This is a genomic window from Xanthomonas sp. NCPPB 3200 (genome assembly GCF_056393585.1).
Window position 1 is genome coordinate 4,131,339 of record NZ_CM150785.1, and the last position, 56,554, is coordinate 4,187,892.

50 protein-coding genes and 2 pseudogenes (2 of these 52 only partly in view) are annotated in these 56,554 nt (G+C 66.3%); 26 read left to right on the plus strand and 26 right to left on the minus strand.

All coding sequences use genetic code 11. The annotated features are described in order from the left end of the window. The 3 genes from motB to AC06DU_RS17735 all read left to right on the plus strand — a co-directional run. A protein-coding gene (motB, locus tag AC06DU_RS17725; RefSeq protein WP_478202925.1) for a flagellar motor protein MotB crosses the window boundary here: on the plus strand, nt 1-939 show its 3' portion. 258 nt of this gene lie to the left of the window's left edge; 939 of the gene's 1,197 nt are visible here — the last part of the coding sequence; its start codon lies beyond the left edge, outside the window; its stop codon occupies nt 937-939. A 444-nt stretch (nt 940-1,383) separates the two neighbouring features. Continuing rightward, the gene (locus AC06DU_RS17730) at nt 1,384-1,968 is read left to right on the plus strand and encodes a hypothetical protein (protein ID WP_104567930.1); all 585 of its coding nucleotides are present in this window, start codon (nt 1,384-1,386) and stop codon (nt 1,966-1,968) included. A gap of 10 nt (nt 1,969-1,978) precedes the next feature. Beyond that, nucleotides 1,979-2,263, plus strand: a complete 285-nt coding sequence (locus AC06DU_RS17735) for a DUF4031 domain-containing protein (protein ID WP_016900892.1) — start codon at nt 1,979-1,981, stop codon at nt 2,261-2,263. 967 nt (nt 2,264-3,230) lie between these two features. Here the strand turns inward: AC06DU_RS17735 and AC06DU_RS17740 are convergent. Further along, nucleotides 3,231-3,782 carry a DUF6630 family protein gene (locus AC06DU_RS17740; RefSeq protein ID WP_039518749.1) on the minus strand — a complete coding sequence of 184 codons (552 nt, stop codon included), beginning with the start codon at nt 3,780-3,782 and terminating at the stop codon, nt 3,231-3,233. A 163-nt stretch (nt 3,783-3,945) separates the two neighbouring features. On the opposite strand from AC06DU_RS17740, the gene AC06DU_RS17745 reads away from it, so the two are divergent. After that, nucleotides 3,946-4,212, plus strand: a complete 267-nt coding sequence (locus AC06DU_RS17745) for a DUF3297 family protein (protein WP_024940706.1) — start codon at nt 3,946-3,948, stop codon at nt 4,210-4,212. A 421-nt stretch (nt 4,213-4,633) separates the two neighbouring features. Here AC06DU_RS17745 and AC06DU_RS17750 read toward each other — a convergent pair whose 3' ends face one another. The 4 genes from AC06DU_RS17750 to AC06DU_RS17765 all read right to left on the minus strand — a co-directional run bounded on the left by AC06DU_RS17750 (nt 4,634) and on the right by AC06DU_RS17765 (nt 9,116). Then, entirely contained in the window at nt 4,634-5,395 is a 762-nt protein-coding gene (locus tag AC06DU_RS17750) for an ABC transporter permease (protein ID WP_016900895.1), read from the minus strand. Further along, the gene (locus AC06DU_RS17755; RefSeq protein ID WP_024940707.1) at nt 5,392-6,336 is read right to left on the minus strand and encodes an ABC transporter ATP-binding protein; all 945 of its coding nucleotides are present in this window, start codon (nt 6,334-6,336) and stop codon (nt 5,392-5,394) included. The genes AC06DU_RS17750 and AC06DU_RS17755 overlap by 4 nt, the downstream gene beginning before the upstream one ends. Before the next feature lie 278 nt (nt 6,337-6,614). After that, nucleotides 6,615-8,252 carry a Na+/H+ antiporter gene (locus AC06DU_RS17760; RefSeq protein ID WP_104575491.1) on the minus strand — a complete coding sequence of 546 codons (1,638 nt, stop codon included), beginning with the start codon at nt 8,250-8,252 and terminating at the stop codon, nt 6,615-6,617. 276 nt (nt 8,253-8,528) lie between these two features. Further along, nucleotides 8,529-9,116: a hypothetical protein gene (locus tag AC06DU_RS17765; protein ID WP_478202926.1), complete on the minus strand. Its 588-nt coding sequence runs from the start codon at nt 9,114-9,116 to the stop codon at nt 8,529-8,531. Nucleotides 9,117-9,522: 406 nt separating this feature from the next. On the opposite strand from AC06DU_RS17765, the gene AC06DU_RS17770 reads away from it, so the two are divergent. Next, nucleotides 9,523-9,717, plus strand: a complete 195-nt coding sequence (locus AC06DU_RS17770) for a hypothetical protein (protein WP_478202927.1) — start codon at nt 9,523-9,525, stop codon at nt 9,715-9,717. Nucleotides 9,718-9,798: 81 nt separating this feature from the next. Further along, nucleotides 9,799-10,356, plus strand: coding sequence for a fasciclin domain-containing protein (locus AC06DU_RS17775; protein WP_478202928.1), 558 nt, complete (start codon nt 9,799-9,801; stop codon nt 10,354-10,356). A 478-nt stretch (nt 10,357-10,834) separates the two neighbouring features. On the opposite strand, the gene AC06DU_RS17780 is transcribed toward AC06DU_RS17775, so the two are convergent. The 4 genes from AC06DU_RS17780 to AC06DU_RS17795 form a co-directional block, all read right to left on the minus strand. Next, on the minus strand, nt 10,835-12,274 hold the full coding sequence (locus AC06DU_RS17780) for a UdgX family uracil-DNA binding protein (protein ID WP_478202929.1): 1,440 nt from the start codon (nt 12,272-12,274) through the stop codon (nt 10,835-10,837). A 203-nt stretch (nt 12,275-12,477) separates the two neighbouring features. Next, nucleotides 12,478-13,722 (minus strand): putative DNA modification/repair radical SAM protein, encoded by a 1,245-nt coding sequence (locus AC06DU_RS17785; protein ID WP_016900902.1) that lies wholly within the window; start codon nt 13,720-13,722, stop codon nt 12,478-12,480. Nucleotides 13,723-14,096: 374 nt separating this feature from the next. After that, entirely contained in the window at nt 14,097-14,927 is an 831-nt protein-coding gene (locus AC06DU_RS17790; protein WP_478202930.1) for a dioxygenase family protein, read from the minus strand. Nucleotides 14,928-14,958: 31 nt separating this feature from the next. Then, nucleotides 14,959-15,369: a DoxX family protein gene (locus AC06DU_RS17795; RefSeq protein ID WP_039518743.1), complete on the minus strand. Its 411-nt coding sequence runs from the start codon at nt 15,367-15,369 to the stop codon at nt 14,959-14,961. A 105-nt stretch (nt 15,370-15,474) separates the two neighbouring features. On the opposite strand from AC06DU_RS17795, the gene AC06DU_RS17800 reads away from it, so the two are divergent. From AC06DU_RS17800 to AC06DU_RS17820, 5 genes are all read left to right on the plus strand, one after another. After that, on the plus strand, nt 15,475-16,368 hold the full coding sequence (locus AC06DU_RS17800; protein WP_053051533.1) for a LysR family transcriptional regulator: 894 nt from the start codon (nt 15,475-15,477) through the stop codon (nt 16,366-16,368). 95 nt (nt 16,369-16,463) lie between these two features. After that, a complete protein-coding gene (locus AC06DU_RS17805; protein WP_039518741.1) occupies nt 16,464-17,033 on the plus strand; it encodes a flavodoxin family protein in 570 nt (189 codons plus the stop codon). A 277-nt stretch (nt 17,034-17,310) separates the two neighbouring features. After that, nucleotides 17,311-18,306: an aldo/keto reductase gene (locus AC06DU_RS17810; protein WP_024940767.1), complete on the plus strand. Its 996-nt coding sequence runs from the start codon at nt 17,311-17,313 to the stop codon at nt 18,304-18,306. Nucleotides 18,307-18,423: 117 nt separating this feature from the next. Further along, complete coding sequence (locus AC06DU_RS17815; protein ID WP_039510084.1) at nt 18,424-19,119, plus strand: glycosyltransferase; 696 nt, start codon at nt 18,424-18,426, stop codon at nt 19,117-19,119. Between the two features lie 150 nt (nt 19,120-19,269). After that, on the plus strand, nt 19,270-21,339 hold the full coding sequence (locus AC06DU_RS17820) for a M13 family metallopeptidase (protein ID WP_478204453.1): 2,070 nt from the start codon (nt 19,270-19,272) through the stop codon (nt 21,337-21,339). A gap of 50 nt (nt 21,340-21,389) precedes the next feature. Here the strand turns inward: AC06DU_RS17820 and AC06DU_RS17825 are convergent, their stop codons facing one another. Then, nucleotides 21,390-22,316, minus strand: a complete 927-nt coding sequence (locus AC06DU_RS17825) for an oxygenase MpaB family protein (protein WP_104595001.1) — start codon at nt 22,314-22,316, stop codon at nt 21,390-21,392. A 446-nt stretch (nt 22,317-22,762) separates the two neighbouring features. On the opposite strand from AC06DU_RS17825, the pseudogene AC06DU_RS17830 reads away from it, so the two are divergent. Next, nucleotides 22,763-23,484 (plus strand): annotated as a pseudogene (locus AC06DU_RS17830) (hypothetical protein). A 248-nt stretch (nt 23,485-23,732) separates the two neighbouring features. Here the strand turns inward: AC06DU_RS17830 and AC06DU_RS17835 are convergent. From AC06DU_RS17835 to AC06DU_RS17850, 4 genes are all read right to left on the minus strand, one after another. Then, nucleotides 23,733-25,328, minus strand: coding sequence for an APC family permease (locus AC06DU_RS17835; RefSeq protein ID WP_024940772.1), 1,596 nt, complete (start codon nt 25,326-25,328; stop codon nt 23,733-23,735). Between the two features lie 162 nt (nt 25,329-25,490). After that, on the minus strand, nt 25,491-25,862 hold the full coding sequence (locus AC06DU_RS17840; RefSeq protein WP_054592634.1) for a hypothetical protein: 372 nt from the start codon (nt 25,860-25,862) through the stop codon (nt 25,491-25,493). A 35-nt stretch (nt 25,863-25,897) separates the two neighbouring features. Beyond that, nucleotides 25,898-26,674 carry a LytR/AlgR family response regulator transcription factor gene (locus tag AC06DU_RS17845; RefSeq protein WP_104608206.1) on the minus strand — a complete coding sequence of 259 codons (777 nt, stop codon included), beginning with the start codon at nt 26,672-26,674 and terminating at the stop codon, nt 25,898-25,900. Continuing rightward, the gene (locus AC06DU_RS17850) at nt 26,671-27,966 is read right to left on the minus strand and encodes a sensor histidine kinase (RefSeq protein ID WP_349778373.1); all 1,296 of its coding nucleotides are present in this window, start codon (nt 27,964-27,966) and stop codon (nt 26,671-26,673) included. Before AC06DU_RS17850 ends, AC06DU_RS17845 begins: the two co-directional genes overlap by 4 nt. Before the next feature lie 313 nt (nt 27,967-28,279). On the opposite strand from AC06DU_RS17850, the gene AC06DU_RS17855 reads away from it, so the two are divergent. Then, nucleotides 28,280-29,494: an NAD(P)/FAD-dependent oxidoreductase gene (locus AC06DU_RS17855; protein WP_478202931.1), complete on the plus strand. Its 1,215-nt coding sequence runs from the start codon at nt 28,280-28,282 to the stop codon at nt 29,492-29,494. Nucleotides 29,495-29,517: 23 nt separating this feature from the next. On the opposite strand, the gene AC06DU_RS17860 is transcribed toward AC06DU_RS17855, so the two are convergent. After that, nucleotides 29,518-29,712 (minus strand): hypothetical protein, encoded by a 195-nt coding sequence (locus AC06DU_RS17860; RefSeq protein ID WP_024938471.1) that lies wholly within the window; start codon nt 29,710-29,712, stop codon nt 29,518-29,520. Between the two features lie 540 nt (nt 29,713-30,252). On the opposite strand from AC06DU_RS17860, the gene AC06DU_RS17865 reads away from it, so the two are divergent. Both AC06DU_RS17865 and AC06DU_RS17870 read left to right on the plus strand, forming a co-directional pair. Next, entirely contained in the window at nt 30,253-30,759 is a 507-nt protein-coding gene (locus tag AC06DU_RS17865) for a YciE/YciF ferroxidase family protein (protein ID WP_016900918.1), read from the plus strand. A gap of 130 nt (nt 30,760-30,889) precedes the next feature. Beyond that, nucleotides 30,890-31,789 carry a manganese catalase family protein gene (locus AC06DU_RS17870; protein ID WP_065032931.1) on the plus strand — a complete coding sequence of 300 codons (900 nt, stop codon included), beginning with the start codon at nt 30,890-30,892 and terminating at the stop codon, nt 31,787-31,789. A gap of 263 nt (nt 31,790-32,052) precedes the next feature. On the opposite strand, the gene AC06DU_RS17875 is transcribed toward AC06DU_RS17870, so the two are convergent. Both AC06DU_RS17875 and AC06DU_RS17880 read right to left on the minus strand, forming a co-directional pair. Continuing rightward, a complete protein-coding gene (locus AC06DU_RS17875) occupies nt 32,053-32,625 on the minus strand; it encodes a hypothetical protein (RefSeq protein ID WP_478202932.1) in 573 nt (190 codons plus the stop codon). A gap of 264 nt (nt 32,626-32,889) precedes the next feature. After that, complete coding sequence (locus tag AC06DU_RS17880) at nt 32,890-36,444, minus strand: CheR family methyltransferase (RefSeq protein WP_478202933.1); 3,555 nt, start codon at nt 36,442-36,444, stop codon at nt 32,890-32,892. Nucleotides 36,445-36,642: 198 nt separating this feature from the next. Here AC06DU_RS17880 and AC06DU_RS17885 point away from each other — a divergent pair, with 198 nt between their 5' ends. Continuing rightward, entirely contained in the window at nt 36,643-37,026 is a 384-nt protein-coding gene (locus AC06DU_RS17885) for a response regulator (RefSeq protein WP_024938475.1), read from the plus strand. On the opposite strand, the gene AC06DU_RS17890 is transcribed toward AC06DU_RS17885, so the two are convergent. The 3 genes from AC06DU_RS17890 to AC06DU_RS17900 form a co-directional block, all read right to left on the minus strand. Beyond that, a complete protein-coding gene (locus tag AC06DU_RS17890) occupies nt 37,020-37,247 on the minus strand; it encodes a hypothetical protein (RefSeq protein WP_065032933.1) in 228 nt (75 codons plus the stop codon). The genes AC06DU_RS17885 and AC06DU_RS17890 overlap by 7 nt on opposite strands. Next, a complete protein-coding gene (locus AC06DU_RS17895; RefSeq protein WP_184611472.1) occupies nt 37,247-38,527 on the minus strand; it encodes a sigma-54-dependent transcriptional regulator in 1,281 nt (426 codons plus the stop codon). Before AC06DU_RS17895 ends, AC06DU_RS17890 begins: the two co-directional genes overlap by 1 nt. A gap of 562 nt (nt 38,528-39,089) precedes the next feature. Beyond that, nucleotides 39,090-39,275, minus strand: a complete 186-nt coding sequence (locus AC06DU_RS17900) for a hypothetical protein (RefSeq protein WP_016900925.1) — start codon at nt 39,273-39,275, stop codon at nt 39,090-39,092. A gap of 216 nt (nt 39,276-39,491) precedes the next feature. On the opposite strand from AC06DU_RS17900, the gene AC06DU_RS17905 reads away from it, so the two are divergent. Together AC06DU_RS17905 and AC06DU_RS17910 are read left to right on the plus strand one after the other, a co-directional pair. Next, on the plus strand, nt 39,492-40,358 hold the full coding sequence (locus AC06DU_RS17905; protein WP_478202934.1) for a glucose 1-dehydrogenase: 867 nt from the start codon (nt 39,492-39,494) through the stop codon (nt 40,356-40,358). A 56-nt stretch (nt 40,359-40,414) separates the two neighbouring features. After that, a pseudogene (locus tag AC06DU_RS17910) lies at nt 40,415-41,592 on the plus strand (ABC transporter ATP-binding protein); the annotation flags it as partial. 170 nt (nt 41,593-41,762) lie between these two features. On the opposite strand, the gene AC06DU_RS17915 reads toward AC06DU_RS17910, so the two are convergent. After that, entirely contained in the window at nt 41,763-42,407 is a 645-nt protein-coding gene (locus AC06DU_RS17915; protein ID WP_478202935.1) for a DUF4142 domain-containing protein, read from the minus strand. Between the two features lie 262 nt (nt 42,408-42,669). Here AC06DU_RS17915 and AC06DU_RS17920 point away from each other — a divergent pair, with 262 nt between their 5' ends. Beyond that, nucleotides 42,670-43,833 carry a zinc-dependent alcohol dehydrogenase gene (locus tag AC06DU_RS17920; protein ID WP_024938479.1) on the plus strand — a complete coding sequence of 388 codons (1,164 nt, stop codon included), beginning with the start codon at nt 42,670-42,672 and terminating at the stop codon, nt 43,831-43,833. Nucleotides 43,834-43,908: 75 nt separating this feature from the next. Here AC06DU_RS17920 and AC06DU_RS17925 read toward each other — a convergent pair whose 3' ends face one another. Further along, nucleotides 43,909-44,076, minus strand: a complete 168-nt coding sequence (locus AC06DU_RS17925) for a hypothetical protein (RefSeq protein ID WP_478202936.1) — start codon at nt 44,074-44,076, stop codon at nt 43,909-43,911. A gap of 348 nt (nt 44,077-44,424) precedes the next feature. On the opposite strand from AC06DU_RS17925, the gene AC06DU_RS17930 reads away from it, so the two are divergent. Beyond that, nucleotides 44,425-44,757, plus strand: coding sequence for a YkgJ family cysteine cluster protein (locus tag AC06DU_RS17930; RefSeq protein WP_226427509.1), 333 nt, complete (start codon nt 44,425-44,427; stop codon nt 44,755-44,757). A gap of 10 nt (nt 44,758-44,767) precedes the next feature. Further along, nucleotides 44,768-45,034 carry a hypothetical protein gene (locus tag AC06DU_RS17935; protein WP_039518701.1) on the plus strand — a complete coding sequence of 89 codons (267 nt, stop codon included), beginning with the start codon at nt 44,768-44,770 and terminating at the stop codon, nt 45,032-45,034. Between the two features lie 174 nt (nt 45,035-45,208). On the opposite strand, the gene AC06DU_RS17940 is transcribed toward AC06DU_RS17935, so the two are convergent. Beyond that, entirely contained in the window at nt 45,209-45,421 is a 213-nt protein-coding gene (locus AC06DU_RS17940; protein WP_024938481.1) for a hypothetical protein, read from the minus strand. Between the two features lie 267 nt (nt 45,422-45,688). Beyond that, a complete protein-coding gene (locus tag AC06DU_RS17945; RefSeq protein ID WP_024938482.1) occupies nt 45,689-46,600 on the minus strand; it encodes a LysR family transcriptional regulator in 912 nt (303 codons plus the stop codon). A 103-nt stretch (nt 46,601-46,703) separates the two neighbouring features. Between AC06DU_RS17945 and AC06DU_RS17950 the strand changes: the two genes are divergently transcribed. The 5 genes from AC06DU_RS17950 to AC06DU_RS17970 all read left to right on the plus strand — a co-directional run bounded on the left by AC06DU_RS17950 (nt 46,704) and on the right by AC06DU_RS17970 (nt 52,935). After that, complete coding sequence (locus AC06DU_RS17950; protein ID WP_016900940.1) at nt 46,704-47,903, plus strand: MFS transporter; 1,200 nt, start codon at nt 46,704-46,706, stop codon at nt 47,901-47,903. Nucleotides 47,904-48,184: 281 nt separating this feature from the next. Next, the gene (locus AC06DU_RS17955; RefSeq protein WP_478202937.1) at nt 48,185-48,934 is read left to right on the plus strand and encodes a DUF3348 domain-containing protein; all 750 of its coding nucleotides are present in this window, start codon (nt 48,185-48,187) and stop codon (nt 48,932-48,934) included. A gap of 10 nt (nt 48,935-48,944) precedes the next feature. Then, nucleotides 48,945-51,617 carry a DUF802 domain-containing protein gene (locus tag AC06DU_RS17960; protein WP_478202938.1) on the plus strand — a complete coding sequence of 891 codons (2,673 nt, stop codon included), beginning with the start codon at nt 48,945-48,947 and terminating at the stop codon, nt 51,615-51,617. Next, nucleotides 51,614-52,288 (plus strand): OmpA family protein, encoded by a 675-nt coding sequence (locus tag AC06DU_RS17965; RefSeq protein ID WP_478202939.1) that lies wholly within the window; start codon nt 51,614-51,616, stop codon nt 52,286-52,288. The genes AC06DU_RS17960 and AC06DU_RS17965 overlap by 4 nt, the downstream gene beginning before the upstream one ends. Continuing rightward, a complete protein-coding gene (locus AC06DU_RS17970; protein ID WP_478202940.1) occupies nt 52,285-52,935 on the plus strand; it encodes a DUF2894 domain-containing protein in 651 nt (216 codons plus the stop codon). The genes AC06DU_RS17965 and AC06DU_RS17970 overlap by 4 nt, the downstream gene beginning before the upstream one ends. A 193-nt stretch (nt 52,936-53,128) precedes the next feature. Here AC06DU_RS17970 and AC06DU_RS17975 read toward each other — a convergent pair whose 3' ends face one another. Next, nucleotides 53,129-55,273 carry a TonB-dependent siderophore receptor gene (locus AC06DU_RS17975; protein ID WP_478202941.1) on the minus strand — a complete coding sequence of 715 codons (2,145 nt, stop codon included), beginning with the start codon at nt 55,271-55,273 and terminating at the stop codon, nt 53,129-53,131. Between the two features lie 85 nt (nt 55,274-55,358). Next, a protein-coding gene (locus tag AC06DU_RS17980) for a DUF3526 domain-containing protein (protein ID WP_478202942.1) crosses the window boundary here: on the minus strand, nt 55,359-56,554 show its 3' portion. The gene runs 73 nt beyond the window's last position; the window shows 1,196 of its 1,269 coding nt (coding positions 74-1,269); its start codon lies off the right edge, out of view — the gene reads right to left on this strand; its stop codon occupies nt 55,359-55,361.

Genomic DNA, 56,554 nt, shown 5'->3' on the forward strand with positions numbered 1-56,554 from the left:
ACCTCGATGATCAAGCTCGGCGGCACCGCCGACATGGCCAAGGGGCAGAAGGACGAGATGGGCCGCAAGCGCGACAACGCTGCCGACACCAACGAGGACAGCCGCGCCAGGGACAAAAAGCGCCTGGAAGCGCTGATGCAGGACCTGAAAGAGGCCATCGACAAGAGCCAGGCGCTGGAGCCGTTCAAGGACCAGTTGCTGCTCGACCTCACCCCGGACGGCCTGCGCATCCAGATCGTGGACAAGCAGAACCGGCCGATGTTCGACATGGGCCGCGACCAGCTCAAGCCGTACACCGTGGCAATCCTGCGCGAGCTGTCCAGCTTCATCAACCAGGTGCCCAACCACATCAGCATCACCGGCCACACCGACACCACCGCCTACAGCAGCGATACCGGTTACACCAACTGGGAACTCAGCGCCGACCGCGCCAACGCCGCGCGCCGTGCGCTGGTGGGCGGCGGCATGGACGATGCCAAGGTCACCCGCGTGGTGGGGCTGTCCTCGTCGGTGCTGTTCGACAAGACCGACCCGCAGAACCCGATCAACCGCCGCATCAGCATCGTGGTGATGACCCAGGATGCCGAACAGGCCGCGCTGGCCGGCGCCGGCCAGGGCATTGCGCTGGGCAAGCCCACCCACGATGCCGACACCCATGTGCCGGATCTGAGTGCCGCAGCAACCGCCACCACGGCGGTGGGGACCCCGGCCGCGCTGCCTGCGGCAGGACCCAGCGCTGCTGCGCCGGCGGGCGGACCTGCGGCTGCGGCCAGCGCCACATCGCCCCCTGCAGCGCCTCCGGCCACCAGCGCTGCGCCGGCGGCACCGCGCGTCTCCACGCGCAGCCAGGTGGCTTCGGCCACCGCACTGGCCAAGGCTGCCGAAGCCGCCGTGGCCGCACCGCGCACTGCGGTCAGCGAAGTACCCGCGCGGCGCTGACGGCGGCTGCGGGAACTTGGCCTGAGGTTGCCTGGCGGTTTTTGGCATTCTTGGCGGTTGCTGGCTGCGGCTACAGCTACGGCAGACGGCAGACGGCAGACGGCACGTTGTCGTGCATGTCGAATCCGATGTGCATGCCGAACTTGATGCGCATGTCGGATCTGGTCGCCCTGCGGGCTGCTTGTCGGGCTTGTCGGGCTTTTAGAGCTTGTCGTCCTGAATGCCGATCCTGACCGGAAATCGCGCGTTGGCGCTCCGACAGACCCGCGGTGCCAGCCGCTGCAGCCTGTCCGGCATATCGGCGTCAGCGGCCTTCGCAACGCCGGAAGCGCCGACAGCAGCATCCCCCGGCGCGGCCGGCGTTCATCGGCCTGGCGGCGGCACCCGAGCCGGGTCACGCGCAAGCGCCTAGAATGGTCGGCCATTCCCAGCGTCGAGAACACCGTGTCCCGCAATTCCAAGGCCAAGCGCGACAAGCGCAAGAAGTCCCAACCCAAGCGCCCGATCGTCCGTCTGGGCCAGGCGCCGCAGATCGCCAACCATGCCGTGCTGCAGGATGCCGACGGCCGCGTGGTCGCTGCGATCGGCTTGCAAAACGGCAGCGAATGGCTGCTGTCGATCGGCGGCCAGACCATGGGCAGCGCCGACAACCCGGTGCCGATGCTGGCCATGCTCAAGCACCTGGCCAATCTGCAGGAGAAGGAAGGCAAGACCATCTCGCTGGAATACTCCACCCAGCTGCAGCAGATGATCGACGACCTGGCCGCCGAAGACGGCAAGACCGCCGAGGAATACCTGACCACGCTGGTGTCCGAGTTCGAGAACAGCGACGCTGAAGGCGACGACGGCGAAGCCGAAGCCGCAGACGCCGAGGCAGGCGATGCCCCGGCAGATGCCGATGCGGACACCGATGCCGATGCTGATGCCAGCGCCGAAGACGCCGCTGCCGACACCGCAGGCGACGCGTCGCAGGACGACGCCGACGACGCAACCGACGGCGGCAAGAAGAAGAAGGGCAAGAAGGCCTAAGGGCCTGCCCGTGGCCGTCTACGTCGACGATGCGGTGCATCCGTGGCGCGAGCAGCGCTGGGCGCACCTGCTCGGCGATACGCTGGACGAGCTGCATGCAATGGCGGCGCGGCTGGGCATTCCCCGCCGCGCCTTCCAGAACAAACTCAGCGGCGCGCACTACGATGTGTCCGCAACGCTACGCGCCGAAGCGATCGCGCTCGGTGCCATTGCGATCTCCCGTCACACCGACCGCGCCCTGCTCAAGGCCTTGATCGCCAACGCGCGTGCACAGGCGCGCGGCGAGGTGCCTTGAGGCGGGGATTGGGGAGTCGGGATTGGGGATTCGCAACCGCAGTGGCCGCAACCTGATTGGCGGCGCGCCGTTGTAGGAGCGCGCCTGAGCGCGAGGAGCCGTCACGGTAATGCCCGATCGCGCGCAGGCACGCTCCTACGCGGCAAGCGCTGGGCCGTTTATGCGTCCTGGCCTGGAGGCCTGCAACTTCCAGCACCCATGATGACGGCATCCCCTCCGCACCATAACGGCACGCCGTTGTAGGAGCGCGCCTGCGCGCGAGGAGCCGTCGCGGTAACGCCCCGATCGCGCGCGGGCACGCTCCTACGCGGCAAGCGCTGGCCCGTTCATGCGTCCTGGCTTGGAGGCCTGCAATGTCCAGCACCCATGATGACGGCATCCCTCTGCACATGACGGCACGCCGTTGTAGGAGCGCGCCTGAGCGCGAGGAGCTGTCCCGGTAATGCCCGATCGCGCGCAGGCACGCTCCTACGTGGCAAGCGCTGGCCCGTGTAAGCCTCCTGGTAAAGAGGCCTGCAACTTCACGACCGGCGGCATCCCCTCCGCACCATAACGGCACGCTGTTGTAGGAGCGCGCCCGAGCGCGAGGAGCCGTCCCGGTAACGCCCGTCGCGCGCAGGCACGCTCCTACGTCGCAATCGCTGGGCCGTGTAAGCCTCCTGGTAAAGAGGCCTGCAACTTCACGACCGGCGGCATCCCTCTGCACATGACGGCACGCCGTTGTAGGAGCGCGCCCGAGCGCGAGGAGCCGTCCCGGTAACGCCCGTCGCGCGCAAGCACGCTCCTACGTGGCAATCGCCGGGCTGTGGACCATGCCTGCGCGGCAGACCCTAGTGGCCACCAGGCGATTGGCATGCTGCTGCGGCAGCACGCACCACCGCGGCTCGACACAACCACACCCACACATCGTTCCTGCGAATCCCGAATCCGGAATCCCCCAACCCCCATCCCCAATCCCGGCCCCGCCTCAGAACGCTTCGTTCCCCAGCCGCACTTCCACCCCCAACAGCGAGGTCAGCGCCAGCATGGCGTCGTCGTCGCGGCTGAGCGCGATCCAGCCGGCATAGGCGTCGCCGCCGGTGTTCCAGTTCCACAGCGAGTAGCCGTGCTCGCGCAGACGATCGAAGGCCACCGCCATCAGGTCGGGCACACTCAGATCGCTGGAAAACTCCTCGTCATCCAGGTCGCCGCCCCAGTCGATGCGCAGGTTCCAGCGCGCGCTGAGTTCGTCGATGGCGGCAATGAACGCGTCGGTGTCCTTCCAGTCCACGAAAAAGCCCGAGCGCCAGTCGATCGCATCCTTCAAGGCCCACAACCAGGCATCGTCGCCCTCGTCGTCGTCCAGGTCGGCCTGCGCCTCGCGCCAAGTATCGAACTGGCCCAGGGCGGTGTCTTCGTCGCCGGGATTGATCAGCACCAGCAGATTCCACACCCGCGCCGGGTGGTCGTCGACATCGTCTTCGTCGCCTTCGGGCTGCAGGCCTTCCTCGTCTTCGTAATCGGCGCTGTTATCGGGCATGGCGGTCTGGTTCCAGGAGTGCAGGCGTGAAGTGTGAGGCCTGGCGGGGCGCAAGCAAACCGCCCGGCGCGTGCGCAGGCAGCGCCGGGGCTGATCTTCGCGGCGCGGGCCCGTATCCTGTGCGGCCGAAGACGGCCATCCCGGCCGCCATGACGCCTTTCCCATGAGCGATACCCCTCCCGATCATCTGGCCATCGATGCACGCAGCCCGTTCCACAATGCCGATGCGCTCAGCCGCGGCGTCGGCGTGCGCTTCAACGGTGTCGAACGCGACAACGTGGAGGAGTATTCGGTCAGCGAAGGCTGGATCAAGGTGCAGGTCGGCAAGGCCCGCGACCGTCGCGGCAACCCGATGACGATGAAGATCAAGGGTGAGGTGGTGGCCTACTTCCTGGACACCAAGGGCGACGCCAAGCCTGCTGCCGAATAAGAGCGGCTGACACCACCACGTCACGCCGGGCTACTGCAGGCCGGCTGCCCTGCGCCGTGGCTGCAGGGCCCTGGCCCGCCCACCCTCGCCGGGCACGCTGCAAGTACGTCCTTGCATAAGCGCTGGCGCGGCATCCATGCCGCATCAGCGCTGGCGACTGCGAGAGGGCGAGGACCATCGGAGGTGGTCGTTTCGTTGCGCAGAGCTTTCAATAAAGCAGCCGGCAAACTCTCTGGCGTGGCGCCCTCGCCGATTGCGAGACCGTGGGACGGCATGGATGCGGCTACCGAGTCACCAGGGCCGGGTTCACGGCGCGTCCCGCGAGCGGCAAGGGCGATGCGCACCCGCCCCAGTCAGCGTTGACCTGGACTGCCGACGGCATCCACCAGGGTGCGGCCGACCAAACCACTGCCGTCACCACTCACGCCTTGAGCCGGTAACCGCTGCGGAAGATCGCCGCCACCACGCCCAGGCACACCAGCAGGAACAGGAAGGTCATGCCGGTGCTCACCGCGATGTGCACGTCGGCCTTGCCGTAGAAACTCCAGCGGAACCCGCTGATCAGGTACACCACCGGGTTGAACAGGGTGACCTTCTGCCATAACGGCGGCAGCATGTTGATCGAGTAGAAACTGCCGCCCAGGAAGGTCAGCGGTGTCACCACCATCAGCGGGATCACCTGCAGTTTTTCGAAGCCGTCGGCCCAGATGCCGATGATGAAACCGAACAGGCTGAAGGTCAGCGCGGTGAGCACCAGAAAGCCCAGCATCCACAGCGGATGCGCGATCTCGTAAGGCACGAACAGCCGCGCGGTGAGCAGGATCAGCAAGCCCAGCAACACCGACTTGGTCGCCGCCGCGCCCACGTAGCCGATCACGATCTCCCACCAGGCCACCGGCGCCGACAGCACCTCGTAGATGGTGCCGGCCCAGCGCGGCATGTAGATGCCGAACGAGGCGTTGGAAATGCTCTCGTTGAGCAGGGACAGCATCACCAGTCCGGGAATGATGAAGGCGCCGTAGCTGATGCCGTCGATGTCGCCCATGCGCGAGCCGATCGCCGCGCCGAACACCACGAAGTACAGCGATGTCGACAACACCGGCGAGGCGATCGACTGGGTCAGCGTGCGGAAGGCGCGCGCCATTTCAAAGCGGTAGATCGCCGCGATCGCATGCCGGTTCATGCGCGCACCTCCACGTTGCGGGCGCCATGCACCAGGTTGACGAAGATCTCCTCCAGCGAACTCTCGCTGGAATGCAGGTCCTTGAAGTCGATGCCCTGCTCGTTGAGCCGGCGCAGCAACGCGCCGATGCCGGTCTGCTCGGCCTGGGTGTCGAAGGTGTAGACCAGGCTGTTGCCGTCGGCCGACAGTTCCAGCGGCAGATCGCCCAGCGCGGCCGGGATGGCCTGCAGCGGCGCCTGCAGGCTCAGCGTGAGCTGCTTCTTGCCGAGCTTGCGCATCAGCGTGTGCTTGTCTTCCACCAGCACCAGCTCGCCGCGATTGATCACCCCGACCCGGTCGGCCATGTCTTCGGCTTCCTCGATGTAATGGGTGGTCAGGATCACCGTGGTGCCCTGCTCGCGCAGCCTGCGCACCATCTGCCACATGTCGTGACGCAGCTCCACGTCCACGCCTGCGGTGGGTTCGTCCAGAAACAGGATGCGCGGCTCGTGCGCCAGCGCCTTGGCGATCAGCACGCGCCGCTTCATGCCGCCGGACAGCGTGGAAATCTTGTTGTGGCGCTTGTCCCACAGCGAGAGCTCGCGCAGCACCGTTTCCAGATACGCCGCATTGGCCGGCTTGCCGAACAGCCCGCGACTGAAGCGCACGGTGGCCCACACGGTTTCGAACGCGTCGGTGGCCAGCTCCTGCGGCACCAGGCCGATGCTGGCACGCGCGGCGCGGTAGTCGCGCACGATGTCGTGGCCATCGGCCAGCACGGTGCCGGTGCTGGGGTTGATCAGCCCGCAGATGATGCTGATCAGCGTGGTCTTGCCAGCGCCGTTGGGACCGAGCAGCGCGAAGATCTCGCCGCGCCGGATCTGAAGGTCCACCTGCTTGAGCGCCTGAAAACCGCCAGCGTAGGTCTTGCTCAATCCCTGGATGGAAACGATTGGAGTCATGTCTTCTGCACTGGAGCGATCAGCCGCACAGGGTAGGCCGTGCGCCATGAAGATGGGAGAAGTGCGGATGGAATGGTGTCTTCCGGCGCGCGCCGGGAAGCGTTAGCGAACTGGACCGCGTACGCCTGCTGCGCCTGTTAGTCGGCGCATCTCCGTAGGAGCGCGCCTGAGCGCGATGGGGCTTTCCCGCCAACGCCCCATCGCGCCCAGGTGCGCTCCTACCCGAACACGGCAACCGCTGTGGCTCCTGCGATTCCCCACTCCCGATTCCCGCGCGCTCACGCCCGCTTGCGCGACTCGATCAGGTCCAGATTGCGCACCAGCCGGCGCGACAGGTCGTCGGAAATCTCGCGGCGCCTGGCCAGCTTGAACAGCTCGTTGCGCTCGGCCACCAACGCGGCATGGCGGAACTGGCGCAGCGCCTGTTCGTAGGCGCCGGCCTCTTCCGGATCGGTCTCGGCCATGTCCACCGCGCCGAGCTTGCGTTGATAGCGCTGGCTGACCTGGTTGGCGGCGGCGTTGTAGCGCTCGGCATGCTTGCTGCCGTCCACCAGCCGCTGACGCAGTTTTTCCACCGCTTCCAGCGCCGCCTGCGAGGCCGCCTTCACCGCCAAGTCTTCCTTGAGCTGCTCGTCTTCCTCCTCGGGCAATTCCAGCCCGCGCAGCAGCCGCGGCAAGGCCACACTGGCTACCAGCAGCGACACCAGGATCACCGAGGCGGCCAGGAAGATCGCCAACTGGCGGGCCGGAAACGGTGAGCCGTCTTCCAGCATCAACGGCAGCGTGAGCACGCCGGCCAGGGTGATCGCACCGCGCACGCCGGCCAGCGAGACCGCCACCACGATGCGCCATGGCGGGCTGACATGCTGCTCGCCGCGCCACTGCGCCTTGAAGATGTTCCAGCGCAGCGACAGGAACACCCACAGGAAGCGCAACGCCATCAGGCTGGCGCTGATGGTGGCCACGTACACCGCCAGCCACCACGGATTGAGGTGCCCGGCCTCCTGCACGCTGCGCACCGCCCCGTCCAGGATGCCCGGCAACTGTTCGCCCAGCAGCACGAAGATGATGCCGTTGAAGGTGAACTGCACCGTGTCCCACACCGCCGAGCGCTGCAGCCGCATATTGCCCGGCGCGTTACCGGCCATTTCCACGTAGCTCATGGTGACGCCGGCGGCCACTGCGGCCAGGATGCCGGAGGCATGGAAGGCCTCGGCCAGCAGATAGGCCGCGAACGGGGTCAGCAGGTTGACCAGGATCGCCGAACCCGGCTCCTCGCCGAAGTGGCGCCAGATCCAGGCCTGGATGCGGCTCAGGCCAAACGTGGTGGCCACGCCCAGCGCCAAGCCGGCCAATGCCACCCACAGGAAGGTCAGCGAAGCGGTGGCGAGCGAGAAGCTGCCGGTCAGTACCGCGGCCACCGCGAACTGGAAGCACACCAGCCCGGAGGCATCGTTGAGCAGGGACTCGCCTTCCAGGATGTGCATCAGCCGCTTGGGGATCGACACCTTGGAGGCGATCGAGGACACCGCCACCGGATCGGTCGGCGAGATGATCGCCGCCAGTGCGAAGGCCACCGCCAGCGGCATCGCCGGGATCAGCCAATGGATCAGCAGGCCCGCACCGATCACGGTGAACACCACCAGACCCAGCGCCAGCTCGAGGATGGCCGCCTTGTCGCGGAACAGGCCTTGTTTGGGAATGCGCCAGCCATCCAGGAACAGCAGCGGCGGCAGGAACAACAGGAAGAACAGCTCCGGTTCCAGCTCGTGCCCGGCATCGAACACACCCGAAACCACCGCGCCAAGCGCAATCTGGACCAACGGCAAGGGCAACGAGAACGGCAGGATGCGGATCAGATAACCGCTGGCCGCGACCGCCAGCAACATGGCGAGGACGACATCGATCGAATGCATGGAAAACCCGGAAGAAGAAACGGTGCGCGCGTGCGGCATCGCATAGTGCAACGCACCATCACGCGCCTACGGAAACATACCGGTTTGCATCCGGCGATGAAACCTTTGCGCCACCTCGCCCGGCTTGCCGTCCGTTGCGGCAGATCTGCCATCGGGGCGCGTCGATGCCACACCGTTGCGATTCGCATCGGCCCCGGCGCCGTTGGATACGCCAGCGCATGGACGCGCGCGCTGTTGTGGGAGTGCCCTGCCGGGCAGCTCACCGACAGACTGCAATCAGCTGTGGCGGACGTGCCGCTTCGCATGCGGGGACGATTGCCGCGTGGTCTCGACCGGGACGATGAAGGTCGCTTGCTGCAGTTGCAGCCTGGAGTCGTAGTGACTCACCACCACCTTGACTGCCTCGGGCTTTTTCCGGAAGGCATACGGCCACTGCGCCCCAACCATCTGCTGGCCGATCTTCTGGCCGTCGGCGTCTTCCACGAGGTTGAGGTGCACCGGGTAATTGCCTGCGCCGCCATTGTCCGCATCGTTGGCATCGACCACATCGATATGGGCTTTCGAAAACGCCAGCGTCGACGGCCCGCCATCCTTGTCGTTGGCGCTGTCATCGAACCCGATGTTCTTGTAGCTGTAACTCACCAGCAGCACCTGCGTGGGCCGCCAGGATCCACCGCCATCGTCATGGATGTTCACCCTGGCCGGGCGCACGGCATCGACGGTGAACTGCCACTCGCCCGGAACAATCCATTGCTGCCCTGGCCGATAGGCTTCACTGGACGGAGCAAGGGCCTTTGGTGGCGTTGGCGTTGGCGTCGAAGCCGGCGCTGCGGCCGAGACCTGCGTGATGCCGCACACCATCACGCTTGCAGCCAGGCATGCTGCCAGTGCCAGCCGCGTGCATTGGGTTTTTTTCTGCGTCATCTAGCTACAACCTTCCTGCGTGATTCGGTGAAGTGCGTTGCCCGCAAATGCGGAGCCAGCCTGCAAGGTTCAGCGTCATTATCTGCACTCCACGCTAGCTGAGATAAGTGCAGCCGGTGGCGCGAGGTTACATGACACAAGCAGCAGATCACTGCCGTCATCATGCTACAGAGTTGCTTATTTAGTCCGGCTTCACCCACGAACTTATGTAGCAAAAACCACCTGATATTCACGCATTCGATAATCAGGTTGCAGGACTAAAGATAATCTTGCCTAACTTCTTCGCGCTTGCTGGTAACTGTCGTCAGCAACGCATTGAACCTTGCCTGCACTGGCTGCGCATCGCATGGACGGCGGCAAGTCGATCGCGTCCTGTCTGCAATGGCACCTCGACCTGCATCGCTTCGGTTTCGACCACCGGCACATGCCTGGGTTGCAGCTGCCGCCCGAGCCCAGCGAGCGCAACAGGCTGTGTCGACGCCTGCGTTATGACGATATCGAGCAACGCGGTGCCAGGTACGCCCGTGTAAAAACCGCGTGATGCATCCGCGCTGCATCTACCCGCGTATCCAGCACTACGATTGCCATCCAGGCAGTCGCTTACCCAAAGGATCGATGCCTCATGAAGACCTCATTCCAGTCGCTTGCCGTTGCCACTGCCATTGCCCTGACCAGTGCCATGACCCCCGCTTACGCCGCATCGAACCCGACCGTGGGCGGTGCGCCGATGCTGGTAACCAAGGACATCGTCGACAACGCCGTCAACTCCAAGGACCACACCACCCTGGTCGCCGCGGTCAAGGCCGCCGGCCTGGTCGACACGCTGAAGGGGCCGGGCCCGTTCACCGTGTTTGCCCCGACCAACGCCGCATTCGCCGCACTGTCGGCCGGCACGGTGGAAACGCTGCTCAAGCCCGAATCCAAGCCCACGCTGACCAAGGTGCTGACCTATCACGTGGTACCGGGCAAGGTCGACGCCGCATCGCTGATCGCCAAGATCAAGGCCGGTGGCGGTAGCGCCTCGCTGACCACCGTGCAGGGCGAGGCGTTGACCGCAAAGCTCAACGGCAAGAAGGTCACCATCACCGATGCCAAGGGCAACACCGCCAACGTCACCATTGCCGATGTCATGCAGAGCAACGGCGTGATCCACGTGGTCGACAAGGTGTTGATGCCGTAACGGCAGCTCGCTGCCTGACGCAGGCAGTCGCAGGCGCGTGACCTGCATCGGCGGAACGCAGCCAGGTTCCGTCGATGGGTCGACGACGAATTGCACACGCCAGCAACGTTCAGAGCAGCTGCATTGCCGCAAGCACTCGGGTAGGCGTGGACGCTGCGCTCGACACCGGCAGGTACGGGTGGTACGTGCCGGTGTCGAACACCGACCGCGCCTGTCTGACCACCCTGCAGCAATCCTGCTTGTCGCTCCTGCTTGAAGTGATTAGCCGCGCTGGCGTTGCCCTACAACGCCGGCGCATCGGCTGCACAGCAACAGGCGCAGACACTGTTGCAGCGTTGTATCCGCGCGTGCCTGGAAACAGGCTCCAGGCAGCGCCACCACACCGCAAAGCGGCGGTGAGGGAACCACTGGCTCGCCAGTGGCTCCACTTGGTGTCTCGTTCTCCGACACCGTGCGCGTGCATTTGCACGCGCATTTTTTATGTCTTCGCCATGCGCTCTGCAGCAACCGGTGCATCCAGCAACTGGCGCAGGTCCTCGACAAACCCGCGGTAGCCTTCCTCGCGCGCGGCCTCCGAGCCCTGCCGCAATACCCAGGAGGGATGCACGGTGGTCAGCACCGGCGTGCCGTCGTCCAGCCACTGCCACTGGCCGCGCTGCTGCATCAAGCGAAAGCTGCTTCCCAACACCGCCTGTGCCGCGGTCGCGCCCAGGCAGACGATCTGCGCCGGACGCAGCTGCGCGCGTTCGGCATGCAACCAGCCGCTGCAGGCCTGCACGTGCGACCGTTCCGGGTTGCGATGCAGCCGCCGCTTGCCGCGTTGCTCGAAGCGGAAATGCTTGACCGCATTGGTCACGTAAACCGTGGCGCGGTCGATGCCGATTTCGCCCAGCGCCATGTTGAACAAACGCCCGGCCGGCCCGACAAACGGACGCCCGCTCAGATCCTCTTCGTCGCCGGGCTGCTCACCGATCACCATCACCGACGCATCGCTCGGCCCTTCGCCGAACACCGTCTGCGTTGCCGGCTGCCATAACGCGCAACGCCGGCAATCGCGCGCGGCCACACGCAACTGCGCCAGGCTTTGCGTGGCCACTTCCGGGGCCGGCGCCGCCGCCACCGGCACTCGCCGCCGTACCGGCTCGGGCGCACGCTCGGCCATCTCGCGCACACGCACCCCCGCCTCGCGGATCAGCTCCGGCAACAAGCTCGCCTCGGGCAGGTTCTTCCAGTATTTCTGCGGCATTTCCTGCCGCATCATGATTGGATTGAGCCGCGCCGGATTGAAGATATGCGCGTAATAGGTGCGCCAGAGCGTCTCCTGCGCATCGTCGGCCGGCACCTGGGTGCGCACGGCGCCTTCGCCGAACGTCAACGCCTCGCCGTCCCAGCGCACGCTGCGATACGGGGTGAGGATCGCCCAGCGCATGCCGGCGAAGCGGCGCGCGAAAAACGGCGCCACCCGATCCACGATCCAATGTTCGGGCTCGAACCACGCCACGAAGTCTTCCTCTTCCACCGGCAAACGCCGAAAGCGCACGAACGCCTTCATCTTGTGCGTATCGCGCTGCACCGCCTTTTGCCACTGCGTCACCCGATGCACGTCGACATCGGTGGCCCGCTCGAGCAGCGCGCGCTCGCCGCAGGCCACCCGCCACAACAACCGGTACAGCACCGCATAGCGCTGCGGATCGCGGTGACACAACACCGCTCCCGCCATTTGCAGGAACTCCGCCGACACCCGTGGCGCTGCAGCCACGGCCGGCAAATCCAGCAGCCCCTGCCCCATCAACAAGCCGCCCTGCGCCCCGCCATTCCACGCGATGGAGTCAGGCTCCACCTGCGCGCACCACCCCGCGCGCGCCAGCGCACGCCATGCTTCAAGGCTCCAGCCCGGCTCGACGTCAGCGTTGAACATCGCGGTGGTCAGGATGGAGAGGTGGGATTGGGGATTTGGGATTGGGGATTCGCAAAGCGTCGCGTTCCTGTGTCAGCACTGGCGTTCGGTGGCAGCTTTGCGCCTGATGCGACCCTTCTCCGCGCTTCGGGCAACTTGCCCGGCTACACGGCAGACGCCAGCGGAAACGGCGGTGCGCCGGATGCCAGCGGCCAGCTGCGGGTTCAATCGAACAGACTCGCCTGCCTGGGTGCCGGCGCCAGTTGCGCGCGCAAGCGCACCGGGTCGTCCAGGCGCTGGCGCGGATGATGGTCCAGCACGCTCACAAACGGCAGCAGCTTCTTCATCGGCACCCGCAACCGCGCCAGATCGCCCACTCGCAAGCGCGCATGCCGGCGCGACAACAGCAGGCGCTCCACATTGCGCGTGCCCAGGCCCGGCACCCGCAGCAGCATCTCGCGCGGCGCCGCGTTCAGATCCACCGGAAACCGCTCCGGATTGCGCAGCGCCCAGGCTAGCTTCGGATCCACGTCCAGATCGAGCATGCCGCTGGACTGCGCCGGTGCGATCTCCTCCACGCTGAACTCGTAGAAGCGCAGCAACCAGTCGGCCTGATACAGCCGGTGCTCGCGCTGCAACGGCGGTGCCTGCAGTGGCAATTTGGACGAGGCATCCGGGATCGGGCTGAAGGCCGAGTAGTACACCCGGCGCATCCGGTAATTGCCGTAGAGATTGTGGCTGGTGTCCAGGATGCTGCGGTCGTTGGCATCATCGGCGCCGACGATCATCTGCGTGCTCTGCCCGGCCGGCGCAAAGCGCGGCGGCTTGGCGCGGCGCAGCTTTTCGGCCTTGCGCTCCAGCTGGTTTTCTTCGATGCGCCAACGCAGTTCGCCCATTGCCGAGCGGATGCCGCCAACGCTTTTTTCCGGCGCCAGCAGCGTCAATCCCTGCTCGGTCGGCAGCTCCACGTTGATGCTCAGGCGGTCGGCGTAGCGGCCGGCGGCGGCCAGCAATTCCGGCGTTGCATCGGGGATGGTCTTGAGGTGGATGTAACCGGCGAAGTGATGCACCTCACGCAGCTGCCGCGCCACTTCCACCAGCTGCTCCATCGTGTAATCGGAGTTGCGGATGATGCCGCTGGACAGGAACAGGCCTTCGATGTAATTGCGCTTGTAGAAGTCCAGCGTCAACGTGACCACTTCTTCCGGCGTGAAGCGCGCACGGCGCACGTTGCTGGACACGCGGTTGACGCAATACGCGCAATCGAACACGCAGAAATTGGTGAGCAGGATCTTCAACAGCGACACGCAGCGGCCGTCGGGCGTGTACGAGTGGCAGATGCCCATGCCCTCGGTGCTACCGATCCCGCCGGTGCCGAGCGAATTGCGCTTGTTCGCGCCACTGGAGGCGCAGGACGCGTCGTATTTGGCCGCATCGGCCAGCACTGCGAGTTTGTCGAGGATTTTCACGCAAGCAGCATGTCGTGAAGGCGTCTCAGCCTATGAGACTGCACCGCACTTCATCGTGAATGCTTCAGAGCGCTGCGCTGCCGGCTCTTGTCGGCACTTGTCGGCACTTGTCGGCAGCATGCCTTTTGGCTGCGCTGCCGGCGCTTGTCGGCAGCATGCCCGGTCGCCGCGGGCCGGTGCGCCGTAGGCACCAAGCCGTATCGCCATGGGTCTTGCCTGGTGTAGCCACCGCACCACAGCGGTTTGCAGCGGCAGCAACTGGCCACATGCCATGGCTTGCATGCGGCTGGGTAGTGCCTCGGGATTGCGGGGCCGGCATGCCGCCTGCACCGTCGATGACAGCGACGGTGTAAGCGTGCTGCGGCCCCCAGGGCTCAGGCGGCGACCGGGCCCGCAAGCGCGCGATCATCACCGGGATCGCCGTCGAACCGGTAGATATCCATCGCCAGAAACCCCGCATCGATGCCGGCATCGATGCGCTGCGCCCCGAGCCGGTCGGCGCCGGCGGCGCCCATCGCCACGTACAGCGGCAACAGGTGCTCGTCGGTGGGATGCGCCCGTGCCGCATGCGGTGCCTGCCGGCGATAGTCCAGCAACGCGGCGATGTCGTCCTCCACCAGTTTGCGCTCGGTCCACTCGATGAAGGGCCGCACATACGGCGCCTCGCGCTCGGCGCTGTAGCCATGGCGGAAGTCGTGCAGGTTATGGGTGATGCTGCCCGAGCCGATTACCAGCACCCCGTCCTCGCGCAGCGGCGCCAGCGCGCGGCCAACCGCAAACTGGTGCGCCGGGCCCAGCTCGGGCTGGATCGACACCGACACCACCGGGATGTCGGCGGCCGGATACAGCAGGCGCAGCGGCACCCACACGCCATGATCGAAGCCGCGCTGTGGATCCAGGTGCGGATGCAGGCCGGCCTGTTCCAGCCGGCGCAGGATCTGCTGCGCCAGCGCCGGCTCGCCGGGCGCGGGATATTCCAGCTCGTACAGCGGCGCGGGGAAGCCGCCGAAGTCATGGATGGTGGGCGGCCGCGCCGCGCCGCTGACCAGCGGGCGACGGCCCAGCCAGTGCGCGGATGCAACGACGATCGCGCGCGGCCGCGGCAAGGTCTGCGCGAGCTCGGCCAGGCGCTCGCCGACCTGCCCTGGCTGCAGCGCAGTCATCGCCGATCCGTGCGAGATGTACAGGGAAGGCAAACGGGTCATGGCGTACTCCTCGGAAGAACGACAGGCAGCCTCAACGCGCCGGCTTCAGCGCCCACGCGCCTTCGCCGAGCAGGGCTTGCACGATCAGCAACACCGCCCACAGCGCCGGGTATTCCCAGCCGCCGCCCGGATTGGAAAAGCCGAAGCCGTTGCCGCCGTGCACGCTGACGATGGTGCCCAGCAGCAGCGGCACGCCCAGCAACCCGATCCAGCGCGCATAGATGCCCAGCAGCAGGGACAGGCCCAGACCCAGTTCCAGCGCGATGGTGAGATAGGCCAGCGCGCCCGGCAGGCCCAGCGAGTGGAAATAAGCCACGGTGCCGGCCGGGGTGAACACCAGCAACTTGATCAGGCCGTGGACCAGGAACAGCGCGCCCAGGCTGATGCGCAACAAGGCGGCGCCATAGGCAGCGGTACGCGGGGAAGCAAGCGAGGTGGACATTGGACGGACTCCAGTGAGGACCTGCACAGCCTATTGCTTACAAATTTCTGATAAATAGTTTTAGTTCGGATAATTTATTGCGATCAAAGCAACAATCGGACATCCATGGATACCCTCGATGCGATGCGCGTGTTCGCGGCAGTGGCCGAACGCAGCGGTTTCAGTGCCGCCGCCGATGCGCTGGACCGCTCCACCGCCAGCGTGACCCGGCAGGTCGCCGCGCTCGAGCAACGGCTTGGTACCCGCCTGCTCAACCGCACCACCCGGCGGGTCAGCCTGACCAGCGCCGGCACCGCGTATTACCAGCGCTGTCTGCAACTGCTGGCCGACCTGGACGATCTGGAGGCCACGGTCGGCGCGCAGGCGCTGGAGCCGGCCGGGGTACTACGTGTCAACGCGCCGGTGAGCTATGGGATCGAGCGCCTGGCAGCGCTGCTGCCAGGCTTTTGCGCGCGCTACCCGCAGGTGGAACTGGACCTGTCGCTGTCGGACCGGCTGGTGGACATGGTCGAAGAAGGCTTCGATGTCGCCATCCGCATCACCCGGCAGCCGGCGCCGACGCTGATCGCCCGGCGCCTGGGCACGGTCCGCCTGGTGCCCTGCGCGGCGCCGGCCTACCTGGCCCGCGCCGGCACCCCGATGCATCCGTCCGACCTGGCCGGCCACGACTGCCTGCTGTACCACTACTCGCCCAACGGCGACGAGGTGCGCTTCCACGGACCCGATGGCGATAGCGATGTGCGCATCCACGGCAGCCTGCGCGCCAACAACGGGCATGTGCTGAGCGCGGCGGCGGTGGCCGGCCTGGGCATCGCAATGCAGCCGGACTTCCTGGCCGACGAGCATCTGGCCGCCGGCCGGCTGGTGCGCATCCTTCCGCAGTACGCACTGGGGGAGATCGGCATCTTTGCCGTCTATACCAGCCGCAGCCACCTGGCCCCGAAGGTCCGCAGCTTCATCGACTACCTGGTCGACAGCATGGGCGATCCCGCGCGCTGATGAGCCCGGCAACAGTACGTCCCGTCGATGGTCATTAACCTGACACGGCATGTGTGGTCACAATCGGGCCCCCACCCGGATCAACAGGACTGCGCATGAGCAAGATCGCCATCATCTACTTCAGCGGCTACGGCCACACCGTCAAACTGGCCGAAGCCGTGCATGCCGGCGCCGCCAGCGTCGGCGAGGCCACGCTGTACCGCATCGATCAGGACGGCAACCTGCCCGACGACGCCTGGGAGGCGATCGGCGCAGCCGACGCCATCATCTACGGCAGCCCCACCTACATGGGCGGGCCGGCGTGGCAGTTCAAGAAGTTTGCCGACGCCAGCTCCAAGCCGTGGTTTGCGCAGGCCTGGAAGGACAAGATCGCAGCCGGCTTCACCAACTCGGCCTCGGTGAACGGCGACAAGTACGCCACCATCCAGTATTTCTGGACGCTGTCGCAGCAGCACGGCCAGGTCTGGGTGGGTACCGGCCTGCTGCCGTCCAACACCAAGGCGCACGGTCCGCAGGACATCAACTGGACCGCCGGCTCGGCAGGCGCGCTGGCGATCTCGCCCTCTGATGCCTCGCCGGAAGAAGCGCCGCGCAGCGGCGATCTGGAAACCGCCAAGCTGCTCGGCAAGCGCGTGGCCGAATTCGCCGGCAAGCTCAAGGGCTAAAGCAGCCAGTGGTATCGCCCACATAACAACACCCGCGCATGGCGGTGGGCCCTGGCCTGCCGCCATGCGCGGGTTTTGCGTGGAGTCGCGTCGAGCGCCCGGATTTTTTGCGCTGTGCTGCCGACTGCTTGGCTGTGCGCCGTTTGCCTGTGCGCCCAGCGGACGCCACGGCAGCCCGCCAGCCGCCCACAGCGCCGTCATCGCACGGGCCACATCGTGCTAACGCGCGCCGCCGCATCCTCCCCTGACTTGTTCGCCGCACGGAGTTTCCTCCACCATGCAAACCCGCACGCTTGGCCGTTCCGGCCCCACCGTCTCTGCGCTCGGCCTCGGCTGTATGGGCATGAGCGCGTTCTACGGCGATCGCAGCGACGAGGCCGGCTCGATCGCAGTGATCCATCGCGCCCTCGACCACGGCGTCAGCCTGCTCGACACCGCCGACATGTACGGCCCGCACACCAATGAAATCCTGGTCGGCAAGGCCATTGCCGCACGCCGGCACGAAGTGTTCCTGGCCACCAAGTTCGGCATCAAGCTCGACCCCAACGACCCGTCGGTGCGCGGCATCGACGGCAGCCCGGACTATGTGCAGGCGGCCTGCGAAGCCAGCCTGCGCCGCCTGGGCGTGGAGCACATCGACCTGTACTACCAACACCGCGTGGACCCCAACGTGCCGATCGAAGACACCGTCGGTGCGATGTCGCGTCTGGTCGAACAGGGCAAGGTGCGCTTCCTGGGGCTGTCGGAAGCCGCTGCAGCCACCATCCGCCGTGCGCATGCGGTGCATCCCATCACCGCGGTGCAGACCGAATACTCGCTGTGGTCGCGCGAGCCCGAGGACAACGGCGTCTTCGCCACCGTGCGCGAGCTCGGGATCGGCTTCGTTCCGTATTCGCCGCTGGGCCGCGGGTTCCTGACCGGCGCATTCGCCTCGCCGGACGACTTCGAGGCCGACGATTACCGTCGCCATTCGCCGCGTTTCCAGGGCGAGAACTTCACCCGCAACCTGCAACTGGTGGAGCAGGTCAAGGCGATCGCGGCCGACAAGGGCATCACGCCGGGGCAGCTGGCGCTGGCCTGGGTGCTGGCGCAGGGCCAGGATCTGGTGCCGATCCCGGGCACCAAGCGGCTGGCCTACCTGGAAGAAAACCTCGGCGCGCTCGATGTGGCGCTGATGCCGGACGAGCTCGCACGCATCGATGCGATCTTCCCGTTGCAGGCCGCGTCCGGTACGCGGTATCCGGAAGCGATGATGGGCGCGCTCAGCCGCTGAGCGTGCTCACGTGAGTGCACGCAGTCGCAGCTGTGCGGCGATTGCGTGCGCTCACGCCATCGCACCGGTATGGCTCGCACACTTGGCATCACCACCGTCCGAGTGACACGTCCTGCCATGCTGTCCTTCGTGATCCCCGCCCATGACGAGGCCGTATTGATCGGCCAGACGCTGCAATGCCTGCACGCCTGTGCGCAGGCCATGCAGCTGGACTACGAGGTCATCGTGGTGGCCGATGCCTGCGAGGATGACACCGCCGCCATCGCGCGCGCGGCCGGTGCGCAGGTGCTGGAGGTGCAACTGCGCCATATCGCCGCCACCCGCAATGCCGGCGTGCAGCAGGCGCAGGGCGATCGCCTGCTGTTTCTCGACGCCGATACGCTGATCAACCCGCAGGTGGTCGGCGCGGCGCTGGCGGCGCTGGATGCCGGCGCGGTCGGCGGTGGCGCGCAGGTACATCTGCAGGGCAGGCGCGCGTGGTTCGAACGCATGGCGCAGGCGACGTTCGGCTGGCTGTTCCGTCTCAGCGGCATTGCCCCGGGCTGCTTCCTGTTCTGCACGCGCGCGGCATTCGTCAGCGCCGGCGGCTTCGATACGCGTTACTACGCCGGCGAAGACGTGGCATTGAGCCGCGCGCTGGCACGCTGCGGGCGGTTCGTGATCCTGCGCCAGACCGTGCACACCTCCGACCGCAAGCTGCGCAGCTTTTCCAAGCGCGAGCACCTGAGCCTGCTGCTGCGCTTTCTATGGCGCGGGCGCGGCATGCTGCAGACCCGCGATGCGCTGGGTTTCTGGTACCAGCGCCGGCGCTGAACCGCGCGTGTCCGCAGGCTGCCATGCCGGCTGCGCGCTGCCATCGCGTCGGGACGTGGCGACGGCGGCAATTTACACTGGTATGTCTGTTTTTCGTTTCCGAGTTGCACTCGCATGGCTCTTCTGCACCGCCCTGTCCTGATCGCTGCGCTGTCGGCTGCCCTGCTGAGCACCGCCGCGTGCCACCGCGATGGCACTTCACCGGCAACGACGGCGCACGCCAAGCCCGCGCCCACCACGCCCAAGCTGGGCGACTTCGGTTTCGATGCGGCAGGCATGGACCGCAGCGTGGCACCAGGCGACGACTTCTTCAGCTACGCCAGCGGCAACTGGGTCAGGACCACCCAGATCCCGGACGACCGCTCCAGCTTCAACAGCTTCGTCAGCATCGCGATCGAGACCGAGCAGCACAGCCGCGACATCATCGAAGGCGCCGCCGCCAACGACCGTGTCACCGGCGAAGACAAGCAGATTGGCGATTACTACGCGGCCTATATGGACGAAGCCGGCATCGAGGCCAAGGGCGTGCGCCCGGTGCAACCGGAACTGGATGCGATCGCGCAGCTGGATGACAAGCAGGCGCTGGCGCGCACCCTGGGCGGCCAGCTGCGCGCCGATGTGGATCTGCTCAACTCCACCAACTTCCATACCGACCGGCTGTTCGGTCTGTGGATCTCGCAGGATCTGCATCACCCGGGCCGCTACGTGCCGTATCTGGTGCAGGGCGGCCTGGGCATGCCGGACCGTAGCTTCTATCTGGACGACGGGCGCATGACGCAGATGCGCGACGCCTACCGCGCGCATATCGTCAAACTGCTGGAACTGGCCGGCATCGATGACGCGGCGGCCAGGGCCGAGCGCATCCTGGCCCTGGAAACCGCGATGGCGCGCGTGCACGCCACCGCCGAACAGACCAACAACGTGCAGGCCGGCGCCAACCCCTGGAAACAGGCCGATTTTGCGCGTAACGCGCCCGGCCTGGACTGGGCGCCGTTCTTCGAAGCGGCCGGCCTGAAGGCGCAGCAGGACTTCATCGTCTGGCAGCCCGGCGCGGTGACCGGGTTGTCGGCGCTGGTGCGCTCCGAGTCGCTGCAGACCTGGAAGGATTACCTGAGCTTTCGCGCGCTGGACCGCGCCTCGCCGTATCTGTCCAAGGCCTTCGCCGATGAGCGCTTTGCGTTCTACGGCACCACGCTGGAAGGCACACCGCAACAACGGCAGCGCTGGAAGCGCGGCATCGACGCCACCAACGCGGCCCTGGGCGAAGCGGTGGGCGAGCGCTATGTGCAGAAGTATGTCAGCGCCCAGACCAAGACGCGTGCCGAGGAGATGGTCAGGAACATCGTCACCGCCTTCGGCAAACGCATCGATGCGCTGGAGTGGATGAGCCCGCAGACCAAGCAGCATGCCAAGGCCAAGATTTCCGGGCTGACGGTGGCGGTGGGCTATCCGGACACCTGGCGCGACTACAGCGCGCTGGATGTGCGCCGCGACGACGCGCTGGGCAATGTGCAGCGCGCCGAGCTGTTCGAGTACCGGCGCAATCTGGCCAAGCTGGGCAAGGCCGTGGATCACCGCGAGTGGTACATGCTGCCGCAGGAGGTCAACGCGCTGAACGTACCGCTGGAAAACCGCCTGCTGTTTCCGGCCGCGATCCTGCAGCCGCCGTTCTTCGACCCGGCCGCCGACGACGCGGTGAACTACGGCGCCATCGGCGCGGTGATCGGCCACGAGATCAGCCACAGCTTCGACAACATGGGCGCGCAGTTCGACGAACATGGCGAGCTGCACAACTGGTGGACGCCGCAGGATCTGAAAAAATTCGAGGCCGCCGGCAACGCGCTCGCCGCGCAGTTCAGTGCGTACAAGCCGTTCGACGACCTGAGCGTCAATGGCAAGCTGACGCTGGGCGAGAACATCGCCGATGTCGCCGGCCTGGCCACTGCCTACGACGCCTATCAGCTGTCGCTGCGGGGCAAGCAGCCGCAGACCATCGACGGTTTCAGCCCGGACCAGCGCTTCTTCCTGGGCTTTGCCCAGGCCTGGCGCGGCAAGTACCGCGACGCGGCGCTACGCAATGCCGTGCTCACCGACGTGCACGCACCCGGACGTTTCCGCGCGCAGACCGTGCGCAACCTCGATGCCTGGTATCCGGCCTTCAATGTGCAACAGGGCGAGCAGTTGTACCTGCCGCCCGAGCAGCGGGTGCGGATCTGGTAGCCAGCCCCCGCGTCACACCACCGCCCTGCACACCAGGCAAGCACCCGCACTCACCGCGCCCCTGGCCACTCCAGCAACATCGCCTGCGGCAGCTGCATGCGGCGGCAGGCGCGTGCGGACAGCCCGTCGCGTAGCGCGATGCGGAACAAGGGCGACAGGCTGCGCAGCAGCCGCGCCGACGCGTGTGCCTGTGCGCGCTGCGTGGTGGTGCGGCCGAGCATGTCGCTGGCCCAGCCCGGCAACAGGGCGGTACCGGCACCGAGGAACACCCCGCGCGACAGGCCGGCGGCCGGCACCGGCAACTGGATGCTGGTGAGGATGTCGAGCACCTCGCGCGAGCGCGTGTCCATGCGCAACTGCCCGCGCACGGTGGCGAAATACGCATCGACCTGTGCTTCGCTGGCGGGCACATCGGCGGCGCCCAGCGCTTCGGCGACGCGGCGCGCTTCGTCGTAGTAACGATCGGCAATGTGCGCCGGCACGTCGCGGCAATAACGTCGGCAGCCCTGCAGAAAACCGTAGGCTTCGGTGACGTGCACCCAGGTCAGCAACTGCGGGTCGTTCGCGTCGTAAGGCACACCGTCGGCGGTGTGGCCGTGGATATGCGAATGGATGCTGCGCACGCGGGCGATCAGTTGCTCGGCCTCGGCACGCGGTGCATAGGTGGTGCCGGCGACGAAATTGGTGGTGCGCCGCAGCCGCCCGATCAGATCGGCGCGGAAGTTGGAATGGTCGTAGACCCCGGCCAGCGCGCGTGGATGCAGCAGTTGCAGCATCAATGCGCACAGTCCGCCGGACAACATGCCGGGAAATTCGGAATGCACGCGCCAGGTGACGCTGTCGGGCCCGAAGATGCCGGGATCCCCGAGTGGCTGGTCGTAGTCGATGGTGCTCTGGCCACGCGGAAACGCGCCCAGCACCCAGCGATGGATCTGCCTGGCGGCGGGAGCAGTGAGGGTACGCAGGACGGCTGACATGCGCGCAAGGATACCGAGCCGGTTGCAAGAGCGCGTCGTGGTGCTGAGGGGCTGGGATTGGGGATTTGGGATTCGGGATTGCTGAAAGGCGGCGCCGTGTGCGCTGTTCGTATCGATGCGCGCCGATCGTCTCGACGGGTGCTTGCCCGCCCGTCGTGGGACCTTGCGCGGCATGCGTGCTTGCGCGGCGCTCACGTGATCTGTACGCCGGACTGGGTCGCGCCGGTCGCAACCGCCGCGGATGCAATCACGCAGGTGCGAGTGTGCAGTGCAACAAGAATCACGGCGCACCGCAGCTGCAATCGCCCGGCAAACGCTGCAAAGCGCCTGAATACTGCGATTTGTGCGCCGGTACGCAGGATTGGCTGGCCTTCGGCGCGCAGCAGGCATTGCCAAGCACGGCGAAAGTGCTAGAACTAGGGCCGTCCGTGTACCGGCCAGCATCACTGCCAGCCGCTGCCCGGTCGCTCCAGGGCACCGGCGCGTTGCCGGGTGCAGCAAGTCGTTCGTACCAGCCATCCGTCAGGAGCTTGTCATGATCGCTTTGTTCCAGGGTTTGGGCCTGCTATTGCAGGACAACGCACTCCATCGGCTCTCCTTCGACGAGCAGGTCGCGCACTGGCGCGAAAAGACCGACGAACAGCTCGACCAGGAGCTCAATCTGCTCAAGGTGGCCAAGAAACAGTGGGTGATCGCCTCGATCATCGGCTGGCAGGCGATCTCGCTGGTACTGCTGGGCGTGATCACCCACCAGCTGTGGCAGAACGACTACCACCTGACCTTCAGCCGCGTGGTGATCATCTTTACCTCGTGGGCGTCGATCCTGTTCGTCATGTGGTACATCGCCGATCTGTTCGATCACAGCGCCGGTTTCGAACGCTGGCTGCGCGCCTTCAACAGCCGTGCACGGGTCACCCCGGATGCCGATTCGGTCGAATGCGTGGCCGATGCGCTGGACATGACCCGTCGCTATCCGGAAGTGCTGCGCTACAAGCAGGAGGTCAGTTCCAAGCGCGAGCTGCGCCACGAGGACATCGTCAACATGCGCGAGATGGGGCGGCTGCGTCGCTACACCGAATTGCTGCGTGATCTGGACCGCTTCGATGGTGCGCCGCGGCTGGTGGCCAACACCGCTCCCCACAGCGCGGCGGCGGGGACGCTGGCGTAGCGGTGTGGCGATGGATGTGGTAGTTGCCGCAAGGCATCGGCAATGCCGCGCGCCTGACGAAACGGCCTGATTGATCTGCCCGACGTCCGATCGCAACACGGCGTGCGCTGCCAGGCGGCGCCAGTCGCTGCACTCCATCGCGTGCGCGACGACAAACAAGAAACGGCCGGTGCAGTGCACCGGCCGTTTCTTGTTTGCGGCGCCCGGAGACAGACGCCTTGTTTCAGCAGCAATCAGCGATCAAGCGCTCACGCCTGCGCGACGGCCTTCTCCACCGACGGTGTGCGCCAACCGCTGCGCACACCCCAGATGTAGAACACCGCGCCGACCGCCGCGACCACAGCCAGATCGGTGCCATAGCTGAGGTAGCCGTGCCCGCCGAAGTCGCTGCTGCCGGCCCAGGACAGCAGCGCGATCGTCGGCAGGTAGCAGATCATCCAGGCCGCGCCCTTGAGGTTGCGGCCAAGGTCCGGCCAGCCCTGCTTGGCCTGGTAGTAGCAGTACACCGGCAGCGCCACGACCATCAGCAGGATGATCTCGCCGGTCAGCGGCCAGCGCGCCCAGTACAGCAGCTCGGTCGCCATCACGAAGGCCACGCCGGCCAGCACCGGCAGCGCGGCGATGCGCAGCGGGCGATGCAGCTCCGGGGCATGACGGCGCAGCGCCATCGCACTGATCGGGCCGGTGAGGTAGGAAATGATGGTCGCCACCGAGATCACCGCCGCCAGCGTGCCCCAGCCGCGGAAGAAGAACAGGAACACGAACGACACCGCCAGGTTGAAGAACATCGCCATGCGCGGCACGCCCCAGACCGGGTGCAGCTTGCCCAGCACCGACGGCATGGTGCCGTTCTTTTCCATGCCGTAGACCATGCGCGCGGTGGTGGCGGTATAGGTGATGCCGGTACCGCTGGGGCTGACGAACGCATCGATGTACAGCAGCATGGCCAGCCAGTGCAGGTTGACGATGATGGCCAGCTCGGCGAACGGCGAGCGGAAATCGATGCCGTGCCAGCCGGCCTTGGCCAGCAGGTCCGGCGGCACCGCGCCGATATAGGCCACCTGCAGGATCACGTAGACCACCGTGGCCAGCGCGATCGAGCCCAGCACTGCGAACGGAATGCTGCGGCCCGGGTTGCGCGCTTCACCGGCCAGGTTCACCGGGCTCTGGAAGCCGTTGAAGCTGAAGACGATGCCGGCGGTAGCCACCGCGGTGAGCACTGCGGCCAGGTCGATCACGTGCGCGTCGCCGTGGATGCCGACGCTGAAGTTCTCGCTGTGGAAGCCGCTGGCGATCAGGGCCACGCCGGTCGCCGCCGGCACCACCAGCTTGAACACGGTGATCAGCGTATTGGAGCGCGCGAACAGCTTGACGCTCCAGAAATTGAGGAAGAAATACACCAGCACCAGCACTGCCGAGATCAGCAGGCCGGGCACCGACAACTCCCCGGCCCCGCCGGGTGCCTGCACATACAGGCCCTGCGCCCAGGCCCATGGCCAGGAGGCCATGTACTGCACCGAGGCCTCGGCCTCGACCGGGATCACCGACACGATCGCGATCCAGTTGGCCCAGCCGGCGATGAAGCCCACCAGTGAGCCGTGCGAGTAATGGCTGTAGCGCACCATGCCGCCGGACTCGGGGAACATCGCGCCCAGTTCCGCGTAGGACAGCGCGATGGTGGTGATGATCGCTGCACCCAGAATCCAGGCCCAGATCGCACCGGGGCCGGCCAGGCCGGCAGCGCGCCAGGCACCGAACAGCCAGCCGGAACCGATGATCGAGCCCAGGCCGGTGAGCATGAGGGCGAAGGGGCCAACGTCGCGGCGTAGCGATTGTTCGGACATGAGAAGCCTGGCAGTGAGGACGCCGTGAACCGGCAACAAGCCCGCAATGATCGCAGAAGCGGCCGCTGATCGTCAGTGCGTATTCAGGCTTGCGTCCGGTTGCAGCATGGCTTGCTACATAGTTGAAACATGTTTCCGCCGAGCAAGGACTGCAAGGCCCGCTCAGCCATGGCAATCGGCGCTGGGCGCGCTGGTATCCACACAGGTGTGCGCCTGACGCGGAATGCCGCGCAGTTCGCGCACCTGCCCGGGTGTCAGCGCAAAGCTGTCCAGCGTCCTGCGTGCGCAGGCCGGTGTACCCGTCATGTTGCCCGCGGCAGGCGCGGCGCAGTGTTCCTCGTACACCAGGTAATGGCAGCGACCGCTGCTGCTGGCCAGGCAGTGCACATTGAGGTCGGTGGCGGTGGCCAGGGTCTTGCTGAAGATCACGTCCTGGCCATTGCTGGTGGCGCGGGTGATGGAGGTGGTGCCGTTGCGGTCGTGGCAACCGGCCAACGCAAGCAGGCAATACACGAGGGAGGCGATCAGGCGCATATCAGCAATCCTTTCAGTCGATGCGATCGGGGGAATTACATGCCGCGGAACAGGCTCATGAAGGGCTGGCTGACGGTGAGCGTTTCGCTGCGCCCGCGCAGCGCCAGCCGGCCCTTGCCGGTGTCCTCGCGCACCACCGAGGCGACCGCCTTCATGTTGACGATGGTGGAGCGGTGGATCTGCTTGAACACCTGCGGATCCAGCACGTCGAGCAACTCGCGCAGCGGCGTGCGCAGGATCGCCTCGCCGGCGGCGGTCATCACCGTGGTGTATTTCTGGTCGGCCTGGAAATACGCCACCTCGTCCAGCGCGATCAGGCGCGTCTCGCGGCCGCTGCTGGCGGTGAGCCAGGCCAACGGCGGCGCGGCGCTGGCGGCAGCAGGGCCCGCGGACAGGCGCTGCAACAAGGCCTCCAGCAGCTGGCCGTCCGGCTGGCCGGCGGCAGCGCGTTGCTGCACGCGCTGCCAGGTGGCCTGCAGGCGCTCGCGGCTGATCGGCTTGAGCAGGTAGTCCACCGCGCCGTGTTCGAACGCATCGATGGCGTACTGGTCGTAGGCAGTGACGAACACCACCTGGGTACGCGGGCTGACCTCGCGCAGCGCACGCGCCACCTCGATGCCGGTGAGCCCGGGCATGCGGATATCCAGGAACACCACATCCGGCTGCTGCGCGGCGATGGTCTCCAGCGCGCCGGCGCCGTCTTCGCATTCGCCCACCACCTGCAGCTGCGGGCACACCTCGGCCAGCAGCGCGAGCAGGGACTGCCGCAGCAACGCTTCGTCTTCGGCGATCACCGCACGCAGCGCGCTCATGCCTGCACCCGCGCGGTGGAGCTGTGCGTGCCTGGCAACGGCGGCGGCATGGGTGTGGCGGTCATCGGCGCCGGCAGCGGCAGGCTGATGGTGGCGGCCACACCGCTGGGGAAATTGGACACGATGGCAAAGCTGGCCTTGCCGGCGTAGATCAACTGTAGCCGCTCGCGCAGGTTCTTCAGGCCGATGCCGGTGCCCTGGGTGTGGGTGCCGAAGCCCTGGCCATCGTCGGCCACGGTCAGCGTGGCATGGTCGTCGACGCGACGCGCCAGGATCCATATCGTGCCGCCGCCGGGCTTGGGTTCCAGCCCGTGCTTGATCGCGTTCTCCACCAGGGTCTGCAGCATCATCGACGGCAGTTGCAGCGCGCGCAGCTCGTACGGCACCTCCACCTGCAGGACCAGCCGCGTGCCCATGCGGATGCGCAGGATTTCCAGATAGGCCTGGGTGCGTTCGAGTTCCTCGCCCAGGGTGGAGATGGCCCCGTCGGCGCTGGGCAGCGAGCTGCGCAGGTACTGGATCAGGTGCCCGATCATGATCTCCGCGCGCGGCGGGTCGGTGCGTGCCAGCACCTGTGCGCTGGCCAGCGTGTTGTAGAGAAAGTGCGGCTCGACCTGCGCATGCAGCAGGTTCAGGCGGGCCACCGCCAGTTCCTTTTCCATCACCGATTGCTCGGCCGCGGCCTGCTCGTCGCGACGTTGCTCGCCGACCCGGCGCACCACCGCGCGATTGATCGCCTCGGCATTCTCGTAATTGCTGCCTTCGTCCACCGCGAACAGATCCACCCAGGCACCGGCGTCGGGTTCGCACAACACCGTGACGCTGCTGGTGCCCTGCCCCGGCGTGATCGTCACCAGTACCTGATTGCGCTTGATCGCAAAACGCGCGAACAGGTTCCAGCGCGAGGGCTGGCGTCCTTCGTAAGGGTCGATGCGGCGCACCTTGGCGCGGATCAGCAGGCTGCCGGGCGCGCATTCGATGTCCTGCACGCGCGGCAACGCGCGCACGGCCTCTTCGACCACGGCAAAGCTGGCCTGCACGTCCAGCGGCACCTCGATCTGGCGGCGCTGGCGGGTCGACAAGGTGTCGTGATCCAGCCGCCCGGCGATCAGGCGCACCCGGCGCACATGCGTGATCGCACTCATCAGGGCAAGCGTCAGCAGCACCACGCAGATCAGCCCGAAGAAGGCGCCGGTGGAGCCGAACAGCTGCGCCCACATGATCGCAGCCACCAGCAACGCGGCGGCCCAGGCGAACACGATACGCACGATCAGGAAGACGCTGGCAGACACGGGTGGGAGCTCGTTGGGTTGGGACGCGGCGAGCATAGCCGGCAAGCGATCGGGCGAACGCCCCCGGGCGACGAATGGCCGCTGGCGCGGCTTCAACTGCCCGGATCGCGGTGCGAAACCGGCCTGGTCGACGGTGGCAGGCACAGATGCGCGCGGTATGCTCGGCGTGCGCGACCGACGATGCTGCGGGGTGCCTGTCGCTGGCGCGCAGCGCAGGGCCTGGCGTTTACCGGTACTGCACCGCGCGCTACGCGTGGCCGGTCACGCAGGCGCCGTTACCCCAATCACTTTCTGCACATCGCTCAGGAGCCGCATGCACCGTCGTCATTTCCTGCACAGCGCCGGCCTCGCGCTCGCGGCCGCTTCCACCGGGAGCTGGGCCGCGACCGGCAAGGTGGCCGCTACGCCGTCTTCGCCGCTACCCGCCATGCCGCCGGGCGCCTCGCCCGACCAGTTCGCCGCAGCGCCGCCGCTGGCGCCGATCCGTGCGGCGGTCGATCGCATCATCGCGATCAACGGCTGCACCCGTCCGTTCCGTGCACAGGGGCCGCGGATCGAGGCCGAGCGCATCGGCCGCAAGATGGTGGTGCACAACTACGGACATGGCGGCAGCGGGTGGTCGCTGTCGTGGGGTGCGGCCGAGCATGCGCTGCGGCTGGTGCAGGCCGCCGATGCGGATGCGCGCGAGCTGGCGGTGATCGGCTGCGGCGCGATCGGGCTGACCACCGCGCTGGTGGCGCAACGCGCGGGCCTGCGCGTGCGCATCTATGCGCGCGAGCGCCTGCCGGATGTGCGCTCGTTCTACGCCACCGGCGTGTGGTCGCCGGACTCGCGCGTGTGCACCAGCGAGCACGCCAGCGCCGACTTCAGGACCCGCTGGGAAGAGATGGCGCGCATTTCGTTTCGCCGCTACCAGACCCTGCTGGGCCTGCCGGGCGAGCCGATCGAATGGCGCGATGGCTATGCGTTGTCGGATGTGCCGTTCGATCAACCGAGCGCGTCGGCCGAAGCGCACGAGCCGGACTACCCGCCACTGGAGCGCGACCAGCTTGAGGATCTCGGCCCACGCTCGCAACCGGTTGCGCCCGGCAGTCATCCGTTTCCGGTGCCGTTCGTGCGCCGCTACAGCCAGCTGACCTTCAACCTCAGCGCCTACGCGCGCCTGCTGATGGACGACTTTCTGCGGGCCGGCGGCGAGCTGTACACGCGCAACTTCGAGCATCCGCGCCAGTTCGGCCAGCTGCGCGAGAAGATCCTGGTCAATGCCACCGGATATGGCGCGCGCGCATTGCTTGGCGACGACAGCGTCATCCCGGTACGTGGGCAGACCGCACGCCTGATTCCGCAACCGGAAGTGACCTACGGGTTGGTCTGGCGCGGCCACAATCTCAATGTGGTGCCGCGTCGCGATGGCTTGCTGGTGCAGTCGCAAGGTGCCCACGATTTCAACAACCCCGATGCCACGCCGGATCATGCCGCGTCCGCAGCAGCGGTCCGCGAGCTGGCACGCTTGTTTCCTGCGCGCTGAATCGTTCTGCCCGCGCGTTGCGCTCAGGACTCGCCAAGCGAGGCCTGCAGCGCGCGGGCAAGTGCGGCATCGCCGCTGACCAGTTCGTCCCACCGCAAGGCCACGCCTTTGCGTCGGCCTTTTTCGACCAGCTTCAAGCCCTGCGGGTCGATGACCAGGGTATAGACCTGCTCGCCGATCTGCAGCTCGCGGCGTAACGGTTTGTCCAACGGCGTCATGGCAGCTCCAGGGGCAAGGACCAGCCGTCGGTTGTAGCGCATCGGTCCGCAACGGCGTGCATTCCCGGCAGTGCATGCCGCACGGTGCCGGTGCAATCGCTGCGCGTGCGCATCGACATCCGCGCAATGGCATCGACATCGGCACAGGCGCACCGGTGCCGCATGCACGGCCGCGGTCATGCGCGTTGCGCATGCCTCTCGAGAAGCCGGCATCAATTTCGGTCGATGGCAGTGCAATTGCCACGGCTCGGCGCTGGCGAATCGATTGCATGCGCATCATCACCGCGCCGCTCACGGCACAGGTCGTTATCGCCTCGGCATCACCGCATCTACCGATCGCGCTAACACGCCGACGATTAGCGTAGCGACCATGCGAGACAGCGTGAGCAAGCACGACAACAACGCTGCATTGCAGGCTTGGCGTGACGCCAGGCAATGCGATGCCGAAGTGGTGACGCAACTGGCTCGCACGCAATTGAAGGCAATACGCACACGGTGTGCCGCACTGTTTATCCACCTATCCATCCAAAGGAGCCGCCCATGGCGATCAAGACAATTGAAGAGCTTTTCGTCCACGAGCTGTCGGACATCTACAGCGCAGAAAAGCAGTTGACCAAATCGCTGCCGCGTCTGGCACGTGCGGCCACCGAACCCAAGCTGGTGGAAGCGTTCAAGCTGCACCTGGAGGAAACCCAGGGCCAGATCGAACGCATCGACCAGATCGTCGAACTGCTCGGCATCAAGCTCAAGCGCATCAAGTGTGCCGCGATGGAAGGCCTGGTCGAGGAAAGCCGCGAGGTGATCGACGAGATCGAAGAAGGTCCGGTACGCGATGCGGCACTGATCGGCGGCGCGCAGAAGGTGGAGCATTACGAGATCGCCTCGTACGGCACCATCGCTGCGATTGCGAAGCAGCTGGGCTATACCGATGCGGTCAGCCTGCTGCTTTCCACGCTGGAAGAAGAAAAGGCCACCGATGAAAAGCTGACCCTGCTCGCCGAGCAAGGCGGCAATCAAAAGGCATCCAAGGCCAGCAAAGCGGCCTGATGCACCGGGCGGCGCTGCCGCCTGCGTTTGCCCGCATTCCGCGGGCAACCCCCACCCGTAGCCAGCCTCAGGTTTCTGCGCGCATGCCGCGTTGCAGTCGTCGTCGGGCGCCAGCCAGGAAATACCATCCATGTTTATGCATAACAAGCGTCTGATGTACACCGTTCGAGTTGCCGAACCCAATCCGGATCTGGCCACGTTGATGCTCGAGCAGTTCGGCGGACCGCAAGGCGAGCTTGCTGCAGCGATGCGGTACTTCACCCAGGCATTGGGCGAAGACGATCCGGGCCGCAAGGATCTGTTGTTCGATATCGCTACCGAAGAACTGAGCCACCTGGAAATCATCGGCTCGATCATCGCCATGCTCAACAAGGGCCCCAAGGCCGTGTTGTCCGAGGGCATGGAAGAGGCCATGGAGATGCGCTCCATGACCCAGAACAGCACCAGCCACACCCAGCAGATCCTGTATGGCGGTGGCCCGGCGCTGGTCAACTCCAGTGGCGTGCCGTGGACATCGGCCTATGTCGATTCGATCGGTTGCCCGACTTCGGACATGCGTTCGAACATCGCTGCCGAAGCACGCGCCAAGCTGGTCTATGAGCGTCTGATCACCGTCACCGATGACCCGGGCATCGTGGATGCGCTGCGCTTCCTGATGACGCGCGAAGTGGCGCATCAGAAATCGTTCGAGAAGGCGTTGTATTCGATCGAGCCGAACTTCCCGCCGGGCAAGCTGCCGGGCGACCCACGCTTCACCGACATCTACTACAACATGTCGCAGGGCGAAGGCGACACGGTTGGCCCGTGGAATGCCGGCGAGCAGTGGGACGTGGTGGCAGACCGTGAGCTGCAGTCCGCAGTCGACGGTGGCGATGGTTCGGCCACGGTTGCGCTGGATGCGACCCAGACCGAGGCATTGGATGCAATGTCGCTGCGTCTGCTGTCCAATCCGGAGCTGGATCGGGTGACCGGTGCAGACCTGGGCGCAGGCCCGGGCGCCGGCTCCACCACCGGCGACATCCAACGCTGATCTTCAGCGCTAGCAGTTGCCGAGACTGGCCCGGGTCGTTCGCGACCCGGGCTTTTTGATGCGTAACCTACTGTGGACAGCAGGCTGCATGCCGTTGGTCGTCTTGCGTTAGCTATCGCGGCAACGTCGGCGTGTGGTCTGCGACGCCCGTGCAACACGGGTGGCTCGATACAACACGCTGACGAATGCGCAAGGTGTTACCGAAGACTGAAAAAGAAAAGAGGCCCGACGGGCCTCCTGGTGTCACTGCGTGCCCGCGCCTCTCACACCGGCGCAGCCTGCTGGGCATGCGCTTCGCTGGCCCACTCCGGACGCACGCCTGCTGCGGTGGTGCAGCGTTCCAACCGCCATGGCAGCAGATGACGCATGGCCTCCTCGCCACTGACCTGCAGCCATTGCGTGGCATCGCCCTCAACGCATAACGGGCGCTGTGTCGGCAGGCTGGTCGAGGAAGCGACCAGTAACGAGAACCCCATCTGCAGGCGGCCACCGATATCCATGACGTTGCGCAGGCCCGCGGCGTACAGCGCACCACCGTCCTGACTCAGCCAGGTCGCCGACGTGGCGCCATCAACCGATGCGGCGCAGACAAAGCCACACAGCGGGATCAGGCAGCGCTGGGTTTCCCAGATGGCGAGGTCCACGCGCCCCAGCCACTCCGGCTCCTGGGTATTGATCGAGCGCTGCTGTCCCGGAGCACGTCGACCGAAGGTTGCACGCTCCTCGCGCTTGCCGCCACGGTCGGCAACCAGAATGTCGGCATCGGCACCCACACCGATCTCGACCCAGGCATTGCTCGCAACGCGGCCCGACAACTGAAGAATGCGCGTAATCATGTTTACTCCACTGTGCATCTTGATGACAGCAAGAGCTACGCACAATACGCGCCAAGTTTTAGGGATGCCGCGCAACGATGCACCGCAATGGTCCTGCATGACGGCCGTGGCATCGGCATCGTTGCGAGGTGCGAATCCGTCGCAACATGTGCACGCACGCGCAGGAATTTCCGTGAGGGGCGCGTCGGGATGCGCAGCATTTTGCACATCGGCATGGCCGCGCCTGCCGGAGTGCGCACGGACTGCACGCGCGCGTGCAGGTCTCTAGCGCTCGTGCAGCGAGGTCAACGGCAACTGGATCTCGCATTCCAGGCGTGTATCGCTGAGCTCGTAACGCGTCTGTGCGCCATGGCTGTACGGCAGCGCCTTTTCGATCAGACGGCGGCCGAATCCGCCCGCCTGGTCGCGGTCGTCGCGCCGCTGCTGGCTGGCACCTTCCTCGATCCACGACAGCACCAGACGCGCAGAGGCGTCGTTGGTGGACACCACGTCCCAGCGCACCGAAAGCGTGCCGGTCTCCACCGCCAGCGCCCCGTACTTGAGCGCATTGGTTGCCAGTTCGTGCAGCGCCAGCGCCAGCGTCTGCACCGTGGACTTGCGAAGCGCCACATCCGGGCCTTCCACCACGATGCGCTGTTGGTCGGGCTCGGCGCCGAGCGCATCCAGCTCCATGCGCAGCAGCGCACCGATGGTGGTGGGCTCGTTGTCCGACTGCGACAACAGTCCTTGCACACGCGACAACGCAGAGAGCCGGTCGTCGAACCTGCCGGCGAATTCCGGCATGCTGTGGCTGGTCTGGACGGTCTGCTTGGCAACCGACTGCACCACGGTGATCAGGTTGCGGGTGCGGTGCTGCAATTCGCTGACCAGCACGCGCTGTTCGTCCTGCAGGCGGCGCAAATTGTCCGATTCGGTCGAGGTTCCCAGCCATTCCAGCACCTGGCCGCGCTCGTCCAGCACCGGCGCGCTGCGCGTATGGAACCAGCGGTAGCCGTCTTCGGCTGCGTTGAACAGGCGGTGTTCCACATCCAGCCCGCCGGTACGCGCACTGTCATGCCAGGCATTCAGGGTCAGCTCGCGCTCGTCCGGATGCACCACCTGCAGCCAGCCCAGTTCCAGGCTCTCGCCATCGCGCTGGCCGGTGTAGCTGGACCATTGCGGGCTGGACCAGGTCCAGCGGCCGCCATCGAGCGAGCGCCACACCAGTTGCGGAATGCCTTCCATCAAGGTGCGCAGCCGCTGCTCGCTGCTGCGCAACGCGCGCTCGGCGCGCGTCAGCGGGGTGACGTCCATGAAGGTCAACACCGCACCGCCGATGAAATTGTTGACGGTGCGGTACGGCAGTACGCGCACCATGTAGCGCGCGCGCGTGGCGGGGTTTTCCACCTCGCGGTCCAGCACCGCCAGCGTGCGGATCACCCGGCGCACATCGTCCTGCAGTTCATCGTAGGCCACGTGCAGCTTGATGTTGCTGATCGGCCGGTGGATGTCACTTTCCACCAGCGGCAGGATGTCGGTGACCGCGGGAGTGAAGTTGGTGACGCGCAGCTCGTTGTCCAGGAACACGGTGGCGATCTGGGTGCTTTCCAGCAGGTTCTTCAGGTCGCTGTTGGCATGCGCGAGTTCCTGCACGCGGTGGGCCAGCTCACCGTTGACCGTGGTGACCTCCTCGTTGACCGACTGCAGCTCTTCCTTGGAGGTTTCCAGCTCTTCGTTGGCGCTCTGCAGTTCTTCGTTGAGCGACTGGTACTCCTCGTTGGAGGACTTGAGCTCCTCGTTGGTGCTTTCCAGCTCCTCGATCATCGACTGCAGACGCTCGCGGGTCATACGCAGCTCGTTCTCCAGCGCCTGCACGTGCGCATTGTCGGACACGGTATCTTTCGGCGGCGCCAGCTCGGCCAGTTCACGCGCTTCCACTTCCTGGAACAACACCACATAGCCGCGCGGCACGTCCGAATCGGAGGTCGGCTCCACGAACAGGTCCACCGCCAGGGTCGCCGCGTCCTCGTGCATCTGGATGCCCCTGGCCTGCACCGGCGTCATGTCCGCTTCGGCACGGCTGAGCGCGCTGCGCAACTCCAGCCGCAGGTCGCGGTGAACCAGGTTGAGCAGGTTGAGGCTGGGTGCGCCGCCGCCGGGACGAATGAAACGCCCGGCCTGGGAAGAGAAATGCAGCACGTCGAAATGCTCGTCCAGCACCGCATAGGCCGGGGCATAGCGATCGGCGATGCGCTCGCCGGCGCGCACCAGTGCATTGCTGACACTGTGCTGCTGGCGGTTGGCCGCCGGTGCATGGCCGTCCAGTCCCAGCGAAGATGACGGGAAGGTCGTATGCATGCGGCTGTCGGCATCGATCTTCTGGAACACGCGGAAGCTGCGCTCCACCGGTGCGAACAACTTGGCATGCCGCGAGACGTTTTCGGCGTTGCCCAGGAACAGATAGCCGCCGGGCTTGAGGGCGAAGTGAAACACCGGGATCACCCGGTTCTGCAGCTCGGCGTCCAGGTAGATCAGCAGATTGCGGCACGACACCAGATCCAGCCGCGAGAACGGCGGGTCCTTGACGATGCTGTGCTGCGAGAACACGCACAGCTCGCGCAGCTGCTTGCTCACCACATAGGTATCGCCCTCCTTGACGAACCAGCGCTGCAGGCGCTCCGGCCCCACGTCGGCGACGATGCTGGACGAATAACGCCCCACCCGTGCGATGGCCAACGCCCGCCCGTCGATGTCGCTGGCGAAGATCTGGATGCGCGGCGCCACGTCCAGCGTCTGCGCATGCTCGCGCAACAGCATCGCCAACGAATAGGCCTCTTCGCCGGTGGAGCAACCCAGCACCCACACCCGCAGGTGATCGCCCGGCTGCTTGCCCTGGAACAGGCGCGGAATCACCTGCTGCTCCAGAAATTCGAACTCGCGGCGGTCGCGGAAGAACTGGGTGACGCCGATCAGCAGATCGTTGAACAGCAGCAGCGGTTCGTCGAAGCGGCTGCGCAGCTGCTCCAGATACTGTTCCAGCGTGTCCACCTGCACCACCTGCATGCGTCGCTGCACGCGGCGCAGGAACGTGGCGCGCTTGTACCCGTGGAAATCATGGCCGGTGGCATTGCGCAGGATGCTGGCGACCTGGCTGAGCTGATCGTTCTCGCTGCCGTTGCGCACGCCCACCGGTGCCGGATGACCGAAGCGATGGTGGCGTTGCATATGCGCGGCGATGCGTGCGGCCACGCGCGGCAGCGGCAGGATGTCGTCGCTGATGGCGGCCGGGTTGCCGGCACTGCGCAGATCCATGCCATGTAACGACGGGTCGTCCACCGCCAGCGCCAGACCGCCACATTCCTTGATCGCGGCGGTGCCCAGGGTGCCGTCGCCATCGAAGCGGCCCATGATCAGGCCGATCACGTTGCCGTCCTGGTCGTGCGCCATCGAAACGAAGAAACTGTCGATCAAGCCGTGATCGCTGGCTTCCTCCAACGGGCGCAGCCGCAGCCGGCCTTCTTCCAGGGTCACCAGGGTCTGGCTGGGCGGTAGGTAAATGCGCCCGGGATGCAGCGCATCGCCGTCCTCCGGTGCCAGCAGCAGGCTGGATTGCGGGCCGAGCAACTCGCGCAGGCGCGTCTCGTCCAGCAAGTGGCGATCGCGCAGCAACAGCATGATGACCAGATTGGGCGCCCCGGCGACCGCGTCGAGCAGCTCGGCCAGGCGGGTGGCATCCAGGCCATCGGCGCCGACACCGAGAACGAATAACGGCGGTGGCGCCACGGCGTCGTGCACGGGGGGCGCTGTGGTGTCGTCGCAGGAAGTGTCGTCGTCAGTCATCGCATCGATCGCGTCGGGTGTGAGGCGCAATCGTCAATGATGGCGCAAACCCGCCTCTACTGCTACGCGGCGTCTGAGCGGTACAGCTGCCTTGCACGACCGGTTCTGGAAGCGCCTGCTTACGCGCGGCGTTAACCGACGCGACGCGCACTATGGCTTGCGCGTCGCCAGACAGCGCCACCGCTCCAGGAGCTCGCCATGCAGGACAATCCACTCAACGGCCGTCGCATCCTCGTGGTCGAGGACGATTATCTGCTGGCCGAATCGCTCAACGATCTGTTAGTGGAAGCCGGCGTCTATGTACTCGGGCCGGTGGGCAATGTGCCGGAGGCATTGTCGCTGGTGGCCTCCGGCCAGACCATCGACGGCGCTTTGCTCGACGTCAACGTGCGTGGCCAACCGGTGTTTCCGGTCGCCGATGCGCTGCTGGAGCGCGGCGTGCCGTTCTCGTTCTGCTCCGGCTACGACCGCTACACGCTACCGCCGCGGTTTGCGCACCTGTCGTACTGCATGAAGCCCTACAACCCGCGCACCATCACCGCCCTGCTCAGCAACCAGACCCAGCCTGCCGAGCATTACTGATCGGTGCTGTCGGTGGACATCGCATCGTCCTGGCGCAGGGCGCGCTCTTCTTCGCCCAGTTGATTGAGCAACTCCACCGCCGACTGATGGGTAGTGCGCAGGGTCTCCATGGGCTTGGAGGTCTCGTTGCGTAACGCATACAACGCAAAGCCCATCACGTTGAGGCGGTTGCGCAACTGATGCAGCAGCTCGCGCCGCCGCCCCTGGGATGCATCGCCCACTACGCGTCCTTGTCGCTGAGCCGGTTGTGCAAAGTGCGCACACTGATCCCCAACTCGCGCGCCGCCGCCTTCTTGTTGAAGCGCGTGCGCGCCAGCGCCGCCTCGATCATGGCGTCCTCGGCCTGGCGCATGGTCCATCCCGCCGGAATCAGCAAGCCGTCTTCATCGGCCTGCGGCACGGTCTGCACCACATCCGGTGCGCTCAGCAGATCGCCGTCCGCGCGCAGGTACAGATAGCGGATGAACGAGCGCAGTTCGCGCACGTTGCCCGGCCAGGTGTGGTAGGCCAGATAGCGCAGCAACGACTTGGTCGGCAGCTTGCGGGTGCCGTACTTGACGTTGAGCTCATCGATCACGCGCAGGCCCAGCAGCCGCGCATCGCCGCGACGCTCGCGCAGCGGCGGCACCTGGATCGGGTACTCGTTGAGCCGATAGAACAGATCCTCGCGCAGCACGCCGTGCTCGCGTTGCACATGCTGGTGCGTTGCCGCGACCACGCGCGCATCCAGTGGGATCTCCTCGCTGCCCCCCACGCGCATGAAGCTGCGCGACTCGATCGCGCGCAGCAGGTAGACCTGCAGCCGGGTCGGCATCTCGCCGATCTCATCCAGGAACAGCGTGCCATCGGCGGCCTGCTCCAGGAAGCCGGCGTGCCGACGATCGGCACCGGTGAAGCTGCCGCGCTCGTGGCCGAACAACTGGCTGGCGAGCAGCTCCTCGGGAATGGCACCGCAGTTGACCGGCACGAAGCGACCACGCCGGCCGGAGACCCGGTGGATCGCGCGCGCGACCAGATCCTTGCCGGTGCCGGTCTCGCCGGTCACCAGCACATTCAAATCGGTCGGCGCCACGCGCAGGATGTCCTTGCGCAGCAGCACGATGCTGTCGCTGTTGCCGATGATGCCCATATTGCCCTGCTGCGCGTCGCGCAGGCCGCCGAGCACGCGCTCCAGCCGCTCGGGCGCAAACGGCTTGGTGAGGAACTCACTGACGCCGAACTGCTGCGCGCGGCCCTGGGTCTCGTAGGCGTAATCGCCCGAAACCACCACAATCTGCGGCGTGTGATCCGGGTCGAGCCGTTCGATGAGATCGAAACCGCTACCGTCGGGCAGACCAACGTCCACCACCAACAGGTCGGGGAAGTTGCTGTCCAGCCAACGGCTGGCTTCGCCAAGGGTGTGGATGCCCTTGGCACGGAAGCCGCTATCGGTGGCTAACTCAACCACCTGATCGCAGAACTCCACGTCGTCGTCGATGATGGCGCAGGAAAGACGGTCCATGGGCGCTTCTGTCCGCAATGACTAATACATGTTCAGTTGAGAATTGTGACGGCTGCGCGAAAAACGCGCCTGTACGTCACCACGAGATGGCACATCCGTGTCACGGCCATCCGGCCGTATGGCGCCCGCTTCCCCCAAGTCGAGCTCGCCGTAAATGGTCGACCGAAGTACGCATGGCGGCGCTGGATTACGCCAGTGCCAAGCGTCATGGTCGGGGTCGGTCAGCGCGTCGTCTTGGGCGAAACGCCAAGGAGCGCAAGGTTTGCGGGAGATGGAGGGCAGCCCGGACACGGGTGCCGTTGGACTGAGCTGACGGATCAGCTCGCTTGGCCTGCGCTACGACGCGCCTGCTGGACTGTCGGCTCGCGCCGACGTGGATCATTGCCGGTGGATGCCTTGTGCACGCCCGGCCGCGAGCCGTCGGATGCGCTGTGTTGCCAATAGCCTACGCACCGGCCGTGGAGAAAACGTGCATGGAGCTGCCAAGGCCGGCGCTGTGACACGACGGCAGAGTTGCGTGCGCCTGCATCGCGAACGCCGGAACTGCAGCGTCGAGCGCGACTCAGCGCTTCTCGGAGCCGTCCGGTCGCTCGTAATCGTGCTCGGGGTCGGCCTTGTTCACGTCGCGGTCTTCGTCGGGCATGTCGTGCACCTTCCACTCGACGTCCTCGTTGCGCTGTTCCTGCGGCGTAAACGGCTTTTGCTGGTCGTCGTCCGGACCCCATGGCTTTTTCGGTTCACTGCCCATCGTCGTTCTCCTGCGTTTGTGGTCGTGAGCCCACGCTAGGCCGGCGTGCATTGCGCAGCAGTGAACAAAGCTGCGCGATGGCGTGAAGCAATCGCCACATGCACAGGCGGCGACATCGTCAACACACACGCCGCCGACATCGCCTAGCCCGCCCGTTTACGTCTGCGCACGCACACTGCGGTTCATCGTGATGCGTCACACCGCCAGGAGACTGAAATGCCCGTACCCAATTACCCGCGCCCGCCATTCAAACCGCAGCAGCAGAACTTTCCTGGGCGTACCGAGAAGATGGACCCACGCCCAGATCACGGCGAAGACAGTTATGTCGGTCATGGGCAGCTCACCGGCAAGCGTGCCCTGATCACCGGCGGCGACAGCGGCATCGGTGCGGCCGTGGCGATCGCTTATGCACGCGAGGGTGCCGACGTGGCGATCGCCTATCTTCCCGACGAGCAGGAAGACGCCGCCAGAATCGGCGCATTGATCGAAAAGGCCGGCGTCAAGGCCTTGCTGGTGGGCTGCGACATCAGCGACCCGGCCCAGGCGGCTAAGTTGATCCAACAGGTCAACAGCACGTTCGGCGGCCTGGATATCTTGGTCAACAACGCCGGCTATCAGAAATATTTTGAGAACTTCGAAGACATCACGCTGGACGAATGGCGCAAGACCTTCGACACCAACGTGCATGCCGTGTTCCACCTGGTGCAGTTGTCGGTACCGCTGATGAAAGACGGCGGCTCCATCATCAATACCGCCTCGGTGCAGTCCAAGAAGCCGACGCCGAACATCCTGCCGTATGCCGCTACCAAGGGCGCGCTGGCCAACCTGACGATTGGCCTGGCGGGCGTACTGGCCGAAAAGCACATCCGCGTCAACGCGGTGCTGCCGGGTCCGATCTGGACGCCGTTCATTCCGGCCGGCATGGACGAGGAGTCGGTGGAAAACTTCGGCGGGCAGACGCCAATGGGGCGCCCCGGGCAACCGGTGGAGCTGGCATCGGCGTACGTGATGCTGGCTGCCGATACCGCCAGCTACACCTCGGGCACCTTGCTCACCATTGCCGGTGGCGCGGTCACGCTGTAACGCCGTCCTGCGCTGCAGCTGCACGCAAAGCCCGCCTCGCTTGCTTAGCGAGGCGGCAGGCCGCGCGCGTAGGCGGCGAGCTGGTAGATGCGGTGTCCACTGTGTGGACGATCAAGGCGTTTGCCGCACGCGATCGCGAAAGCGCGCGGCTGGCCGAGCAGATCGGCGACGAGGCGGTCGCCCATCGCCGCAGCTGGATGTACGTGGAAAAGGCCCGCGTGATCCACGACATTTGCCTGTCGGTGATGGCCGGCGGCATGTTGATCTGGGCGATCAGCATGTGGCGCGCCGGCATGGTGAGCGCGAGCGACGTGGTGCTGGTCAGCGCGCTGACCTTCCGCATCCTGCGAGGCTCGCGCGACCTGGCGCTGACGCTGGTGGACACCCCCCAGCAGTTGGGCGCCCTCGCCGACACGCTGCAGATCATCCTGCAGCCACATGCCATCGTTGACGCGGACGCACCGCTGGCCCTGGCCCAGGGCGATGTGCGGTTCGAAGAGGTGCGCTTTGCCTATCCGGATCGGGCGGCGGTGCTGGACGGATTGAACCTGCACATCCCTGCCGGCCAGAAGGTCGGCATCGTCGGGCCCTCCGGTGTCGGCACGTCCACCTTGATCGCGCTGATCCAGCGCCTGGACGATGTGCAATCCGGACGCGTGCTGATCGATGGCCAGGACATCCGCAGCCTCAGCCAGGACAGCCTGCGCGAAAAGATTGCGGTGGTTCCGCAGGAAACCGCGCTGTTCAATCGCAGCATTGCCGACAACATCCGCTACGGCCGCCCGGAGGCCAGCGATGCGGAGGTGCAAGATGCTGCGCGGCGCGCATTCTGCGATGGCTTCATCCGGCAGCTGCCGCAGGGCTATGACACCCAGGTCGGCGAACGCGGGGTCATGCTCTCCGGTGGTCAACGCCAGCGTCTGGGCATCGCCCGCGCGTTTCTGAAGGACGCGCCGATCCTGATCCTGGATGAGGCCACCTCGGCACTGGACACCGAGTCGGAAGCGGAAATCCAGGCCGCACTGGATCACCTGATGCGCGACCGCACGGTACTGGGGGTGGCGCATCGCCTGTCCACGGTAATCGGCTTCGATCGCATCGTGGTGCTGCAGGAAGGCCGCGTGGTCGAAGACGGCAACCCCCGGCACAGCTGTGTGGTCGCGGTGGTGCGTTCGATGGCCTGTGGCAGCGCCAGGCGGCGGGATTCGAGCAGGCTACGCCTGGTGCGTCATGAAGACGGCCTTGCGATGCGATCGCCCGGTACCGGCCGAGCATGCTGCAGGTGTGCAGCAGATCGAGTAGACACGCCCCACGCATGCCCACAACGACAACAGGCAGCCGAAGCTGCCTGTTGCCTGCATCGCACCGCGCATCACGCGGTGCCCGATCCACTTCGCTGCCTGATCAGTGCGCCTGGCTCAACTTGGCGCGCAGCGACTTGGCACGCTCCAGATGCTGGGCGATGGTCTCGCGTGCGCGCTGCAGTTCCTTGCCCAGATCGCTCGAACCCGGCTCGCTGGCCAGCTGCGCATCCAGCAACGTCAATGCCTGCTCGTGACTGGTGACGCTGGCCTGCAGGTACTGCGTTTCGAACTCCTTGCCGTTCAAGCCTTCCAGACGCTTGCGGGTGCCGTCAGCGCGGGTGGTTGCAGCCTGCGCCAGCGTGCCGCTGCGATCCGGTGCAAACCGGCTGAGATCGGTGAGCGCCGCACTGTGGGCCTCGTCCATCTTGCGTGCAAACTGCAAGGTCTCGCCACCGAGTCCCTTGACGACTGCCAGTTGCGCCAGCGTGCGCTCCTGCTCGTTGAACACCACCAGCGCACCAAGCGCCTGCTTGCGATCACCGGAGATTGCAGCGGCATCACGCAGCGGGTCGCCATGCGGCGGCGTGCTGCCCGCATTGGCCGGCGCACGCAGCGTCTGCGGTTGAATATCGCGATCGTTGTTCTTCGGGCTGGCCGCTTCACCGGACTCGTTCTGGCGACGCTGCCATGCCTTGTAAGCCACGTAGCCCACTGCACCGGCGGTCACCATCTTGAAAATTCCCATCGTTGTCTCCTGGTTGATCGCGCAAGGCACGATCGTTGATTGTCGGGGTCGCATGGTCGCTGCACGCATGAGCTGCGAACGATTCAGCGTGGCATTCGAGAGTGCGAGCGCGCGGGTTATCCAGGCGTGACACACGCATCAACGCCGCGTCGCCAATCGAACGCGTCCACACCGTGCGCACGTGCCGTGCTGACGGACTTAACGGCACGCTGCCGACACTGGCTGTGTTGCCGCACATCGACGGCCTTTCCGGAGAACCCCCATGCTCGCCCTCAACTACCACGGCTCACGCGATGTCCGGGTCGAAACCGTGCCGGACCCGGTCTTGGTCGAACGCGACGATCTCATCCTGCGCGTGACCGCCACCGCCATCTGCGGTTCGGATCTGCATTTGTACCGCGGCAAGATTCCGGATCTGCGACACGGCGATATCCTCGGCCACGAGTTCATGGGCATCGTCGAAGATGTGGGCCCCGACGTCACCGCCGTCAAACGCGGCGACCGCGTGGTGATCCCATTCGTGGTGGCCTGCGGGCGTTGCTTCCATTGCATGCTGCAGGAATTCTCCGCCTGCGAGACCACCAATACCGGCAAGGGCGCGGCACTCAATCACAAGGACATGCGGCCACCGGCGGCGCTGTTCGGCTTCAGTCATCTGTATGGCGGTCTGTCCGGCGGGCAGGCCGAATACGTGCGCGTGCCCAAGGCCAATGTCGGGCCGTTGGTGGTGCCAGATGCATTGCATGACGAGCAGGTACTGTTCCTGTCTGACATCCTGCCGACCGGCTATCAGGCGGTCATCGATGCCGGAGTCAAGCAGGGCTCGACGGTGGCGATCTTCGGTGCCGGCCCGGTGGGCCTGATGGCGGCGGCGTGCTGCCGCATGCTGGGCGCCGAACGCATCTTCATGGTCGACCGGCATGCCTATCGACTGGACTTTGCGTCCAAGGCCTACGGCATCATTCCGATCAACTTCGACGAGGTCGACGACCCGGCCGATGTCATCGTGTCGCAAACCGATGGCCGCGGCGTGGATGCCAGCATCGAAGCGGTGGGCTTCGAAGCCGAAGGCAGCGCGATTGAAACCGCACTGACCAACTTGAAGCTGGAAGGCAGCAGCGGTGTTGCCATCCGTCAATGCATTGCGGCAACGCGCCGCTGCGGTGTGGTCAGCGTACCGGGCGTGTATGCCGGCTTCATCCATGCCTTCATGTTCGGCGATGCCTTCGACAAGGGTTTGAGCTTCAAGATGGGCCAGACCCACGTGCAGAAGCACATGCCGCACTTGCTGGAATGTATCGGCAATGGCGACCTCAAGCCCAGCGCGATCATCTCCCATCGCATGCCGCTGGCCGATGCAGCGCGTGGCTATGAGCTGTTCGACAAAAAGCAGGACGATTGTCGCAAGGTGGTGCTGACGCCGTAACAGCCAGCAACGCTACAAACGCAAACGGCGCGGTCGATGACCGCGCCGTTTGCGTTGCTGGCTCGTGTGGCCGGGTCAGTCCAGCGGTTTGGCCGGCACGAACGGCGACACCGGATCGCTGGCCGGAAAGGTTTCTTCCAGCGCATCGTCCTGCAAGGCGTCCTGCTTTTCCTTCTCGCTGCGTCGGTCGTCGTGATCGCCGGCCAGATCGGGCGCAGTTGCGTGTTGATGGGCAGTATTCATGGGATCTCCTGTCGCGTTGATGCAGACCACCCAACGCTACGGTGGCCTGCCGACGGCACAGGTGAAAGAGGTCTTCGCACTGGCGCGACAAAGGCAACCGTTTAGGCAACGTTGGATGCATCGGCAGGTTGTCGCAACATGGCGATCGTACGCATGCGGACCACAGCACGATCGAGCGCGCAGCAAGCCGTGCTTGCGTCAACAGGCAGACGCGCAAGGCACGGCACTGCCGGCAACGCGATCATCGCGTTTTTGCGCCACGAGAAAACAGCCTGCTGCCGCCACGGCGGGGACCGGTTCACACCCCGGCGCGCCCAGGGTGTATGGTGCAAGGGCGGCCGGGCTCCGGTGTCGCCTTCACTCTATCTGGCCTTCTCCATCAAGAATCTCTGCGAACGTTGCGACGCCGTCTGTTGCCGGCTCACCGTCATGGTCGATCCATCCGACCGCATCCCCAACCACTTGACCAGCGTGACACCGCAAGGTTGGCACGTGATGGCGCGTGACGAGGAAGGCTGGTGCGTGGCCATCGATGCAGCGCGCATGTGTTGTTCGATCTACGAGACGCGGCCGGCAATCTGCCGGCGTTTCGTCATGTCCGGGCCGTATTGCCGCGACGTGCGTGCCACCTACGACGACCAACGCCGGCGGGGCATTCCCTTGACGCTGTACAACGCATGAGGATTTCGCCATGAACAACTCCCGCCGTCAGTCGATGACCGTGAGCAATCAGCCAGGCAAGCCGCGTTTGTCCGAGCAACGGCTGGCCGCCGATCTGGAGGCGTTCCAGCAATCCGGTGGCGCGATCGAGCGTCTGGGCGATACCCCGCTGCGTCGCGACAAGAAGCGTGGCGAGCCCGAGGCCGCCCCTGCCAAGGCAGTCAAGAAACCTGCTGCCAAGGCAACCGACGCGTCTGAAGCAGAGACCGCGACAACCGCAACAACCGACGCCGAGTAAGCGCGTCGCAGTGGCAGCACACCTGCGGTGTGGCTGTCGCTGTTGGAGTTGGGTGATCGATGCCGCGCTGCGTGCAGACACCACGGCCGGCTGAACCCACAGCGCCGGCATCGTCGGCTTCGAAATGACCGCCTTCCGGCACGCAGACCCGCGTCGCCAACAGGGAAGCGCGGATTACAGCAGTTGCGCGTGCTTGGTCGCGCCCAGTCCCTGTGCCAGCGAAGCCATCTCGTTGGCCAGTGTGATCAGATCGCCGCCGGCTTGCGCGGCAAGAGTCATGATGCGTTGATACGCGTCCCAGAAGTCCGGTCCACTGCCATAGGCGTCGTGGAACCCTTGTAACTCCAGGACCATGAGATCGGACACCTGCATGTCGCAGCGGTCCATTGTGGTCACCTCGTTGGGGAGTCGTCCCCGGACCGGCAGCCTACACGCGTTCACCTTACAAAACAGGGTCGGCCGTGAGACAGCGCAGTTGGAGCTGAATTGGTCAGAGAGCAGGCGCAGACCGGCGTGATTGCGCTTGATCGGGCCCGCTGCTGCGTGTGCTGGCATGTGCGCTGACCCGAACCTGGCGCTGCATTGCGGCACGTCGATGTGCACCATGCGCAACCGCTGCCGCGATCATGCACGACCCCACGCCAGGCGCCGCACTCACGCCGCATCCTGCAAGCCCTGCTGCAGGCATTCCAGCAACCGGCTCAGCTTGGGCAGCAACTGGCGCGCGCGCATCCACACCAGATGCAGTGGCAGGCCTTCGGTATCGCATTGCGGCAGTACCGCGACCAGGCTGCCGCGCTGCAGATGCTGATCGATCAGCCAGGTCGGCAGCTGTGCGATACCCAACCCGGCCACCACCGCATCCACCTGTGCCTCGGCATTGCCGAACACCACCCGCGCGTCCATCGCACGCTGTTCCACCGGCCCTGCGCCATGCCGCAGCAACCACGGGCTACTGCTGCCGTCGGCCTTGCCGTAGAGCACCGCATCGTGCGCCAGCAAGGCGGCAATGCTGTCGGGCGTGCCGCGCTGCGCCAGATACTGCGGTGCGGCGCAGAACACGCGTTTTTCATGGCCCAGATAGCGGTGCCCCAGGCTGCTGTGCCACTGATCCGGACCGCCGATGCGCACCGCGATGTCGATGCCTTCTTCGGCCATGTCGACGAAGCGATCGGTGAACGAAATGACCGGCTGCAGGCCGGGATAACGCTGGAAGAATGGTAGCAACACCGGCAACACCTTGTGCCGGCCGAAGCTCACCGGCAGGTCCAGCCGCAGCCGGCCGGTGGGCGCCTGGCCTTCGGCGCGCAGCACGTGCTCGGCCTCCTCCAGCTCGTCGAGCACCTTGACGCAGACCCGGTAGAACGCCGCGCCTGCGTCGGTCAGCGCCAGCCGCCGGGTGGTGCGTGCGAACAGGCGCACGCCCAGACGCGTCTCCAGGCGTGCGATGGCTTTGCCCACTGCCGAGCTGGTCAGGCTGAGCCGCTCGGCGGCGGCCGTGAAGCTGCCGGCATCGGCGGCGCTGACGAAGATATCGATGCCTTTGACGCGTTCAGAGGGATGCATGGATACACATTCAAGAACTGAAGTCCGCAATGTACGGAAAATACTCCCGATATACGATCTTAATTCTTTCCTATGATGGCCAGCCCACACTGCGGCGCATGCCATGTCTGCTGTCGGCTCTACTTCCTCCCCCGTTTCCGCCACCGCGGCACCGGCCGCTGCTCGCAGCGGCCTGGCGATCTTCATCCTGGCGTTTGCCGCGTTCGTGATCGTCACCACCGAGTACCTTATCGTCGGGCTGCTGCCCGGCCTTGCACGCGACATGGAAATTTCCATCTCCGCGGCCGGCCAGCTGGTGACGTTGTTCGCCTTCACCGTGATGCTGTTCGGCCCGCCGCTGACCGCGTGGCTGTCGCATCTGGATCGCAAGCGCCTGTTTGTCATGATCCTGCTGGTGTTTGCGGTCTCCAACGCGGTGGCCGCGCTGGCGCCCAATATCTGGGTGCTGGCCTTTGCCCGCTTCGTACCGGCGCTGGCGCTGCCGGTGTTCTGGGGAACCGCCAGCGAAACCGCCGGGCAACTGGCTGGGCCGCAGCACGCAGGGCGCGCCGTGTCGCGGGTGTATCTGGGCATTTCGGCGGCGCTGCTGTTCGGCATTCCGCTGGGCACGGTGGCCGCCAACAGCATCGGCTGGCGTGGCGCGTTCTGGATCCTGGCTGCCCTGTCGCTGGCGATGGCCGCGGCGCTGGCGCTCTGGATGCCGACCGTGGCCCGCAGCGAACGGGTGAATCTGCGTCAGCAGGCCGGCATCTTTGGCGAGCGCTTCTTCCTGGCCAATGTGATCCTGTCGGTGGTGGTCTTCACCGCCATGTTCACCGCCTACACCTATCTGGCCGACCTGCTGGAACGCAGCGTGGGTGTGCCGGCGGCGAATGTGGGCTGGTGGCTGATGGGCTTTGGCGCGATCGGCCTGATCGGCAACTGGCTGGGCGGGCGGGTGGTGGATCGCTCGCCGCTGCGTGCCACGGCGGTGTTCCTGCTGCTGCTCGCGCTGGGCATGGCCCTGTGCGTGCCGGTGGCCAAGACCGGCGTGCTGCTCTATCTGACCCTGGCGGTCTGGGGCATTGCCTACACCGCGCTGTTTCCGATCAGCCAGGTGCGGGTGATGAACTCGGTGACCCACTCGCAGGCGCTGGCCGGCACCACCAATGTGTCGGCGGCCAATGCCGGCATCGGCATCGGCGCCATCATCGGCGGGCTGGTGATTCCTGCCTGGGGGCTGGGCAGCATCGGCTATGTGGCCGCGGCGGTGGCGCTGCTGGGGGTGGTGCTGATTCCGTTGGTACATCGCGCCCGAGGCTGAGATGTCGCGTTGCGGGCCAGGCGCCCCTGGCCCGCAGCGTTGGTCGCGCTCGCTGCGCACGACCACGGGAGCGCAAGCCAGATACCGCTACAGATGGACTTGATCCTTGGGCGCTGCGCCTACTGGATCGCTGCGCTGCACGCTGCAATCGCACGCACACCCCCACACCAGGCCGGCTGAATGCCGCCCGGGCCGGCCTGCGCGGCCAAGCCCGCAGCTGCCGGGCAAAGCGCCGAACCGCGCAGCTTCCCGTGTAAAATGCGCGGTCTTTGACCGGAACAATGGCGAAAGCTTCTCCACGGGCGCCCCTGTCGGGCCCGGCGTTCATTCGCCTGCTTGCTCGCCTCACCGATGCCCACGTGGCCCAGTCCAACCATGCGCTCGCCGACCGGCTCAGCCAATGGATCGACTGGACGCGTGCGGTCGCCGTGTCCAAGGCGCTGGATGGCAAGCTGCCGGAGATCGACGCGCTGCCCGACACGCGCAGACTCGACACCGAGGCCTGCGCCCGCGTGCGCACCGGGCTGGCGACCAGCAGCGTGGTCGAGCTGGATGCCGTGCTCGCGCGCACGCGTCGTGATGCGCGCAGCGCCGCCGCTGTCGACATCGACGCAGCGGCAGCGCCGCCCGCGCTCGACTATGCCCCGTTCCGGCAGCACTACCTGGCGATGCAACGCGCGATGCGCACTGCCACCGGCGACCTGCGTGGCCGCCTGCGCGACATGCTGGCGCTGGAATCGGCGCCGATGGCGCGGCTGGCCGAGGTGGATGCGGTGATGGAGCTGACCTTGAGCCCACGCGAGCAAACCCTGCTGAATCATGTGCCGAACCTGCTCGGCGCGCATTTCGAGCGCCTGCGCGATGCCGCGCAGGCGCAGAACCCGGCACCCGACGGCGAGGCCGCGCCACGCGCGCGCTCCGACGGCTGGCTGGATGTGTTTCGCAAAGACGTGCAGAGCGTGTTACTCGCCGAACTGGATGTCCGTTTTCACCCGATCGAAGGCCTGCTCGCAGCGCTTCGTACCCGCTAACTGGGACCTCATGTTCAGAACTCTCGTCCACCTGTGTGTGTTTGTCGTCGGCCTGTTGGCGGTTTGCTGGGTCGGCATCGGTTATCTGGGCTCCAATCCGCTCGGCGCCTGCGTCGCGGCAGTGATCGGCGCCTGTTATGTGGCCGGCGCGCTGGAGCTGTACCGCTATCGCCAGGCCAGCGCGACGCTGGACGATGCGGTCACCGCATTGACCACCGCGCCATCGGCGTTGGGCGAATGGCTGGAGCGCCTGCACCCGAGCCTGCGCAATGCGGTGCGCCTGCGCATCAAGGGCGAGCGCGTGGCGTTGCCGGCACCGGTGCTGACGCCGTATCTGGTCGGCCTGCTGGTGTTGCTGGGCATGCTCGGCACCCTGCTCGGCATGATGGCCACGCTCAAGGGCACCGGCTTCGCATTGCAGAGCGCCACCGACCTGCAGGCCATCCGCGGCTCGCTGGCCGCGCCGGTGGAAGGCCTGGCGTTTGCGTTCGGCACCTCGATCGCCGGCGTTGCAACCTCCGCAATGCTGGGGCTGTTGTCGGCACTGTGCCGGCGCGAGCGGCTGCAGGCGGTGCAGCGTCTGGACCTGAAGATCGCCTCCGAGCTGCATCCGCATTCGGACGCGCACCAGCGTGGCGAAGTGTTCAAGTTGCAGCAGCAGCAAAGCGCACTGATGCCGACGCTGATCGATCGCCTGCAGACGCTGATGCACAGCATCGAGCAGCAGAGCATTGCCGCCGACGAACGCCTGGCCGCGCAGCAGGCCGAATTCCACGCCCGGAGCGAGGCGGCCTATGCGCGCCTGGCCACGGCGATGCAGCAATCGCTGCAGAGCGGCGTGGCAGAAAGCGCACGCGCGGTGGGCGCGGCCTTGCAGCCGGCGATGGAAGCGACCATGACCAGCATCGCGCGCGACACCGCCGCCCTGCACGAGCGCCTTACCCATGCCGTCCAGCAGCAACTGGACGGCATCACCAGCGGCTTCCAGCACAGCGCCAGTGCCGCAGCCGCGCACTGGACCAGCGCACTCGCCGCACAGGAACGCGCGCAGCAAGCGCTCGACACGCGGCTGCAGACCACGCTGGAGCAGATCACACAGCAGACCACTGCCGTGCAGGACGGCGTTGGCACCGCCGTGCAGCAGCAGTTGCACGCGCTCAACGACGGCTTCCAGCACAGTGCGCAGACGGCCGCCGAGCACTGGCAGGCCGTGCTGGCCGCGCAGGACCGTGCGCAGCACGCGTTGACCGAGCAGTTGCAGACCACGTTGGCGCAGATCGATCAGCGCAGCATCGCGGTGCAGGATGGCGTGACCCACGCGGTGCAGCAGCAGTTGGCCGCGCTCAATGACGGGTTCGAACGCAGCAACGCCGCCACGGCCGAGCACTGGGCCGCGGTGATCGCCGAGCAGCAGCGCGCAGGCGCGGCGTTGAACGCGCAATTGCAGGCCACGCTCGCACAGCTCGCCCAGCAGAGCAGCGCACTGCAGGACGGCGTGCAGCAGGCCGTGCAGCAGCAACTCGACGGCCTGAGCAGCGGCTTCGAAAGCAGCACCGCCGCTGCCGCCGCCACCTGGACCGCAGCGGTGGCCGAACAGCAACGCGCAAACCACGCGCTGACGCAGGAGTTGCAGGGCACGCTGACCCAGTTCGCCAGCACCTTCGATGCACGCTCCAGCGCGCTGGTCGATGCGGTGTCCAGGCGCATGGATCAGTCCAGCAGCGAGACCGCCAGCGCCTGGAACGCCGCGCTGGCCCAGCAACAGGACGCCAGCGCCGCCTTGGCCGCCCAGCACCAGGGCGCACTGGCAGCCGCCACCGCCAGCTTCGACGCGCATGCCGCCGCCCTGGTCGGCACCCTGCAGCAATCGCACACCGAGCTGCAGGCCGCACTGGAAGCCCGCGACACCCAGCGCCTGGCGCTGTGGAGCGAGCGCTTCAGCGCGATGAGCGCAGACCTGAGCACGCAGTGGGAGCGCACCGGCGAACGCGTCACCCAGCAACAGCAGGCGATCTGCGACACCCTGGCCAGCACCGCCAGCGAGCTGTCCACGCAGGCGCAGGCACAGGCCAGTGCCACCATCAGCGAAGTGGCGCGCCTGATGCAGATCGCCTCCGAAGCGCCCAAGGCGGCCGCCGATGTGGTGGCCGAGCTGCGCCAGAACCTGTCCGAGAGCATGGTGCGCGATACCGCCATGCTGGAAGAACGCAGCAAGCTGCTCGCCACCCTGGACACCTTGCTCAACGCGGTCAACCACGCCTCCACCGAACAACGCGCAGCGGTCGATGCGCTGGTCACCACCTCGGCCGACCTGCTGCAACGCGTGGGCACCCAGCTCACCGAGCAGATCGGCAGCGAGACCGGCAAGCTCGGCGCGGTGGCTGCACATGTCAGCGGCAGCGCGGTGGAAGTGGCCAGCCTGGGCGAAGCCTTCGGCGTGGCGGTGCAGCTGTTCAGCGGCTCCACCAGCGAGCTCAACGAACGCCTGCAGCACGTCGCCAGCGCACTGGATGCCTCGCTGGCCCGCAGCGACGACCAACTGGCGTATTACGTGGCGCAGGCGCGCGAGGTGGTCGACCTCAGCATGCTGTCGCAGAAGCAGATCATCGAAGAGCTGCGCCAGCTCGATCGCGGTCGCGGCGATGCCGGTGAGGCCGCTGCCGGCGAGGCCAGCGCGGCATGAGTGACGAGATCGACATCGACGGCGAATCGGGCACACCGATCTGGGCCGCCTTCGGCGACCTGATGTCGGTGCTGCTGGGCGCGTTCGTGCTGATCCTGGTCGGGGTGATCGGCGTGCAGCTACAGCTGTCCAGCCGCCTGGACGAAGAGGTCAAACAGCGTCAGGCCGAAGCGCAACGCCGCAAGACGCTGGAGCAGGCACTGGCGGCACCGCTGGCCGCCGGCCGCGTGACCCTGGTCGACGGCCGCATCGGCATCCGCGGCAATGTGTTGTTCGCCTTCAATTCCGATCAGTTGCAGCCGGAAGGCCGCGAGGTGCTGAAGACGCTGGCCGCGCCGTTGACCGAATACCTGGCGGCGCGCGAGGAGATCCTGATGGTCAGCGGCTTCACCGACGACCGCCCGGTGCTGGGCGGCAACCGGCGCTACGCCGACAACTGGGAATTGTCGGCCCAACGCGCACTCACGGTGACGCGTGCATTGATCGCCGAAGGTGTGCCGGCCGCATCGGTGTTCGCCGCGGCCTTCGGCTCGCAACAGCCGGTGGATTCCAATGCCGATGAAACGCGCCGCGCCAGGAACCGCCGTGTGGAGATTGCACCGATTGCGCGCCCGTCCACGTCGCGTGCTTCCTCTGCCGCCAAGCCGACAGCAGCCGTAGGCACGCGATGAGCACGCAGGCGACATCCGCGCACGCGCGCCTGCAGCGCTGGCGCAGCCAGGGCGCCGACCGGCTGGACCCGGTGCGTTTCCATCTGATGGAAACGCTGGCCGCGCGCGCCGGCACGCAAGCGGATGCGGTGCGCGAAGTGCTGGAAGAAAAGCTGGGCAACTTGATTGATGCGTATGCGGTGGCAATCAAGAAAGCATCGCGCCGTCCTGCAATTACCGATACCGCGCAGCCGTCGCAGCGCAGCGCGCTTGGCGCGTTAGCCGAGCGGATGGCAGGCCACGCCGCGTTGATGGAAGTGGACAGCAGAAAGACCGCCAGCGCCGATGCCACGCAGTTCCCCGAGCTGCCGGCGCTGGAGGATTTTCGTCGCACCTGGACCACGGTGCGCACCGCCAGCCAGGTGCGGCAGTCGCTGCAGGACGCCCCCAAGGACGCCGGCCCGCTCAATTCCAGCGTGCTGGTGCATCGCTGCATCAGCCTGATGCGCGAGTGCTCACCGGGCTACCTGCAGCACTTCCTCGGCTATGTCGACGCGCTGTCGTGGCTGGAGCAGCTGCACAGCGGTGGCGCGTTGGCCAGCGAGGACGCCGCGCCGGTGGCGCCGGGCAAGAAGCGCAGCAAGCGCGCCTCCACGCGGCGCGGCTAGCGCAACCAATCAAGCGCGCTGGCGCTGCACGCACACGGCGGCTGGCTGAAATCAGCATGGCGCACGTGTCCAGCACGGTCGCGGCCAGTGCGCTGCTAAATGTCGTTGGCATCCGCCGACCAGCACTGGCGTGGTCCATCATGCAGGCATGGTCGGACGTCGCCAGTCGGTGTCGATCACATGTCGGCGCTGATCAAAACCGCAGCCGCACACCCACGGTCCAGCTGCGCGGCGCGCCCGGATACACCCACTGCTCGCTGTAGGAGAACGCGGCGTAGCGGCGGTCGGTGAGGTTTTCGACCTTGGCATACAGGCGTAGGCGCTCGCTTAGGTCGTAATGCCCGACCAGGCGCCACACCGTGTACGCAGGCAGCACGAAATCGGTATTGCTATCCACCGAGCCCAGCCGCTCACCGGTATGCGACACGCCCACGCCCACCGCCGCACTGCGCTTGCCGGTCAACGGCTGCTCATAGTTGAGGAAGGCATTTCCGCTGAAGCGCGGCACGTTCGGAAAGCGGCGTCCCTCGGCCAGGCCGGTACCGGCGGCGGCCTCACTGCTGCGCGTGACCTGCGAGTCGGTATAGGCCAGGCCCACCGAGGCGGCCAGGCGCGGGGTCAGCCGCCCGAGCAGATCCAGCTCCACGCCCTGACTGCGCATCTCGCCCACCGGCAGCGAAAAACTGGTGTCGGCCGGATCCAGGCTCAGCACGTTCTTCTTGTCGATGCGGAACGCGGCCAGCGTCGCTTCCAGGCCATCGCCGGGCTGCACGTACTTCAGGCCGGTTTCCAGCGAACGGCTCTTCTCCGGCGCAAAACTCTGCCCGTCCGCACCCACGCCGCTGTTGGGACGAAAGCCCGCCGCGGCGCTCGCATACAGCGACAGCGCAGCGTCGACATGGAAGATCACGCCCGCACGCGGGCTGACCACACCATCGGAGGCGCGCTGCGTGGCGCTGCGCAATTGATTGTCGAGATCCTGCTGGTAGTGGTCATAGCGCAGGCCGAGCAAGGCCTTCCAGCGCGCGCCAAGATCGAGCTGATCCTGCGCATAGACGCCCCATACCTGTTGGCGTTCTTCGGTGTCGGTGATGGCGGCCAGCCGCCCCGGCTGCGCAACGCCGTACTGCGGCGCAAGCACGTCGATACTGTACGGCGTGGCCGCAGAGCGGGCGCGCTGCTGGAAGCGGCTGTCGTCGAAGCGATTGCCATCCACGCCGAACAAGACGTTGTGGGTGACGCTGCCCGCCTGCAAGCTGCCAAGCAGTTCCGCACGCGCGGCGATATCGCGGCCCTGGTAATCGCGGTAGCGGCGCTCGCGGCGCAGCGTGCGCTCGTCGGCCTGCAGCGTCCACGGTTCGGTGGAAAACCCGCGCATGCCGCTGTCGCGATAGGTCGCCCCGCCTTGCAGCGACCAGGTCTGGTTCAAGCCATGCACCACGAACACCTGGTGCCCGGTGGAATGCAGATCGATATCGCCATCGCGCGGCTCACCCAGAAAACGCCCGGCCGGCAGCCGATTGGCATCGCCATCGATGGCGGTGACGCCGCGATCGAACGGCGCATGGATGCGCACGAATTCCAGCTCGTAGGACACCGTGGTATCGGGCGTCGGCATCCACAGCAGCGAGGGCGCCAGCAGCGTGTTGTCGCTATCGACGGTGTCGCGGAAGCTGTGCTGATCCTTGTGCATGACGTTCAGCCGATAGGCCAGGTTCTCGCCCAGCGGGCCGGTGCTGTCGACCGCAGCGCGATAACTGTCGAAGCGCCCCGCCGACAGATCCACGCTGTGCTGCGGCTGGAACAAGGGCTTCTTGGTGACGATATTGACCGCACCGCCGGGCTCGCCGCGCCCGTACAACGCCGAAGCCGGGCCCTTGATCACCTCGATGCTCTGCGTGTTGGCCGCATCGCGCAGGCCGTTGTAACCGCGGCTGGCATTGAAGCCGTTGACCATGTAGTCCGAGCTGAAATTCGGGTCGCCGGTGAAGCCGCGCATCGAATAGCTGTCCCACAACCCGCCCAGGTTGTTGGCCTTGGTGATGCCGCTGGCCATCTCCAGCGCGCCGGCCAGATCGTTGACGCCGGCATCCTCGAGCAGGGTCTGGTCCAGCACGCGCGCACTGATCGGCAGGTCGCGCAGCGGCGCATCGGTCTTGGTGGCACCGGTCACGCTCAATGCGCGGTACGGCGTGTACTGGCTGCGCACCTGCACCGCATCCAGGTCGCGCGCCTGCGGCTCGGCCGCCTCGGCAAGCGGACTGACGCCTGCGCAGCTCAGTGCACCGAGCAAAGGCAGCGTGTTGGACAGACGGCGGCGCGGCGTGGACACGGACATCGGGCAGGACTCCTGAAGCACCTGGGCGCGCTGGGCCCGGGTGGCAAGTGAGACAACGTAGGTGAGGGGTGACACGCAGCTGCCGCTATGACGCGGGATCGGCGCTTGCATCGAAACGTGGCGCGCGCCCGAAGTCGTCGCGCGTAAATGGGCGGTCGCGGAACAGATAGCCGTAATAGAACGTCCGCAGTGCCTGGTGGTAGGCGCGGATGCGGTCCTGGTACGCCAGTTGCGCGCGCAGATCGGTGCCTGCCAGGCGCGTCAATGCAGCCTGCAACGCCACCGGCGGCAACACGCTGGCCACGCGCTGCGCCAGCGCCTCGCGCCGCTGCAAACCTTGGCGATACGCTGCGACCTGTGGGGCCACCTGTTGGTCGCCGTTTTCGTGGAAGGCGAAATACCACTTGTAGTGGAACGCGCCGGTCAGCGGCGCCGAGTCCGCCCACTGCGGGTTCTGCGCGTAGAAGGCGCGCATGGTGTGCTGGCGCGGAATGTCCCAGGCGTGGTTGACCGCCTCGCGCTGCAGCCGCGCGATCTCGCTGCCTTGGTTGACCGGCACTGCCTGATTGATCGCCACATGCGCCAACGCCGGTGCGACCAGCGCCAGCACCACCCAGCAGGTCGCCAGGGCGGTGGCATGCGCGGCCGGGCGCCAGTGGAGGCGCCCGGCCAGCACCGACAGCAACACCCAGAACAGCAGATAGGCGCAGGTCATTGCCAGCACCGCGAGCTGTTGCAGCAGCGGCACCGCATTGAGGGTTGCGGCAATCACAAACGGCACGCTCAGACACACCAGCACCGCAGCGGCACGCACCGCCACGCGCCGCACCAGCAACGCCGTGCCCGCGCCCGGCAACGCGGCGAGCATGCGCGCACGCCCGGCCTCGCGTTCGCCCGAACGCAGATCGAACAGCAGCGCGATCACGAACAACGGCAGCAGGAACACCAGCACGAAGGCGTAGTCGAAGCGCCCGGCCAATGCCAGCTCCGGGTTGTAGCTGTCGCCATCGTGGATCTGCGCTTCCAGGCCCAGCGCGCGGACACGCAGGATGTACGGCGAGACATCGCGCATGCCCACCGCAGCAAATGCCAGTGGCGTGGGCACATCCCAGGTCGGATGGAAGCTGTAGTAGGCCGCGCTGCCGGCGTCGTTGGAGCGCGCCACATAGTCTTGCACCGCTGCGATGTCCTCCTGCTGCAGCGCTGCAATGCGCGCGATGTTGGCGCGTTGCGCAGCGATGAGGTGCTGGCCGGAGAGCAGGCTGCACACGGTCAACACCG

What these genes read in the sequence shown, in the direction of transcription:
- AC06DU_RS17740 (WP_039518749.1), bottom strand. Translation starts at nt 3,782, where the DNA reads ATGCCCGATAACAGCGCCGATTACGAAGACGAGGAAGGCCTGCAGCCC.
- AC06DU_RS17745 (WP_024940706.1), top strand. Translation starts at nt 3,946, where the DNA reads ATGAGCGATACCCCTCCCGATCATCTGGCCATCGATGCACGCAGCCCG.
- AC06DU_RS17750 (WP_016900895.1), bottom strand. Translation starts at nt 5,395, where the DNA reads ATGAACCGGCATGCGATCGCGGCGATCTACCGCTTTGAAATGGCGCGC.
- AC06DU_RS17755 (WP_024940707.1), bottom strand. Translation starts at nt 6,336, where the DNA reads ATGACTCCAATCGTTTCCATCCAGGGATTGAGCAAGACCTACGCTGGC.
- AC06DU_RS17760 (WP_104575491.1), bottom strand. Translation starts at nt 8,252, where the DNA reads ATGCATTCGATCGATGTCGTCCTCGCCATGTTGCTGGCGGTCGCGGCC.
- AC06DU_RS17770 (WP_478202927.1), top strand. Translation starts at nt 9,523, where the DNA reads ATGGACGGCGGCAAGTCGATCGCGTCCTGTCTGCAATGGCACCTCGAC.
- AC06DU_RS17775 (WP_478202928.1), top strand. Translation starts at nt 9,799, where the DNA reads ATGAAGACCTCATTCCAGTCGCTTGCCGTTGCCACTGCCATTGCCCTG.
- AC06DU_RS17780 (WP_478202929.1), bottom strand. Translation starts at nt 12,274, where the DNA reads ATGTTCAACGCTGACGTCGAGCCGGGCTGGAGCCTTGAAGCATGGCGT.
- AC06DU_RS17790 (WP_478202930.1), bottom strand. Translation starts at nt 14,927, where the DNA reads ATGACCCGTTTGCCTTCCCTGTACATCTCGCACGGATCGGCGATGACT.
- AC06DU_RS17795 (WP_039518743.1), bottom strand. Translation starts at nt 15,369, where the DNA reads ATGTCCACCTCGCTTGCTTCCCCGCGTACCGCTGCCTATGGCGCCGCC.
- AC06DU_RS17800 (WP_053051533.1), top strand. Translation starts at nt 15,475, where the DNA reads ATGGATACCCTCGATGCGATGCGCGTGTTCGCGGCAGTGGCCGAACGC.
- AC06DU_RS17805 (WP_039518741.1), top strand. Translation starts at nt 16,464, where the DNA reads ATGAGCAAGATCGCCATCATCTACTTCAGCGGCTACGGCCACACCGTC.
- AC06DU_RS17810 (WP_024940767.1), top strand. Translation starts at nt 17,311, where the DNA reads ATGCAAACCCGCACGCTTGGCCGTTCCGGCCCCACCGTCTCTGCGCTC.
- AC06DU_RS17815 (WP_039510084.1), top strand. Translation starts at nt 18,424, where the DNA reads ATGCTGTCCTTCGTGATCCCCGCCCATGACGAGGCCGTATTGATCGGC.
- AC06DU_RS17825 (WP_104595001.1), bottom strand. Translation starts at nt 22,316, where the DNA reads ATGTCAGCCGTCCTGCGTACCCTCACTGCTCCCGCCGCCAGGCAGATC.
- AC06DU_RS17835 (WP_024940772.1), bottom strand. Translation starts at nt 25,328, where the DNA reads ATGTCCGAACAATCGCTACGCCGCGACGTTGGCCCCTTCGCCCTCATG.
- AC06DU_RS17840 (WP_054592634.1), bottom strand. Translation starts at nt 25,862, where the DNA reads ATGCGCCTGATCGCCTCCCTCGTGTATTGCCTGCTTGCGTTGGCCGGT.
- AC06DU_RS17845 (WP_104608206.1), bottom strand. Translation starts at nt 26,674, where the DNA reads ATGAGCGCGCTGCGTGCGGTGATCGCCGAAGACGAAGCGTTGCTGCGG.
- AC06DU_RS17855 (WP_478202931.1), top strand. Translation starts at nt 28,280, where the DNA reads ATGCACCGTCGTCATTTCCTGCACAGCGCCGGCCTCGCGCTCGCGGCC.
- AC06DU_RS17860 (WP_024938471.1), bottom strand. Translation starts at nt 29,712, where the DNA reads ATGACGCCGTTGGACAAACCGTTACGCCGCGAGCTGCAGATCGGCGAG.
- AC06DU_RS17865 (WP_016900918.1), top strand. Translation starts at nt 30,253, where the DNA reads ATGGCGATCAAGACAATTGAAGAGCTTTTCGTCCACGAGCTGTCGGAC.
- AC06DU_RS17870 (WP_065032931.1), top strand. Translation starts at nt 30,890, where the DNA reads ATGTTTATGCATAACAAGCGTCTGATGTACACCGTTCGAGTTGCCGAA.
- AC06DU_RS17875 (WP_478202932.1), bottom strand. Translation starts at nt 32,625, where the DNA reads ATGATTACGCGCATTCTTCAGTTGTCGGGCCGCGTTGCGAGCAATGCC.
- AC06DU_RS17880 (WP_478202933.1), bottom strand. Translation starts at nt 36,444, where the DNA reads ATGACTGACGACGACACTTCCTGCGACGACACCACAGCGCCCCCCGTG.
- AC06DU_RS17885 (WP_024938475.1), top strand. Translation starts at nt 36,643, where the DNA reads ATGCAGGACAATCCACTCAACGGCCGTCGCATCCTCGTGGTCGAGGAC.
- AC06DU_RS17895 (WP_184611472.1), bottom strand. Translation starts at nt 38,527, where the DNA reads ATGGACCGTCTTTCCTGCGCCATCATCGACGACGACGTGGAGTTCTGC.
- AC06DU_RS17900 (WP_016900925.1), bottom strand. Translation starts at nt 39,275, where the DNA reads ATGGGCAGTGAACCGAAAAAGCCATGGGGTCCGGACGACGACCAGCAA.
- AC06DU_RS17905 (WP_478202934.1), top strand. Translation starts at nt 39,492, where the DNA reads ATGCCCGTACCCAATTACCCGCGCCCGCCATTCAAACCGCAGCAGCAG.
- AC06DU_RS17915 (WP_478202935.1), bottom strand. Translation starts at nt 42,407, where the DNA reads ATGGGAATTTTCAAGATGGTGACCGCCGGTGCAGTGGGCTACGTGGCT.
- AC06DU_RS17920 (WP_024938479.1), top strand. Translation starts at nt 42,670, where the DNA reads ATGCTCGCCCTCAACTACCACGGCTCACGCGATGTCCGGGTCGAAACC.
- AC06DU_RS17925 (WP_478202936.1), bottom strand. Translation starts at nt 44,076, where the DNA reads ATGAATACTGCCCATCAACACGCAACTGCGCCCGATCTGGCCGGCGAT.
- AC06DU_RS17935 (WP_039518701.1), top strand. Translation starts at nt 44,768, where the DNA reads ATGAACAACTCCCGCCGTCAGTCGATGACCGTGAGCAATCAGCCAGGC.
- AC06DU_RS17940 (WP_024938481.1), bottom strand. Translation starts at nt 45,421, where the DNA reads ATGGACCGCTGCGACATGCAGGTGTCCGATCTCATGGTCCTGGAGTTA.
- AC06DU_RS17945 (WP_024938482.1), bottom strand. Translation starts at nt 46,600, where the DNA reads ATGCATCCCTCTGAACGCGTCAAAGGCATCGATATCTTCGTCAGCGCC.
- AC06DU_RS17950 (WP_016900940.1), top strand. Translation starts at nt 46,704, where the DNA reads ATGTCTGCTGTCGGCTCTACTTCCTCCCCCGTTTCCGCCACCGCGGCA.
- AC06DU_RS17955 (WP_478202937.1), top strand. Translation starts at nt 48,185, where the DNA reads ATGGCGAAAGCTTCTCCACGGGCGCCCCTGTCGGGCCCGGCGTTCATT.
- AC06DU_RS17960 (WP_478202938.1), top strand. Translation starts at nt 48,945, where the DNA reads ATGTTCAGAACTCTCGTCCACCTGTGTGTGTTTGTCGTCGGCCTGTTG.
- AC06DU_RS17965 (WP_478202939.1), top strand. Translation starts at nt 51,614, where the DNA reads ATGAGTGACGAGATCGACATCGACGGCGAATCGGGCACACCGATCTGG.
- AC06DU_RS17970 (WP_478202940.1), top strand. Translation starts at nt 52,285, where the DNA reads ATGAGCACGCAGGCGACATCCGCGCACGCGCGCCTGCAGCGCTGGCGC.
- AC06DU_RS17975 (WP_478202941.1), bottom strand. Translation starts at nt 55,273, where the DNA reads ATGTCCGTGTCCACGCCGCGCCGCCGTCTGTCCAACACGCTGCCTTTG.